The sequence below is a fragment of the Streptomyces sp. NPDC051940 genome (assembly GCF_040680895.1).
Lineage (GTDB): Bacteria > Actinomycetota > Actinomycetes > Streptomycetales > Streptomycetaceae > Streptomyces.
The window spans coordinates 1-57,671 of the sequence record NZ_JBFAXR010000046.1; the positions used below are offsets into that span (position 1 = coordinate 1).

The window sequence follows — 57,671 nt, forward strand, 5'->3', positions numbered from 1 at the left end:
CATCCCGTTCCAGCAGCCGCTCGTGGCGGGCGCGGGCGGCTTCTTCGCCCCGCACATCCGCGCGTACATGCGGCGTACCGGCGGCCGTCGGCCTATGGCAGGAGCAGGTGTCAGGAGGCGGTGAGGGTGGCCACCGTCAGCTGCCGGACGCCCTTGAGCGGGGTGTAGTAGAGCGCGCCCTGCAGAGCCGAGATCCGGTCGAAGCCGACGTCGTCGAAGTTCAGCGAGACCAGCTCGTCCGCGCCGTCACCGTCCAGATCGCCGGTGAAGACGTTCTGGCCGGCCTTCAGGCTGAGGCTGGTCAGCGCTGCCGGGAAGGTGCCGTCCGCCTCGAGGAGCGAGGCGTCGTAGACACGCGCACCGCCCTGGATACCGGCCCAGACCAGCGCCCTGCCGCCCGGACCCGTGAAGTACCCGCCCGAGGTCTGGGGAAAGGTCGAGAAGCCGGTCTCGGCCTCGGCGCCCCAGGTGTTGAAGCCCCCGGTGACAGCCTGGGTCAGTCCGGCCGGGCTGGTGAAGAAGCTGCAGCACCCGTTGATCCCGCCGATGAGCCTGGTACGCAGCACCTCGCCGGTGCGGCCGTCGCGGATCTCGGTGACGGCCGGCCAGCCGCCGGCGGCCCCGTGCGAGCCCCAGGTGAAGACGACGGCGTGCCCGTCGGCGTACGGGATCTCCGGCGAGGCGAACGTGCCGTTGCGCATGCCTGCGGCGCGCAGTGTGCCGTCGGTGCCTTCCGGCGCCTTCGGGTCGGCCTTCCAGGCCAGGGTGCCGTCCTTGGCGTCCAGGGCGACGCCGTTGACGGCCGGAGTGGCGCCGGTCTCGGCGACACCCATCGAGTTGCGCTCGTTGAACGCCGCGTACACCCGGCCGTCGGCGACCGACGCGGTGGAGAACACGACACCGGCATCGGGGGCGGCGTACTCCCACATCAGCTGCCCGCCGCCGCGATGGGCGCGCACCTTGTCGGTGGGCACGACGACCTCGGCCTCGCCGTCGCCGTCGAGGTCGGCCGGGGTGACGGTGTAGACGTACTGGCCGTTGCCGTCGATCCGGGTGAGGGTCTTGCCGGTGGCGGCGTCGAGGACGACCGCCGCCGCGTCGGCCGCGACGACCACCTCGGGGCGGCCGTCACCGGTCGTGTCGCCCAGCTTGAGCTCGACGGCGCGGCCCGGCAGGACCGCCTGCCACAGCAGCTTCGGCGTGCCCGCGACCAGCGAGGGGCCGTCGTACGCCCACAGGCCCTGCGCGTCACCGCCGACGATCAGGTCCTTCTTGCCGTCGCCGTTGACGTCCGTCGAGGTGGCGGTGGACAGGGCACCCCGGCGGGGCAGCACGTTCTGCTCGTGGCCGCCGGCCAGCCCGAAGGTGCGGATGTTCTGGTCGGGATCGGAGGTACGGACGTGCCAGCCGTCCTTGTCCTTGTACGTCTCGGCGAACAGCGGCGAGACGTTCGGGCCCTCCTGCTTCCACTTGACCGAGCCGTCGTTACCGGCCAGGGCGATCAGCCGGGCGAGCCGCTGGCCGCCCTGGTTGACGGAGGTGTCCTTCAGGCGGTCGTTCTGGGCGGAGAGCAGCAGCTTGCCGTCGGCTGTCTCCAGGCCCCAGACGGAGCTGCCGTCCTTGCCGTTGCCCGGGTCACGCTTGATCGTGTACGACCACTTCTGCGCGCCGGTCCCGCCGTCCACGACGCGGGCGGTGGCGGCGTTGATGAAGAGGTTCGAGTCGAGCGTCGACTCGCTGACCGCGTACTCGGCCTTGTCGTCACCGGCGAGCTGACCGATCGCCAGGTTCAGCGGCAGGGCGTTGATCCGGGAGTCGAGCCTCGTACGGGTGCCGGTGGCCGTGTCGTACGCGGCGATCTCGTAGCGCATGCCGTCGGTCAGGTCCGCCATCTCCAGGGCGACGAGACGGCCGCGGGTGGCGTCATACTTCAGCTGGCGCGAGTACAGCGCGCCGTCCGTCTGCCACCGGACGGCACCGTCGGCGGTGTCCACGAGCAGGGTGTGGCCCGCGGTGGGCGCGGTCGCCGACGTCTTGGTCTCGTCCCACGAGACGGCGAGCTGCCCGCCGGGCAGCTCCTGCATACCGCCGAACGTGGTCCCGGCACGCTTGCCGGTGTCGAGCTTCCAGTCCGCCGCCGGGGTGAGCTTGCCGTCGGCGGAGCTGAAGCGCACGCCGTACAGGGCGGCGTTGGCGCCGCTGGTGTCGGTTCGGTTCCAACCCGGCGTGTCGCCGTACACCAGGGTGGTGCCGACGATCCGCACCTGGTACGCGCCCGCGGTGAGCTTCCACCACAGGGTCTTGCCGGTCGCGCCGTCCAGCACCGTGACGAAGGTGCCCGTGTGCAGCGAGGAGCCGGGGATGTTGAACCACTCGACGCTCGCCGCGTTCATCGTGACAGCGAGGTCGGCGACGCCGTCGCCGGTCAGGTCGCCCGTGTCGTAGCCCAGGTCGGAGCTCGGCGAAAACGGACTGACCGCGTTGTAGCCCATCACGACGCGGACCGGGTAGAACTCCTTCTCCCACGGCCGGTACGGCGTGATGCCCCACTCCTTGGTGAAGGAGAGGTTGTCGCGGGTCCAGACCGCCTTGCCGTCCTTGGTCAGCCGCTGGATCAAGCCGAGGCTGCCGATGGCGAGGTAGTCGGAGCCGGCACCGCCGAGGGCGGTCGTGTCGGCGTGCCCCTGGGCGCCCTCGAGGGCGGTCTTCACGGTCGCGGTCAGACCCGCGGCCGTGGTGGACGCGTCGGAGGCGGCGGCGGGGGCCGAGGTGTCGGTGCCCGCGTCGGGGGTGACGTTCGCGGTGGCGGCGTCCCCGTACAGGTCGGGCTGGAGCCGCTGCTCCAGGCTCTGCGCCTCGTCCTCGGTCAGCGTCAGCAGCCCGCTACTGTCGGTCTCGGCGGCGGACGAGGCGGGCGCGCAGGTCAGCGCCAGGCCGGCCGCCACCAGGGCGGAGGCGAGCCGGACGGCCCGCAGGGAGCCGCGGCGGGAAGGTGTGCTCATCAGATGGTCCCCTGCGTGAAGCGGATGGCGGACAGGTCCGTCAGCACGGACTCGTTGAAGGCGTAGCCCAGGCCGTCGGTGCCGCCCTGGTTCTCGATGCCGACAGTCGCCGAGGAGCCCTGCTCGCCGGTGGTGGCGCCGATGCCCTGGTACTGGAGGGTGATCGAGCCGGTGGCCTCGTCGAAGACGGCCTCGAAGGTGACGCGGGCGGAGGTGTCGGCGGCCAGCGCCGCGTTCGTCCACACGATCGCGAAGCGGCGGCTGCCGGCGGTGCCGGTGACGGCGGTCTTCACGGACGACTTCTTGTCCAGGACGAGGTCGTCCCAGAAGGCGGCGACGATGCCGTTGGGCTGCGCGGCGCTCGGCAGCACGGTGTTGGCGTAGTCGCCGAGCCGCGGCTGGAGGAAGTTGACCAGTCCGTTGGTGGTGATCGACGCGCTGGTGTAGTCGACGCCGTAGAAGCGGACGGGGAACGGCAGGTTCACGGTGGCGGCGTTCTCGTCGCCGCTCAGGGCGACGGCGGTCCGGCCGTCGATCCAGGAGTACGCGGCCGGAGCACAGGAGTAACTGCCAGCGGCGTCGGTGCGGTTCGGTAGCGTCGCGGTGACGCTCTCGTCGCCGTCCACGGTCAGCGTCGCCGTTCGCACACCGTTACACTTCACGGGGGCTGCCGGGGTGGCGGTGAGAGTGAAGGAGCCCTCGGCCACGTCCGGCAGGCTGAAGCGGCCCGACGCGTCGGAGACCGCGGCGGCGATCGGGGCCTCGACCAGGCGCACGGTGGCGCCGGGCAGCGGCTTGCCGGTGACGTCGAGCACGGTGCCGCTGACGGCGTGGTGCGGGACGGCGGAAATCGTCAGGTCACGCGTGGCGTTCTCGCCGGTCGCGACCGTCAGGCCCGGCTCGGTGGCGGTGGCGTAGCCGTATCCGGTGAGGGTGACGGTGTACTCGCCGGCGGGCAGGGTCAGCCGGTAGTGGCCGTCGGTGCCGGTGACGACCGTACGGGAGAAGTCGCCGTTCGCGGCCTTGACCGTCATGTTCGCCAGTGCCGCGCCGGTGGCCCGGTCGGTGACGGTTCCGGTGACGATCGCGGCGGTGCGCGGCGAGGCGTCGACGGCGCCGAGGACGTCGAGCTTGCCCTCGCCCCAGATGTTGTTGGCGTCGGCGGTGCCGCCGCAGTGGGTGTCGTCCACGTCCCGGGCCGCGTCGTTCAGCAGGGCGCGGGTCGCGTCGATGTTCCCGATCAGCGACGGGGCGGCGGACCAGAGCAGGGCGACCGCGCCGGCGACGTGCGGGGTGGCCATCGAGGTGCCGTCGATGGTGCGGTAGCCGCCGCCGATCCAGGAGGAGCGGACGGCGACGCCGGGGGCGGCGATGTGCGGTCGCGGCGAACCGTCGACGGGGGACGGGCCGAAGCCGGAGAAGTCGGCGATGCGGCCGTTGGCGTCGTACGCGCCGACGGCGTACGTCACGCCCTCGGCGCCCGGCGGGTGGGAGGTGGAGCAGGTGACGCCGTCACCGTCGTTGCCGGCCGCGAACGCGTCGAAGATGCCGGCGGCGTGCCAGGCGGCGACGATGTCCTGGTAGAAGTTCTGGCCGTCGGTGCCGCCCCAGGAGTTGTTGATGATGTCCGGGGCCAGATCGGGCCGCGGGTTGTTCCCGTTGTGGTCGGTGGGGGCGAGCATCCACTGGCCGGCCGCGAGCAGGTACGGGTCGGAGCACTGGTTGGACTCGCAGCCCTTCGCGGCTATCCACTTGGCGCCGGGGGCGACGCCGATGCCGCCGGAGCCGACCATGGTGCCCATGGTGTGCGTCCCGTGGCCGTTGTTGTCGCAGGGCGCGGGCGTGGCCGAGCACACCCCGGTCGGGTCGAACCAGTTGTAGTCGTGCACGGCACTCGTGCCGTTCCAGCCCCGGTAGCTGCTCTGCAGCGCCGGGTGGCTGCCCTGCACACCGGAGTCGATGCTGGCGATGACGATGCCGTCGCCGCGGTCGGCGTACTGGTCCCAGACCTCGTCGGCCCGGATGTCGTCGATGCCCCACTCGATGGTGGAACCGTCGGCTCCGGTCGCCTGGGTGGTGGCGTCCGTGGCGGCCGACTGCTCCAGGTCGTCGATCTTGTACGTACGGGAGGGGACGATCTCCGCGACGTCCGCACGGGCGGCGAGCTTCCCGACGAGGGCCTCGTCGCCGGTCAGCCGGAGGGTGTTGGCGATCCAGTACGACTGGTAGCCGACCTTCTCCTTGTCAAGGAAGGCCTTGAGGGGTGCCTGGCTGGTGGCGGCCGTCTCGCGCAGCGCGTCGAACGCGGCGGTCGCCTTCCTGGCGTGGCCGCGCGCGGCGCGGGCCTTGGCCAGGTCGGCGTGGTCCTTCAGCACGACGAAGAACGTGGCGTCCTTGCCGGCGTCGACCGTGTCGAGGACGGACCGGTCGACCTTCGCCAGGTCCGAGGGCGTGCCGGGCGCGGCCTGCGCGACCGCCGGGGCCGAGCCTGCGAGCACCGCGACGGTGACGGCCGCTGCCCAGGCGGCTCGTCTTCGCCGTGGGGTACGGGGCAGATTCATCGGGCGTGCTCCTTCGTGCGTGGGAACGGAGAAGGCTTCCCCGGTACTGCCGCGTCGGCGCGAGGGGCCGGGGAGCCCGCGCGCAAGATAGGGGGACGCAGTTACTGGCGGATTACCGCTCAGCTGGAGCGGGTTCGGGACTGCCTCCGGCCGCTGTAACAAGCACCCCGTCGGCGTGGGGCTGAAGCGAACTTGGGCAAGCCGTGATGCGGAAGGGCCTCCTCGAAACACCCCCTCACGTGTAACACTGCCGCGAGCATGTGCAGTTGATCTGCATTCCGAACGTGCAACACCGCTGAACCCTCAGAAGGGGACCACTGGTGAAAAAACTTGTCGTGGGCATGGCCTTGGGGCCCGCGCTCACAGCCCTCCTGGCGGCCGGACTGCAGCCCGCCGCCGCGGCCGCGAACGACGGAGAGACGCCGGTATCCCCGGCGGGCGCCGCGCACCGTGCGGACAACCGTCCCGGGCCGCTGACCGATCAGCGCAACGAGATGCGCAAGCAGGCGATCGACCTGGTCGCCAAGGGGAAGGCCAAGGCCGACGCGAAGGGCGTCGTGAAGCTCGGCGAGGGGAAGTTCGCCGAGACCACGACGGCCAAGCAGGACAAGATCTTCACGATCCTGTCCGAGTTCGGCGACCAGAGCGTCGGCCGTTACGGCACGGTGCCCGGCCCCGCGCACAACGAGATACCCGAGCCCGACCGTACGACCGACAACTCGACCACATGGGCGCCGGACTACGACAAGGCCTACTACGAGAACATGTTCAACGGCTCCGGCGAGTCGATGCGCACGTTCTACGAGGGCATGTCCAACGGCCGCTACTCGGTGACGAACACGGTCACCGACTGGGTCAAGGTGCCGTTCAACGCCTCGTACTACGGCGACAACGCCCGTGAGGACAACGGCGGTTCCTGGGACTTCATCCAGGACTCCGGCAACGCCTGGTGGGACGGCCAGATCGCGGCGGGCAAGACGCCGGCCGAGATCGACGCCTACCTCGCGCAGTTCGACGTGTGGGACCGCAACGACTGGGACCACGACGGCAACTTCGACGAGGCCGACGGCTACATCGACCACTTCCAGGCCGTCCACGCCGGTGAGGGCGAGGACGCCGGCGGCGGCGCCCAGGGCGAGGACGCCATCTGGTCGCACCGCTGGTACGTCAACGGCGACGACTACGGGATCACCGGTCCGGCCGTGGGCACCACGCAGAACAAGGCGGGCGGCGCCCGCATCGGCCAGTCGAAGTACTGGCTGGGCGACTACACCACCGAGGGCGAGAACGGCGGCGTCGGCGTCTTCTGCCACGAGTTCGGCCACGACCTCGGGCTGCCGGACTTCTACGACACCAGCGGCGGCGGCGAGAACTCCACCGCCTTCTGGACCCTGATGAGCAGCGGCTCCTGGCTCGGCCACGGCGCCGCCGGCAACGAGGGCATCGGCACCCACCCGGGCCTGATGGGCGCCCAGGAGAAGGAGTTCCTCGGCTGGCTGGACTTCAGCACGGTCGGCGTCGGCAGCTCGGGCAGCTACACGCTGAACCCGGCGCAGATCCAGGCCAAGGGCAAGGACCAGGCGGTCCGGATCAACCTGCCCGACAAGACGGCCACCAAGTCGTACACGACGCCGACCTCTGGCCAGAACGCCTGGTGGACCGGCTCCGCCGACGGCCTGAACCAGTCGCTGTCGCGCTCCGTTCCGGCGTCGTCGCGGGTCACCGTGACCGCGCAGGCCTGGTACAGCATCGAGGCCGACTTCGACTACCTGTTCGCCGAGTACTCGGTGGACGGCGGTACGACGTGGCAGCGGATCGGCACCGCCGTCGACGGTGACTCCGGCAAGTGGACGACGCTGCGCTACTCGTACAGCGCGGACGGCAAGCCCTCGATGTTCCGGTTCCGCTACCAGACCGACGGCGGTGTCCACCTCCCCGGCGCCTTCCTGGACGACATCACGTTCTCGGCCGGCGGATCGACGCTCCTCGCCGACGATGTGGAGCAGGGTGCCAACGGCTGGACGGCGGAGGGCCGGTGGAAGATCTCCACGGGCTCCGAGACGGCCACAACGCCGCAGTACTACCTGGTGGAGAACCGCGAGTACGTGGGCTCGGACAAGCTCCTCGCCGAGGGCCCGTACCAGTTCAGCAAGGGCCTCACCAAGCCGAACTGGGTGGAGTACTTCAAGTTCCAGAACGGCATGCTGGTCTGGTACGTCGACGAGTCGTACGACGACAACAACACCAGCCAGCACCCCGGCGGCGGACTGACCCTGCCCGTCGACGCCCGGCCCGCGCCCTTCGGCTACAGCGACGGAACGCGCCCGAGCAACCGCCGCCAGCCGTTCGACGCCACGTTCGGCCTCGAGGCCACCGACGCGACCTGCCTGCACAAGGAGGTCACGGTGGGTAAGGGCTCCAGCGCCACCGTGGGGACCCTCGAGGCGTGCGCGCCGTCCAACGCCGGTATCCCGGTGTTCGACGACACGGACCCGAACGCGTACTACAGCACCGCGAACGCGACCGGCAGCGTCAAGGTCGCCGGCCACGGGGTGAAGGTCACCGTCACCGGCGACGCCGGCGACGACCTGACCATCAGCGTGGTCAACCCGTCGTGACGGTCTGACCGTTACGTCACAGCAGTACGAGAACCGGCGACGGCCGGGACGCCCCAGCGGCGTCCCGGCCGTCGTGCCGTCCGGGAGCCGCGACTACGCCCCCGGGAGTACGCCCACAGCCTCCGTCCATGGGACGCCCGCGGATACCCGTACCTGCGATGTTTCTCGCGTACGGCCAAGCTCATCACCCGCGCGAAGCCAGGAGGCACCCCATGACCGTCACCACCACCCGGCAGCAGGCACCCGGCGCCCTCGTACGCCGTCCGCTCCTCCCGGTGCTGGCCTACGTCGCGCTGACCGCCGGCTACGTGGCGGCCAACCGGGACACCCCGCACCCCGACGCCTCCGGGAGCGAGGTCCTGGAGTACGCCGCGTCCCACGGCACCGCGATCACCCTGGGCGCGGTGCTGCTCGCGGCCGCCGCGATACCGCTGGTGCTCGCCGCAACGGCGCTGCTGCGGGGGCGTGTGCCGCGGGGTGCCGTGCGCGCCTGGGCGCTGGGCGGCGCGGGGCTGGCGGGGATCGCGCTGGTCGCGAGTGCCGTGTTCGCCTTCCTCGGCGGGCGGCTGGACGCCGGCGCCGACCCGGACCGGGCCCGCGAGCTGGCCGACTGGTCGTTCCTGGCCGGTGGCCCCGCGTTCGCCGTGGGGTGCGCCCTGTTCCTCGCCGCGACGGCTGTGGCCGCCGGGCTGCCCCGTGCCGCGCGGGTCACCGGGTTCGTGCTCGCGGCCGCCGGGCTGCTGTCCGTCCTCACCGTGGCGGCCGACGCCTTCGGCTATCTGCTGCCGCTGGTCCGGTTCGGCGGACTGATCTGGCTGGTCGCGGTCACCGTGACGCTGCGGCGCGGGCGCTGACCGCCGCTCAGCCCGCCCGCCGCTCCAGGATCCGCTCCGCCACCCGTACCGAGTCCACCAGCGGGTGCAGCGCCAGGGCGCGTACGGCGTGGCGCCGCTCCCCGCTCTCCGCCGCCGCGATCACCGACCGCTCCACGTCCTTCAGCGTCAGCATCAGGCCCAGCTGGCCCGGAGCCACCGCACCCACCGGCAGCGGGGCCGCGCCCGAGGCGTCGACGCGGCACGGGACCTCGATCACCGCGTCGTCGTCCAGGCCCGCGACGGTGCCGGCGTTGCGGACGTTGAGGATGAGCGTGGTGCGCTCGTCGCGGGCGATGGCGCGCATCAGGGCCAGGGCGACGCGGTCGTAGCCGCCGCCGTCGAGGTCGCAGGTGTCGCGCTGCCAGCCGCCGGTGCTCTCCCGGCTCTCGGCCATGTACGTCGCCTCGCGCTCCATGCGCGTGTCCTCCCACAGCCGCGCGGCCCGGGCCGGGTCGTCGGCGCTGGCGGAGGAGTAGAAGGCGGCCTGCTGCTCGCGCAGGAACTCGCCGCGCGTGGCGGTGGAGGAGCGCAGCGCCTCCACCGCCTCGCGGTTGAAGTAGTAGTAGTGCAGGTACTCGTTCGGCAGCGCGCCCAGCGTGCGCAGCCAGTCCGCGCCGAAGAGCTTGCCCTCCTCGAAGGAGTCGAGGGCCGCCGTGTCGGCGAGCAGCTCCGGGAGCCGGTCGCGGCCGTCGACGCGCAGGCCGCGCAGCCAGCCGAGGTGGTTCAGGCCGACGTAGTCGAACTCCGCCCGCTCGGGGTCCGCGCCCAGCGCGCGGGTGGCGCGGCGGCACAGGCCGACGGGGGAGTCGCAGATGCCGATGACCCGCTCGCCGAGCACCCGCTGCATGGCCTCGGTGACCATGCCGGCGGGGTTGGTGAAGTTGATGACCCACGCGTCGGGGGCGACGGCCGCGACCCGCTCGGCGATCGTGACGGCGGCGGGCACGCTGCGCAGCCCGTACAGCACGCCGCCCGCGCCGACCGTCTCCTGGCCCAGCACGCCCTCGGCCAGGGCCGACCGCTCGTCCGCGGCGCGGCCCGAGAGCCCGCCGACGCGGATCGCGGAGAAGACGAAGTCCGTGCCGCGCAGCGCGTCGTCGAGGTCGGTGGTGGCCCGTACGGCGGGGGCGTGCGGACGCCCGGCGGCCTGCTGCGCCAGCACGGCCGCGATGGTGTCCAGCCGTCCCGGGTCCGTGTCGTGCAGGACGAGCTCGGTGATCCGCCCCGCCTCGTCCCCGGCGTCCTCCAGCAGCGCCCGGTACACCAGCGGTACGCGGAATCCGCCGCCGCCCAGCACAGTCAGCCTCATACGGTGATGACCTCCACCCCGGCCTCGCGGAACGTCTCGAGCGTGGCCGGATCCGATTGCGTGTTCGTGATCAGCATCTGTATGTCCTGGGGGCCGCAGATGCGCGCCAGCCCCGAGTCGCCGGGGAACTTGCCGGCGCTGGCGAGCAGCACCACCTGCCGCGAGGCCTTGATCATGGCCCGCTTCACCGGCACCTCGACGTGCGTGCTGTCCAGCACGGTGCCGTCCGGCAGCACCCCGCTCGCGCCGAGGAAGAGCCTGCCGACGTACAGCTCCCGCAGGCTGACCTCGGTGAGGAGGCCGACGAGCGAGAGGTAGTTGCGGCGGACCTCGCCGCCGAGCAGGATCAGCCGCACCTCGGGGTCGTCGCGCAGCTCGTCGTACACCGCGAGATTGCTGGTCACGACGGTGACGGGGCGGCGGCGCAGCCGTTTGGCGAGCTCCAGCGTCGTGGTCCCTATGTCGAGCAGCACGACATCGCCGTCCTCGACGAGTTCGGCGGCCCGGTCGGCCACGGCGGCCTTCGCGGGCAGATCGCGGACGGCGACCTCGGCGAACGGCCGCTCGTCGTCGGCGCGGGCGGCGACCGCGCCGCCGTAGACCCGGGTGAGCCGGCCGGCCTGGCCCAGCTCGGTGAGGTCGCGGCGGGCCGTGGCCTCGCTCACGCCGAGCCGGCTGGCGATCTCCCGGACCGGCAGGACCCCCTCCGCGCCCAGGATGCTCAGCAGCTTCTCGTGGCGTGCCTCTCGCAACATGCCCGCAACGTACCCCACATGAGCGAGTCTGCGCGAGTATGACTAACCTCTTGCAAATATCGTGACCGCGGTGCAGGGTGTCGATCAATGCGGATCAGGACCATGAACGGAAAGCGACGAAGGAGCGTCTGCCGTTGAGCACTGCATCGGCCCTGCACACAGCGATCGATCCGCTGGCGGGCATACGCGCTCCCGGCGACCCCGAGCACGACGTATTCCTCACGGGCACCGTGTTCATGGACATCATCTTCACCGGCCTCGAGGGCGCCCCCCGGCGCGGCACGGAGAGCTGGGCCCGCGGTATGGGCTCCAGCCCCGGCGGCGTCGCGAACATGGCCACCGCCCTCGCCCGCCTCGGACTGCGTACGACGCTCTCGGCGCCGTTCGGCACCGATCTGTACGGCGACTACTGCTGGGAGTCCCTGGCCGACAACGAGGGCGTCGACCTCACCCCGTCCCGCCGGCTGCCGGGCTGGCACTCGCCGGTCACCGTCTCCATGGCGTACGACGGTGAGCGCACGATGGTCACGCACGAGCACCCCGTGCCCCCCAAGGACGGCCACTGCGTCCCGCGCACCCGCGCCTGTGTGGCGTCGCTGGAGGCGGGCCGCGAGGTCGAGTGGGTCAAGCGCGTGCACGAGGCCGGCAGCCTCGTCTTCTCCGACGTCGGCTGGGACGAGACCGGCGCCTGGGACCTGAAGGCGCTGGACGGGCTGGCGCACAGCCACGCCTTCCTGCCCAACGCCGCCGAGGCGCAGCGCTACACCGGCACCGACACCCCGGAGCAGGCCGTACGGGCCCTCGCCGAGCACGTGCCGATCGCCGTGGTGACCAAGGGCCCCGAGGGCGCCGTCGCCGTGGACTCCCTCACCGGGGAGAGCGCCGACGTGCCCGGGCTCGCCGTGGACGCCCTCGACCCGACCGGGGCCGGCGACGTCTTCGTGGCCGGTTTCATGACCGGCACCCTCGCGGGCTGGCCGCTGGCCGACCGGCTCGCGTTCGCCAACCTCACCGCCGCGCTGTCCGTACAGCACTTCGGCGGCTCGCTGTCCGCCCCGGACTGGACGGAGGTGGTCGCCTGGTGGATCGAGGCGTCCTCCCGCGCCCGGGCCGGCGACGCCGACGCCGCCGAGGTGGCGCGGCGCTACGCCTTCCTCGACGGCCTCGTCCCCGCCCTGGTGCGCCGGCGGCCGCGGCGGCGGGCCATCCCCACCATCGGCTTCCGGGACGAGTAGGACGTATCGGAGTCCGGGACGAGTAGGACATAAGGAGTTCTCATGGGATTGCGGTTCACGAGGCGGAGCCGGGCGGCGCTGCCGGCCGCGCTCGCGGCCTGCCTGGCCGTGCTCGCCTCCGGCTGCGTGCCCGGTACGGACGGCTCCGGCGCCCCGCAGGGCGCGGCCGGCACCGGCAGCGCGTCCGTACCGGACCCGGCGAAGGCCGGGAACGTGACGCTCACGGTCTGGGACCAGGAGGTCCGCGGCGGCACCAACGCCGAGATCGAGCAGCTGAACGCCGAGTTCCAGGAGAAGTACCCGAACGTGCGGATCAAGCGCGTCTCGCGGAGCTTCGACGATCTGAAGACCACGCTGAAGCTCGCGCTGTCCGGCACCAACCCGCCCGACGTCGTCCAGGCGAACCAGGGCTACTCCGACATGGTCTCCTTCGTCCAGGCCGGGATGCTCACCCCGCTGGACAACTACGCCGGCATCTACGAGTGGAACACCCGCTACCCCAGCACGCTGCTGAACCTCAACCGGGTCTCCACCGACGGCCGCAAGTTCGGCACGGGACGGCTGTACGGCATCTCGCAGACCGGTGAGTTCGTCGGCCTCTACTACAACAAGAAGGTCCTGGCCGAGGCCGGGCTCCAGCCCCCGAAGACCTGGCAGGAGTTCACCGACAGCCTCGCCGTGCTCAAGGACAAGGGCGAACTGCCCATCCAGCTCGGCAACCTCGACCAGTGGCCGGCCATCCACACCTTCGGCGTCGTACAGGACCACTTCGGTGCCGCCGAGAGCCGCGACACCGTCCTCGGCCGCGGTGACGGCTTCGACAACGCCCGTACCAAGGACGCGGCGGCCACCCTCACCGACTGGATGAAGAACGGCTATCTGCCGAAGGACGTCAACGGCCTCGGCTACGACGACGCCAACAAGAAGTTCGCCTCCGGCGAGGGCGCGTACCTGATGACCGGCACCTGGATGCAGGCCGACCTGAAGAAGCCGCTCGGCGACGACCTCGGCATCATGGCCCCGCCGCCCGCCACGGCCGGCGGCAAGCCCGCCACCACCGGCGGCCAGGGCCTGTCCTGGGCCATCACCTCCCGCTCGTCGCACCCCGAGGTGGCCGCCGCGTACCTGGACTTCATCACCAGCGAGCACGCCGCCGACGTGATGACGGAGAACGGCGTCCTGCCCGCCGTACCCGGCAAGGCCGCCGAGGCGGTCGACCCGGCCAGCCCCGACGGCCAGATGATCGCCGCCTGGCGGCAGCTGAACGCGGCCGACGGACTGGTGCCGTACCTCGACTACTCCACGCCCACGTTCTACGACACGGTCTCGGCCTCACTGCAGGACCTGCTGGCCGGCAAGGCGTCCCCGGACGAGTTCGCGGCGGCGCTGCAGAAGGACTACGGGGCGTTCATGGAGAAGCAGAGCAAGGCGGGGTCCTGATGAGAGCCCTGAGCACCGGCCGGGGCGCCCCCGGTGAACCGCGCCACGTCGGCTATCTGTACGTCCTGCCGGCGCTGGTCGTCTACGGGCTGTTCCTGCTCTACCCGTTCGGGCAGACGGTGTGGCTGTCGTTCCTGCACTGGGACGGGCTGACCCGGGCCACCTCCGCCGGCTTCGACAACTACGGCGATCTGTTCACCGATCCCACGCTGCGCGCCCCGTTCGCCCACGCGCTGGTGCTGCTGGTGTTCTACTCGGCGCTGCCCGTCGCCATCGGGCTGCTGCTCGCGGCGGCGATGTCGCGGATGCGGGTGCGGGGCATGACGTTCTTCCGCACCGTGCTGTTCCTGCCGCAGGTGCTGGCGATGGTCGTGGTCGGTGTCGCGTGGCGCTCCATCCTCGCCCCCGACGGCCTGCTCAACGACACCCTGCGCGCGGTGGGCCTGGACTCCTGGGCCCGCCCGTGGCTCGGCGACTACGACTGGGCGCTGCCCGCCGTCGGCATGGTCGGCACCTGGGTGATGACGGGCCTGTGCATGGTCCTCTTCCTCGCCGGCGCGCAGCGCATCCCGCGCGAGCTGTACGAGGCGGCGCGCATCGACGGGGCGGGCGCGGTACGGGAGTTCTTCGCCGTCACGCTGCCGGGGCTGCGCGCCGAGATCGCGGTCGCCCTCACCCTGACCATCGTCGCCGGGCTGCGCAACTTCGACCTCGTCTACATCACCACCAGCGGCGGCCCGGGCAACGCCACGACCGTTCCGGCGTACGAGGTCTACCACCGGGCCTTCGAGCTCAACCAGGTCGGCTCCGCGGCGGCCGTGGGCGTGGCGCTCACCGTGCTGATCTTCGTCCTGACCGTCACCGTCTCCCGGCTCGTCGAAGGGCGGCGCTCATGACGTCCCGTGTCGAACGCACCGCCACCTACGTGATCCTGGTGCTCTTCTCCGTCATCGCACTCACCCCGGTCATCGGCATCCTGTCCACCGCCTTCGGCTCGCAGGGCTCGCTCGACACCGGCTTCTCGCTGCCGGACGGGCTGCACTGGGGCAACTTCGCCGACGCCTGGGACCGCGGCCACTTCGGTACGTACCTGGGCAACTCGGTGCTCGTCACGGTCGCCGTGGTCGTCACCGCCACCCTGCTGTCGATCCTCGCCGCGTACGCCTTCGGCGTGATGCGCTTCCCCGGCTCGACCGTCCTCTTCTACGTCTTCGTGGTGGGCCTGACCCTGCCGCAGGAGGCGCTGGTCGTACCGCTCTACTTCGATCTGCGGTACTTCGAGCTCACCGACACCTACTGGGCGCTGATCCTGCCGCAGACCGCGCAGTCCCTGGCCTTCGGCGTGTTCTGGATGCGCACCTACTTCCGCAACAGCGCGCAGTCCGTCATGGAGGCCGCCCGGGTCGACGGGGCGAGCAGCTGGACGACGCTGTGGCGGATCCTCGTCCCGATGGGCCGGCCGGCCATCACCACCATGATCGTGATCACGTTCATGTGGACGTGGAACGAGTTCCTGATGGCCCTGGTCATGATCAGCGACGAGAGCCTGCGCACGGTGCCGCTGGGGCTGGCCTTCTTCCAGGGCCAGCAGACCTCCGACACCGCTCTGCTGGCCGCCGCGGCCGTGCTCATCGCACTGCCGGTGGTGGTCGTGTACGTGGCGCTGCAGCGCCGCTTCATCGAAGGGATGCTGACGGGCGCCGTCAAGGAGTAGCGCCGGCACCGTCGCACGATCGCAAGGGAGGGCAATAGTGATCAACCCGACGAAGGACGAGACCCCGGAGGCCGGGAACGGCCAAGCGTCCGGCCCCGGCCGGCGCGTCGTCTCCGCCGCGCTGGTCTCGGGCCTGGTCGGTACGGCGCTGGCGGCCGCACCCACCGCGTGGGCCGCTCCGCGCACGGAACGGGACAGTGAGGGAAAGCGCGACCCGGCGCACAACGACGTGCTGTTCGTCGGCGCCCATCCCGACGACGAGGCCGGCAGCCTCTCCACCTTCGGCCAGTGGCGGGAGAAGTACGGGATCAGCACGGGCGTCCTCACCGTCACCCGCGGCGAGGGCGGCGGGAACGCGGCCGGACCCGAGGAGGGCCCGGGGCTCGGGCTGATCCGCGAGGTGGAGGAGCGCAAGGCCACCGGGTTCGCCGGGATCGACAACATCTACTACCTCGACAAACCGGATTTCTGGTACACCCTGTCCGCGCCGCTGACCGCGACGGTCTGGGACCGGGACGACACCCTGGAGCGGATCGTCCGGCTGATCCGCGCCACCACCCCCGACACGGTCGTGGGGATGGGCCCGCGCCCGTTCAACCAGCACGGCGGCCACCAGCTCTCCGCGCGCCTCGCGATCGAGGCGTTCTTCCTGGCCGGCGACCCGCGGGCGTTCCGCTCGCAGATCACCGAGGAGGGCTACCGGCCCTGGCAGCCGCAGCGGCTGCTCGTGCAGAACTACAGCTTCCGCGGCCTGCTGGGCCCGGACGCGCCGAAGCAGCCCCGCACCGACCCGGACACCGGACTGCCGGTCATCGGCATCTGGTCCGGTACGCAGTCCACCGAGCACGGCACGAGCTGGGCCCAGGTGGAGCGCGACGCGCAGCGCACGTACGTCACGCAGGGCTGGTTCGCCTTCCCGGCGCAGGTGCCGACCGATCCGGCGCAGCTGGGCTCGGACTGGTTCACGGTGCTGGCGGCGGACGGGCGGCGGCTGAAGGGCGAGGTGCGGCCGCAGTCCGGACTGCGGCCGGTGTACGCCGAGTTCGCGGAGTGGACGCAGCGCGTCGGCCTGCCGTGGCTGGCGAACGGCATCCAGCCCGCCTACCCCGCCCCGCCCTCCACGACCATCCCCGAGGTGGCCACCGCCCCGGTGCTGGACGGGGTGGAGCACGACGGCGAGTACCCGGGCCCCGAGCTGCCGCTGACGCACTGGGAGGGCACCCCCGTGGACGCCGCCGACGTGTCGGCGACGGCGAAGCTGTCCCGGCACGGCGACGACCTGTACGTCCTGGTCAAGGTCACCGACGACCGCAGGGGCACCGCGCTCGAGGTGGCCGACGCCAAACGCCACTGGCGCACGGACTCCGTGGAGATCGCCCTCGACCCGCGCGGCACCGCCGACCACACCGCGGTCACGTTCAAGACGGGCATCTTCCCGTTCACCGCCGACGGCGGCCCCGCGGCGGAACGCGACGCCGACAACCGCCAGGGCCCGGCGGAGCAGACCGCGCCCGGTATGCGGGTCGCCGCCGCGGTGACCGAGCCGTACACCGGCTACACGGTGGAGGCGAAGATCCCGCTCGGTGAACTGCCGGCCGCCGCCGACCCGGAGGCGTTCGCGCTCAACATCCTGCTGTACGACTCCGACACGGAGGACAAGACGGGCCAGACCCGGCTCGCCTGGTCCCCGTTCGGCAGCGCCCAGGCCGACCCGTACGTCTGGGGTACGGCCCGGCTGGCGGGCTACACCCCGCCGGCGGACCGGCCGACGACCCCCGTCGAACCGCGGATCCCGACGGACGCGGCGCGCAGCGAGGACTCGCCGGCGGCGGTGGCGCAGGCGCAGCGCACCGGCGTACCGCTGGCGGTGGGGCCGCGCGAGCGGCGATGAGGTGACCGGGTACGGGCCGGGGGCCGGCGTCCTTCAGCCCCCGGCCCGTACCGCCGCGCGCAGTGCCCCCGGAGGGCTGCCCGTCTCCGCCTTCACCACCCGCGTGAGATGCGCCTGGTCGGCGAAGCCCAGGTCCGCCGCCACCGCGGCGAGGGCGTCGCCGTCCTGCAGCCGGTCCAGGGCGCGGTCCACCCGCACCCGGTTGCGGAAGCGGCCGAGCGTCATGCCCATGTGATGGCGGAAGGTGCGGCTGAGATGGGCCGGGGACACGTCGAGGGCGCGGGCGAGGTCCTCCAGCCGCAGCGCCTGCTCGGCCAGAACGGCGTCCCGGGCCCGGTCCGCGAGGGTCCGGGCGCCCGGACCCGCGGTCACCGGCAGCCGGTGGCCGCGGAAAGCCCGCCCAAGCAGGACGGCGAGTTCGTCGACCGCCGTGAACGGGTCGCCCGCCAGCAGCAGCCGCCGGTGCGCGACGTCCAGCGCGCCGTCGACGTGGAACGCGGGCGGCAGCGACCGCCCGTCGCCGGTCAGCTCACGCCACAGCCCGCCGTCCACGGTGACGGCGGTGCATGAATCGCCACCCGCCGGATGGGCGAACGCGCGCTCCTGGCCGGGGAGTTCGACGTACCCGGTGAGCCGGTCGACGGTGAAGTCCCGCCCCTCGCTGGCGAGCCGGAACCCGCCCCGGCGCACCAGCACCACCTGCACCCGGTCCACCGCCCCCGACGCCTCCGGCTCCGACCAGCCCGGCCGGTCGTCGGCGCACGTCACCGCGTGCACGGCCAACCGGGGCCCGGCGAGTACCTCTTGGGCGGTGCGCACCCCACCAGCGTATGCGCAAAGTTCTTCAATACGCGGGCGTCCGGAGCCGGGACGCTGGACGTATGACGACAACGACCGCGACCACCACCCACCGCGGCCCCGCGCTGCGCGGCAGCGGGCTCGCCGTGCTGCTCGCCGGGCAGACGATGGCGAGCATGGACGGCTCCATCGTGACCGTCGCGCTGCAGACGATCCGCGTCGGCCTCGGCGCCGACGACGCGGCCCTCCAGCTGATCGTCTCCGGCTACATCCTGACCATGGGCGTGCTGATCGTGACGTGCGCCCGGATCGGCGATCTCGTCGGCCACCGGCGGGCGTTCCTGGCGGGGCTGGCCGCGTTCACGGCCGCGTCGCTGCTGTGCGGCGCGGCGCCCACGCCGTACGCGCTGGTGGGCGCGCGGATCGTGCAGGGGGCCGGGGCCGCGCTGATGATCCCCCAGGTGTTCTCGCTGATCCAGCTCGGTTACGACGGGGAGGCGCGCAAGCGGGCGATCGGCGCGTACTCGATGGTGCTGGCCCTCGGGGTGGCGCTGGGCCAGGTCCTCGGCGGACTGATCGTCGGCGCCGACCTGTTCGGGCTGGGCTGGCGGCCCGCGTTCCTGGTGAACGTCCCCGTCGGGATCGCCCTCCTGGCCGCCGGACCGCGGCTGCTGCCCCCGGTGCCGCGCCCGGAGCCGGCGCGGCTGGACCTGCCGGGCGTGGCGGTGCTGACGTTCGCCATGACCGCCCTGATCGCCCCGCTGATCCTCGGCCGGGAGCACGGCTGGCAGCCGTGGACCTGGGCGAGCCTGGGGGCGGGGGCGGCCGGTCTCGTGCTGTTCGCGGCCGTGGAGCGGCGGGTGGCCGCGCCCGTGCTGGACCTGGGTTCGCTGCGGGCGCCCGGCATGAAGGCCGGACTCCTCGCCTGCTTCCTCGTCATGGGCTGCTACACCGCGTTCCTCTTCGCCCTCACCCTCCATCTGCAGGACGGCCTCGGCTACTCGCCGCTGCGGGCGGGCGTGTTCTTCCTGCCGTACGCCGTGGGCTTCGGCGTGCTCGGCATGACGTGGACGCGGCTCCCGGCGCGGTGGCAGCAGACGCTGCCGGTGCTGGGCCCGCCGGTCCTCGCCGCCGCGGCCGCGGCCGTGGTGTGGCTGCCGTCCGACGGCCGGCCGGGGGCGGCGGCGGTGCCGCTGCTGATGGTCGCGGGCGCGGGGCACGCCGCCGGGTACAGCCCGCTCATCGCGCGGCTGTCGGCGCTGGTCGGACCGTCGTACGCGTCCGCGCTGTCGGCGTTCAACTCCACCGGCACCATGCTGGCGAGCGTGCTCGGGGTGGCCACGCTCGGCGGGCTGTTCGTCGAGGCGCCGACGACCGGGGACGGGCTGCGGCTGGTGGTCGGACTCAGCGCCGGGCTGCTGGCAGTCACGGCGCTGTGCGCGCAGCGGGTGCGGTGGGCCACGGGGCGGGGGCCGAGGTAGCCCTGGACCCCGCTCCCGTGCCTGCGGCCTTTTGCGGTCAGCCCCTGCCGAACTGCTCGGCGAAGCGCCCCGTGAACAGGTCGGCGCCCTTGTACTCGGAGACCGTCGACGCCGGGACGACCAGCGGGCCGTCGGGTGTCGGCAGCTGGCCGACGCCCCCGGTCGGGCCGAGGGGGAGCAGGATCATGGGGTCGGGCGCCGGGCGGTAGACGGCCGCGGGCTCGGCGCCGCGCAGCTGGGCGGCGATGTTCTGCGCCACCACCTCCGCGTGCTGCATGGCGTACCCGGCCATCTTGGCCTCGGCGACGTCGGTGAGGTCGCCGATCGCGTACACGCGGTCGTGCCCCCGCACCCGCAGGTGCTCGGTGACCGGGACCTGGCCCTGGGGGTTGCGCGCGGTGAGCCTGCCGTCGGTGAGATAGCCGCTGTTGGTCCGTACGCCGTGGGCGCGGAACCAGATGTCGGCGGTGATCTCGTCACCGCCGGTGGTGGTGACGGTGAACGTCTCCGCCCGGCCGGACGCGACCGCGGGCGGGGCGCTCAGGGCGGTGTCCAGCCGCAGTTCGACGCCCAGTCCGGCCAGCTGGCGGTGCAGATCCTCGCGCAGCTCGGGGCGGAACGTGGGCAGCAGCCCGGCGGCCGGGTCGACGATCGTCACCTGCTTGTGCGGCCACACCTCCTTGATCTCCCCGGCCAGTTCCAGCCCGACGGGCCCGGCGCCGAGGATCAGCACCCGTGCGGCATCGGCCAGTTCCTTGTGGGTCAGCCGCAGGTGCTCGGCCATCTCGCCGGTGTCGTCCGAGGCGGGCTTGGCGGGGTACGTGTAGCTGGAGCCGGTCGCCAGCACCAGGTAGTCCGCGTCCACGCGCCCGCCGGACGCGAGGGCCACGCCGCCGGCGTCGGCCGAGACCACGCGGTCGCGGACGACGGTGCCGCGCGAGAGCAGGGTGTCGAACGGGAAGAACATGTTGTCGGCCCAGTCGGGACGGGTCAGCGCGCGCAGCGACGCCGCCGAGTTGACGAACGCGTCCCGGGGATCGATCAGGACGACGTCGGCCTCGGCCTCGGCGTCGAGCGCCTTGGCGACCGCCGCGCCTCCGTAGCCTCCGCCGACGACCACGACGGTACGAGTCATGAGAGTGCCCCCTTGCGAGCAGGAAGAAGAAGTTCGTTCCACGAACCATATTAGTTCGTAGTACGAACTTCAACCCCGTGCTGCCGCCAGGCGGATCTCCGGTTAGGGGGTATTGAGTGCCAGGGCGGGTGGGTACGCGGTGCCTCAGTCCGCGCCGAGCGCGGATTCGACCTGCTGGACGACCCGCCAGAGCGGGGCGCGCTTGCTGGTCACCATCACGATCACCTCGTCGTCCGCGCCCTCCGCCCCGCTTCCGTCCGGAGCGGCGCCCCACGTGTGGCGGACCATGCCGAGCGCGTGGGCCACCGCCGCCTCGGCGTCGCCCTCGCCGCCCGAACGCAGCCACGAGCGCAGCGCGTTGTTGTGCGCGGCGACCACCGCCGCCGCGGTGACCTCGGCGCGCAGCTCGCTGTCCGGCGTACCCGCCCAGCAGGCGCGGAGGTAGCCGGCCAGCTTGCGCTCGTACCGGCGGACGACCGAGAGCTCGTACGTGCGCAGCCCCGGGACCTCGCGCGTCAGCCGGTAGCGCTGGACGGAGTACTCGGGCTTCGCCGCGTACATGCGCAGCACGAGCCGGGCCGCGTCGCACACCCTGCTGACCGGGTCCGGGTCGTCGCTGGTCTCCAGGAACGCCGCCATGTCGGCGAGGCAGCCCTCGTGGTCGGGGAAGACCGCGTCCTCCTTGGAGGGGAAGTAGCGGAAGAACGAACGCCGTCCGACCCCCGCCCGCGCCACGATGTCGTCGACGGTCGTCTGCTCGAACCCCCGCTCCAGGAACAGCTGGAACGCCGCGTCGGCGAGGACCTCGCGCATGGGTGCCCGAGGCGTCTGCGTGGTCGTCTCGCGGGGCGCCGACCTGCGCCGTCTCTGCACCTCAGCCATGGGGGGAACGTAGCACCGAACGGCAGAAATGGCACTTAGTATCTTGCCAAAGGGTACTGAGTGCCATACTTTCGAGTAGTCAGCCAGGCGCGTCATGGGACCGCCCCGTAGCAAGAGGAGAGCCGGCGTGACCCTGAGGATCGTTGTCCCTGTGAAGTACGTGCCCGATGCCACGGGTGATCGGCGTTTCGCCGAGGATCTGACCACGGACCGGGATGCGGTCGACGGTCTGCTGTCGGAGCTGGACGAGTACGCGGTGGAGCAGGCGCTGCAGATCGCGGAGGCGGCCGACGAGGCGGAGGTCACCGTGGTGACGGTGGGTCCGGAGGACGCGCGGGACGCTTTGCGTAAGGCGCTGTCGATGGGCGCCGACAAGGCGGTGCACGTGGAGGACGACGACCTGCACGGCACGGACGTGATGGGGACCTCGCTGGTGCTGGCCAAGGCGCTGGAGCACGTCGGGTTCGATCTGGTGGTGTGCGGCATGGCCTCCACCGACGGCACGATGGGCGTCCTTCCGGCGATCCTCGCCGAGCGCCTGGGCGTGCCGCAGGTGACGCTGCTGTCCGAGGTGTCCGTCGATGACGACACCGTGCGCGGCCGCCGCGACGGCGACGCGGCCAGCGAGCAGCTTGAGGCGGCGCTGCCGGCGCTGATCTCGGTGACGGACCAGTCGGGTGAAGCCCGCTACCCCTCGTTCAAGGGGATCATGGCGGCGAAGAAGAAGCCGGTGGAGTCCCTGGACCTTTCCGACCTGGACATCGACGCCGAGCAGGTCGGCCTGGAAGGCGCCTGGACGGTCGTGGCGAGCGCGGCGGCGCGGCCGGCGCGGTCGGCGGGCACGATCGTCAAGGACGAGGGCGAGGGCGGCAAGCAGCTCGCGGAGTTCCTCGCGGGTCAGAAGTTCATCTAAGCCGTCCCCCTTCTCTGTTCTGGAGTGCTGATTTCTCATGGCTGAAGTCCTGGTTTACGTCGATCATGTGGCCGGTGCGGTCCGCAAGCCCACGCTGGAGCTGCTGACCCTGGCCCGCCGGCTGGGCGAGCCGGTCGCGGTCGCGCTGGGCGCGGGCGCCGCCGACACCGCCGGTGTGCTCGCGGAGCATGGCGCCACCCGGGTGCTCACCAACGACGCCGCCGAGTTCGCGGACTATCTGGTGGTGCCGAAGGTGGACGCGTTGCAGGCCGCCTGCCAGGCCGTGTCGCCGGTGGCGGTGCTGGTGCCCTCCTCGGCGGAGGGCAAGGAGGTGGCCGCCCGGCTGGCGGTGCGGATCGGCTCCGGTCTGATCACCGACGCGATCGATGTGGAGGCCTCCGACGAGGGCCCCGTGACCACCCAGTCGGTGTTCGCGGCGGCGTTCACCACCCGTTCGCGGGTCTCGCACGGCATCCCGGTCATCACGGTGAAGCCGAACTCCGCTCCGGTGGAGGCGGCGGCTGCGGCGGGCGCGGTGGAGGAGCTGGCGGTTTCGTTCTCGGCGGCGGCGACCGGCACGAAGATCGTGGGTCGTACGGCGCGGGAGTCGACCGGGCGGCCGGAGCTGACCGAGGCGGCGATCGTGGTCTCGGGCGGTCGCGGGGTGAACGGTGCGGAGAACTTCGCGCTGATCGAGGCCCTGGCGGACTCCCTCGGCGCGGCGGTGGGCGCGTCCCGGGCCGCGGTGGACGCCGGCTGGTACCCGCACTCCAACCAGGTCGGCCAGACGGGCAAGAGCGTCTCGCCGCAGCTGTACATCGCGGCGGGTATCTCGGGTGCGATCCAGCACCGGGCGGGCATGCAGACCTCGAAGACGATCGTGGCGATCAACAAGGACGCCGAGGCGCCGATCTTCGACCTGGTCGACTACGGCGTGGTCGGCGACCTGTTCCAGGTCGTCCCCCAGCTCACCGAAGAGGTCACCACCCGCAAGGGCTGACGCCTCGTCCCACCCTCCGTCCAGGGCCCGCGCCGCACTCGCAGCGCGGGCCCTCGGCGTATCCGTAGGGCCCGCGGGGCCCTCACCCCGTCGTCGGGGACAGCGACGGCGACAGCGAGGGCGACGGCTCCGCCCCCGGTGTGTTCTCCTCCGGCAGATGGCGGCTGACCTCCGCCTTCGTCAGGCCGAGCCCGCCGAGGGTGATCTCGTCCCATGCCTGCAGGGTCCTGGATTCCCGGTCCAGATAGAGGATCGAGGCGGTGACCTTCTCCGGCACCCCCTGCTCCAGCGCGCGCAGCCCGCCGCCGCCCGCCGAGCCCTCCACCATCAGCCGGGTGCCGCCCGGCAGATCGTGCTGCTTGCGGTTGTGCTTGTGGCCCGCCAGGGCGAGCGGGACCAGACCGTCGACCTGTTCGACGCACTCCGGCTCGTGCGCGATGGCGATGTCGGCCCTGGGCTTCCCGGCCGCCTCCCCGCCGGCGGCCGGCCGCAGCGCCGCCGCGAGTCTGCGGCCCGCCGCGACCTGTGCGGGCCTGCCCTCCTGCCTGACCGAGCGGTCCGGGGTGAACTGCGGGTCCCCCATGCCCGCGATCCGCAGACCGTCGACGGTGACGATCCGCCCGTTGTCCACGACCGTCGCGTTCTTCTGCCGGGCCATCGCCGCCTGGGTGGCCAGCGAGTCGTGGTTGCCCCGCACCCACACATAGGGCGCGCCGAGCGTCGCGATCGGCTCCAGATACGCGTTCTCCGCCTCGGTGCCGTGGTCCATGGTGTCGCCGGTGTCGACGATGACGTTCACGTCGTACTGCTGCACCAGGGAGCGGATGATGCCCCAGGAGGCGGGGTTGAGGTGCAGGTCGGAGACGTGCAGGACGCGCATGGTGGTCGGGTCGGGCTGGTAGACGGGGAGCGTGGAGGTGGCGTCGTAGAGGGTGGTCACGTTGGTGACGAGGCGGGCCAGCTCCTGCTGGTAGACGTCGAAGTCGCTGACGATGTTGCGCGCGTTGCCGACCAGGCTGGGGGCGCTGGCCAGCAGGCCCGAGTAGCGCGGCTCCAGCACGGACTTGGGGTTCCAGGTGGCGTACGCCGTGACGGCCGACGCCGTCAGCAGCGTGAGCGCCAGACCGCCCGCCGCCAGCGCCCGGCCGGGGGTGCGGTAGACCGCCAGGCCCAGCGCGGCGGCGCCGCAGAGCACCGCGGCGCAGGAGCGTGCCGCCAGGTCCCGGGTGCCGTTCTGGATGTCCCGGCTGACCTCGTCCTGCAGCCCCGACAGCCGTTCGGGGTGCTCGACCAGGCTGCGGGAGCGTTCCGGGTCGAGCTGGTCGACGTCGACGTCGAGGCGGATCGGGGCGACGTGGGTGTCGAGTCTCAGCGCGCCGAGGGGCGACACGTTGATCTTCGTCCCGCCGGAGAGGGACGGACGCAGGGTCATCTTCGTGTCCATGGGCCCCACCGGCGTACGGACGCTGCCCACGACCAGCAGCCCCAGCCACGCCCCCAGCAGGGTGACGGCGACGAGGCCCAGGGCGCGGGCATAGGGATGGGGGCGATGGGTGAGCGAGAGCTGGAGATGCGGAGGGTGCCCGGCTCGGATCCGCCGGACCAGGGACTCCCAGAGCTGCACGGCGCGGACCATTGGGACCGTATGCCCCGGGCCCGCGGACCGTATGCCCCGGCCGAGGGCCCTTGTCGGGGTCGGGTGACGGAGAATGGCACACGTGCTGGAGATGCCGAACGAGGAGTTCGAGGAACTGGTCGCGGAAGCGCTGGACCGGATCCCGCCCGAGCTGACGCGGCTGATGGACAACGTGGCCGTGTTCGTGGAGGACGAGCCGAGTCCCGACGACCCGGACCTGCTCGGGCTGTACGAGGGAACGCCGCTGACGGAGCGCGGCGAATGGTACGCGGGCGTGCTGCCCGACCGGATCACCATCTACCGCGGTCCCACGCTGCGCATGTGCGCGTCGCGCGAGGAGGTCGTGGAGGAGACCGAGGTGACCGTCGTTCATGAGATCGCACACCACTTCGGCATCGACGACGAGAGGCTGCACGCGCTTGGGTACGGGTGAGGGCCCACCCGGATCGCCCGTCCGTCGCGGGGGGCGCGTGGAGCCGGTCGACCCCGACGTCGACCTCCATCTGCCCGCGCACCGTGCCGAGACCGTCGGCTCCGGGCTGTGGAAGGTCCTGGCGGCCGTCTCGGCGGGCGGGGTGCTGGGTGCGCTCGCCCGGTACGGGGCGACCGAGCTGTGGCCCGCGCGGTGGGCGGTGCTCGGGGTGAACGTCGTGGGATGCGCGCTGATCGGCGTACTGATGGTGCTGGTGAGCGAGATGGGGTCGGCGCATCCGCTGGTGCGGCCGTTCCTCGGGACGGGGGTGCTCGGCGGGTTCACGACGTTCTCGGCGTACGCCGTGGACTTCGCGGAGCTGCTCCAGGAGGAACGGGTCGGCGCGGCGCTCGGCTACGCGTCCGGCACCCTCGTGGGCGCGCTCGGCGCGGTGTGGGCGGCGGCGTCGGTGACGCGGTGGGCGGTGGCGCGGCGGTCCCCGTCGGAGGCGGTGGGCCACCGGTGAACTGGCTGCTCGTGGCGCTCGGCGCGGCCGTCGGCGCGCCGCTGCGGTATCTCGCGGACCGGGCGGTGCAGGCGCGGCACGACTCGGTGTTCCCCTGGGGGACGTTCGTGGTCAACGCGGCCGGCAGCCTGCTGCTCGGCGCCCTGGCGGGCACGGCGCTGGCGGGTTCCTCGTCGCTGCGGCTGCTGCTGGGGACGGGCCTGTGCGGGGCGCTCACGACGTACTCCACGTTCTCCTACGAGACGCTGCGCCTGACGGAACGCGGCTGGCGGTTCCTCGCGGCGGCGAACGTCGCGGGATCGCTGCTGGTGGGGCTGGGGGCGGCGGTGCTGGGGATGGACGTGGCGGAGGGGCTGGCGGGCTGACCGTCGCGTGGGGGCGCCCCGGTCGACCGCGGGGGCAGGGTCCACCTTGTGGGGGCCGGCGCCCCATCTGCTGTGCATGGCAGCGCTGCGCGGCCGCTGGCCCGTAGGAGGTCCGGGGCGGAGCCCCAGGTTTCCGTCACCCCCCGCCGGAGGCGAGGCGTGTCCTGGTGGGGGGTGCGGGAGTTGAAGGGGTAGCCGCTTCCGTACGACCTCACACCGTCGCCAGGCCCAGAGAGGTGTCTCCGATGGCCGACCTGCCCGCCCGCGCCCTCCGTTCCGCCGCGGTGCTCGCCGCGGTGCTCGCGCTCGGCGGATGCATGACCGTTCCGGGGTCGGAGCGTACGGTCGCGCCGGGGTCGGGGTCCAAGGGCGAGCGGGACGTGTCCCCGGAGGGCGGCGTCGCCGCCTCGCCCGCCCCAGGCCGCCGGGACGGCGGTACCCGGGACGGGGACGACCGCAAGCGGGACGCGGAGAAGTCCGCCACGCCGTCCGCGCCCCCCGGGGCGTCCGGCCGCCCCGCGCCCCCCTCGCGTACGGAGCGCCCCGCCCCGGATCCGACGACACCCCGCCCCCGTCCGTCCACCCCGGATCCGACGACGGAGCCGCCGCCCGAGCCCACCCCGGCCCCGGACCCCACGACGCCCGCCCCGGATCCGACGACCCCGACGCCGGACCCGACGACCGGGGAACCGGCCGGGGCGCCGGTGGCCTGACGGCGTGGGCTCAAGGCGCCGGCTGAAATGAGAGGCAGCTCACGCCGCGAGGTACGCCGCCACCGTGACCAGCAGCGGGACGGCCACCGTCTCGTCGTAACCGAGACGGGTCCCGGAGAGGGCCTGGTGGCTCTGGTCGAGCCAGGCGAGCTGGTTCGGGGTGATGTGCCTCATTCCGCCCCTCGGGAATACGCGGCGACCCCACCTGGTTGGACGGGATACCGCGTATCCGCGTCCAGCCGAAGATCGGCCGCAGCTCGACCTGCCGATTTGCCTCGAGGGCTGTCTTGTGCGTATCGTGGTAGATCGTTTGATCCCATTTGCCCGGCGCCGTAGACCTGAGCGCGCCGTGTGGCGCGTTCCTTTGCCTAGCCGTGGCTGACCGCATCGAGGCGGTCTGTGTGAAATCTGCCGCGGAGTCGTGGGCGCGTGCCGATGACTCCGGAAGGTTTGCATTTCGCATGTCTTTTTCCAGCACCACTGAGCTCAGCCCTGCCCAGGACGAGGCCGTGACGGCCCCCGAGGGCACGGAGACGGCTCCCGTCGCGGAGGCCCCCGAGACCCCCGAGACCCCCGAGCTTACGTTCGCCGACCTCGGCCTCCCCGAGCAGATCGTAAGGAAGCTCGCCCAGAACGGCGTCACCACCCCCTTCCCGATCCAGGCCGCGACCATCCCGGACGCCCTGGCCGGCAAGGACATCCTGGGCCGTGGCCGCACCGGCTCCGGCAAGACGCTCTCCTTCGGCCTGCCGCTGCTGACCACGCTGGCCGGCGGCCACACCGAGAAGAAGCGCCCCCGCGGCCTGATCCTCACCCCGACCCGCGAGCTGGCGATGCAGGTCGCCGACGCCCTGCAGCCGTACGGCGACGTCCTCGGCCTGAAGATGAAGGTCGTCTGCGGCGGTACGTCGATGGGCAACCAGATCTACGCCCTGGAGCGCGGCGTCGACATCCTCGTCGCCACCCCGGGCCGGCTGCGTGACGTCATCGACCGCGGCGCCTGCTCCCTGGACCAGACCCAGGTCGCGATCCTCGACGAGGCCGACCAGATGGCCGACCTGGGCTTCCTGCCCGAGGTCACCGAGCTGCTCGACCAGATCCCGGCCGGCGGCCAGCGCATGCTCTTCTCCGCCACGCTGGAGAAGGAGATCGACACCCTCGTCAAGCGCTACCTGGTGGACCCCGTGTCGCACGAGGTCGACCCGTCCGCCGGTGCCGTGACGACCATGACGCACCACGTCTTCGTCGTGAAGCCGAAGGACAAGGCCCCGGTGACGGCGGCCATCGCGTCCCGCAAGGGCCGCACCATCATCTTCGTACGCACCCAGCTGGGCGCCGACCGCGTCGCCGAGCAGCTGCGCGAGGCCGGCGTGCGCGCCGACGCGCTGCACGGCGGCATGACGCAGGGCGCGCGGACGCGCACCCTCGCGGACTTCAAGGACGGTTACGTCAACTGCCTCGTCGCCACGGACGTCGCCGCGCGCGGCATCCACGTCGACGGCATCGACCTGGTCCTGAACGTCGACCCGGCCGGCGACCACAAGGACTACCTGCACCGCTCGGGCCGTACCGCGCGGGCCGGCCAGTCCGGCGCGGTCGTCTCGCTGGCCCTGCCGCACCAGCGCAAGGGCATCTTCCGCCTGATGGAGGACGCGGGCGTCGACGCCACGCGCCACATCGTCTCGGGCCGCGACTTCGACCCCGAGGTCGCCGAGATCACCGGCGCCCGTTCGATGACCGAGGTCCAGGCGGAGTCGGTGGCGAACGCCGCCAAGCAGGCCGAGCGTGAGGTCGCCTCGCTGGCCAAGGAGCTCGAGCGCGCCACGCGCCGGGCCACCGAGCTGCGCCAGGAGGCCGACGCGCTGTCCGCGCGGGTGGCCCGTGAGCGGGGCGAGGAGCCGGCGGAGACGCCGGTGGTGACGCTGCGGGAGGACGCGGTGGAGACCGCGGCCGCCGCTGCCGCCGAGGCCGTCGAGACCGCCGCGGTGGCTGCCGCCGCCGCTCTCGCCGCCGTCGAGACCTCCGAGCCCGCCGAGTCCGCCGCGTCCGAGACCCGTCCGGCCGCGGAGCGCCGCGACGAGCGGGGCAACTTCGAGCGCCGCGAGCGGTTCGACCGCCGTGACGACCGGGGCGGTTTCGAGCGCCGTGACGACCGTGGCGGTTTCCGCCGGGACGGCGACCGTCCGGGCTTCGAGCGCCGTGACAACCGCGCCGAGCGCCACGACCGCCGCGAGGAGCGCTTCCGCTCCAACGACCGTCGTGACGACCGCGGCGGCTTCCGCCGGGACAACGACCGCCGTGACGGCGACCGTCCGTTCAACCGCGACCGCGGCTTCGAGCGCCGTGACGACCGTGGCGGCTTCCGCCGGGACAACGACCGCCCCGGCTTCCGCCGCGACAACGACCGTCCGGGCTTCCGCCGGGACAACGACCGTCCGGGCTTCGAGCGCCGTGACGACCGTGGCGGCTTCCGCCGGGACAACGACCGCCCGGGCTTCCGCCGCGACAACGACCGCCGTGACGGCGACCGTCCGTTCAACCGCGACCGCGGCTTCGAGCGCCGTGACGACCGTGGCGGCTTCCGCCGCGACAACGACCGCCCCGGCTTCAACCGGGACAACGACCGTCCGGGCTTCAACCGTGACAACGACCGCCGCGACGGCGCCCGCTCCTTCGAGCGCCGCGACCACCGCACCGGCGGCGACCGCCCGTACAACCGCGACCGCCGCGACGGCCGCCCGTCGCACGGCGCCCCCCGCACGGGCGACCGCCCGTACGGCCGCCGCGACGACCACCGCTCCGGCTCCTTCGGCGCCAACCGCCGCGAGGACAAGCCGCGTTGGAAGCGCAACGGCTGACGCCGGCAGATCCTGATTCAGGGAAGGGCCCTGGAGAGCGCCTCGGCGCGCTCTCCAGGGCCCTTCCGTTTGTGCGGGGCCCGTCGGGGCGTATCCCGCTTCGTTGAACAAGTTCAAATAGGTGTTTCCAGTGGGGCGAACCCCTGCTAGTCTCTGGTCGCCCCGATCGGGGTGGACCAGAGGGGCCCCACACCCTCCACCTGACTTTCGTTCGTGCTTCCACGCGTACCGCGTGGCCTGGAACGCTCGCGCCGGACAAGGCGCCTGCCGTCAGTCGTTTTCGGAATGGGGGGCCCACATTGGGGCACCGGATGATGTCGGCCACTCGCCTGGGTGGCCTCACCAGCGTGCATGCGGTACTGCTCGCGTTCACCGTGCTGGCCTCGCTCCTGCTGCCCGTCGGTGTGGCGCGTGCGGAGGACCCGGCGCCCGAGGACTGCGCGCCGCTCGCGCTGGCGCCCTTCGGGGATCCCGGTTCAGCGATCGCAACGGGGTCACTCCAGTCGGAGGAGGCCCACTGCGTCACCCTCACCGTCAGCGCGGGCACCCACATCCTGCGCCTCTCGGACTCCGGCAACGAAGTCGTGGCCTCCGTGGACGGGCTGGAGGGTGAGCAGGGGTGCTACGCCTCGATCACCACGACTGGCTGGTGCGCGCTGAACTCGGGCACGTACACGGTGCACATCCGCAACCAAGGCTTCGGCGCCCAGACCTACGAGTTCGCCGTGGCTCCGGCTGCCCAGACGCAGGGCTGTGCCGCCATCAGCACCCGCTGGGACGAACCGGCCACCTCCTTGCAGCCGGCCGTGGCCGTCCAGATGGACTGCCGGGTCTTCGAGGGCCGGTCCGGTGAGCGCGTGGACGTGATCGTCGCCGGCGGCGCCGAGCGCCGGGTCGTCGACGCACGAGGGGAGGGCACCTGCGTCCGTGACGGCGGGGACGGCTGTGTCCTGCAGGGCGACGGTCCGTACCGTGTGCTGTCGTACACGCCCGGCCGCGACACGCCGGCCTACACACTCAGGCTCGGCAGCCTGTCCGACCCGCAGGGCTGTGTCACCCTCCAGTCCGGCACGTTCGGTGCCCCTCCGGTCGGCCCGATGAGCAACCAGGCCTGTCGCACTCTGACCGTCCCGGCCGCGGGCCGCTACGTGGTGGGGACGGTGAGCTCCGGGCCCAACGCCTTCGTTGACGCTCCAGCCGTCTACGACGATGACGGAAGCCGGCTCTGCCTGGAATCGGGCTGGTGCACCTTCCCTGGAGCGGGCAGCTATCACCTGCTGATGAGGGAGGCGTACTTCGAACAGGCGGGGACGGTGTTCATCGACGCGGCCGACGCCACCGGCTGCGTGCCGGTCGCGGCGGGCACCTACCGTGGCGACATCGGTTCCGTCGGCGAGTACGACTGCCTGGAGCTTCCGATGACGACGGGTGCCACGATCGCTGCGGTCAGGGATCCGGACGCGCCGGTCCGGCCGGTGATCGAGGTCGTCGACCGCGACGGCAGCGCGGTGTGTGCGCAGGAGGGGCTGAGCAAGGGCACCTGTGCGCTGACGGGTACGGCTCCTTACCGGCTGATCGCACATGGCGGCGCCGGGGAGTACGGGCTGTACCTGGTCCGCACCGACAGCCCGGCGGGCTGCCAGGAACTGCCCGCCGGTAGCTTCGCGGACGGCTCGCCGCACGCGACTCTCGCCACCGGTGACGGCGTGTTCGCCGGCTGCGGCACCATCGCCGCGGACCAGCACACCGCGAGCGAGGTCGTGCAGTTCCAGCAGGTCGCCGGGACCGCCCGGATGAGCCTGTCGGTCATCGACAGCGACGGCAAGCAGGTCTGCGAGCACTTCGGTGGCACCAACGGGTGGGTCGGCTGCCGCCTGACGCCCGGGAAGGCCCACATCGTCCTGTACCAGGCACGCAACCAGGCCGCTTCGTACGAGATCACCCGCCGGGACATCACCGCGACGGCACAGGGCTGCGCACAGACTCCGGCCACCACCGTCGGCGGGCCGTCCACCAAGGGCGCGTCCAGCGGTGCGACGACCCTGCGCTGCCACCAGGTGACTACGGGGAGCACCGCGGACTCCCTCCACCTGGATGTACGAGACGCCAACGGCACGACGAACCTGATCGTCTTCGACGCGGACGGGCAGATGGAGTGCGGCTTCCGCAACCGGGCCTGCGCGGCCCGGGGCTCGACGAGTTACCAGGTGCTGACGCAGGTGCCGGCCGGTCTGGCGATGCCGGCCGAGTACCGGCTCGACGCCTGGCGGTTCGCGGGCGCGGAAGGCTTCGCTCCGGAGTGCAAGCGGGTGGCCTCGGTCGCGTACGGCTACGGACCGGTCACCGGAACCCTGACCGAGACGCACACGGCGGACTGCGCGGTCCTGCCCACGGCCTGGTCCGACCGGTTCATTCCGACGATCACAGACACGGCCGGCGGTATGTACACCGCGGCGCCGCATCTCTACACCGACAACGGGGGGATCTGGAAGGACGGCTGCGTCGACAGCTATCCGCCGTGCGGTGTGCTGTCCGGGTCCACGGAGACGGTGCCGAGCCTCTTCGTACTCGGCCTGCCGGAGAAGGCGTCCCAGACCTCCTACCGTGCCCAACTCGCCTGCGACAGAGGCGTGTGCGGTGGCGAGAGCTTCAAGCCGACGTCGTTCTCGCCGACTGCCGCCGCCACCGGTACGACGGTGACGGTCACCGTGAAGGGGACGGCTCTCAAGGCGGACATGAGGGTACGTCTGACGGGTAACGGTACGACGATCGAGGCCGCCACAACCTCGGCCTCCGCGGACTGGACGACGCTCACGTCGACCTTCGACCTGCGGGGGGTGGCCGTGGGCGGCTACACGCTGAGCGTCACCGGTACTTCCAGCTATCTGCTGGGCACCTTCTCGGTGACCCAGCAGGCTCTGACGAACCTCGCCAAGCCGACGGTGAAGGGTCCGGCCCTGGTGGGCGCCACGCTCACCGCCACCACCGGCAGCTGGCCCGACGGCCCCACGTCGTTCACCTATCAGTGGAACGCGAACGGCACGGCGATCACCGGTGCCACCTCCGCCGCCTACCGTGTCCCGGCCTCCATGCGCGGCAAGAGCCTCACGGTCGCGGTCACCGCGCACAAGAGCGGCTGGACCAGCGCCACGGCCACGTCCTCGGCGGTGACGATCTCCGCGGCCCGCCGGGATCATGTCGGTTCGGACGGTGTGGGTGATCTGTTGTCGTTGAGTTCGACGGGTGCGTTCTCGTTCCACAAGGGTGGTGGTTTCACGTCGAAGGTGTCGGGGGCGGTGTGGTCGACGTCGTTGGTGGCGGTGCCGTTCGGGGATGTGAACGGGGATCGGTGCAATGACGTGCTGGTGCGGTTCAGCAGTGGCACGCTGCGGGCGTACAAGCCGGCGTGCGGTCAGGCGCTCGGCAGCTCGACGCCGTATACGTCGCTGGGGACGGGTTGGGAGCTGTACAACGCGCTGACGTCGCCGGGTGACATGACGGGTGACGGGCGGGCGGATCTGCTGGCTCGCGGGGCGAAGACCGGGACGCTGTATCTGTTCCCGGGCACGTCGGGCGGGAAGCTGGGCGCGCGGAAGACGGTGCGTACGAGCTGGTCGGGCTTCACGCACATCGTGGGTGCCGGGGACCTGAACGGCGACGGCATCGGAGATGTCCTCGCCCGTAGCACGACGGGGAAGCTGTACCGCTGTTACGGCCGCGCGGACGGGACCCTCGGTTCGGGTGTCGTGCTGTGGTCGGACTGGGGCGCGTCGTACAAGGAGGTCATCGGCGTCGGCGACATCACGGGCGACGGCAAGGCGGACCTCGTCGTGCGGGACAAGTACGGCAACCTCTACCGCAACGCCGGCAACGGCAACGGCACCTTCGGCGGGCGTGTGAAGGTCGCCACCGGCTGGCAGGGCTACAAGGCCGTGTACTGAGGGCAAGGGCCCCAACAACGCCTGGCGTTGTGGGGCCCTTGCCGCTTCGCTACGCTGCGGGCGCCGCGGTGAGCGGGAGTTGAGGCGCTGTGAGGGCGCCGGGGGGAAAGAATCATGCGCAGACAGCGAATACGCGTACATCTGACAGCCGCGGCGGCCGTGTCCGCCGCACTCGCCCTGACCCTGACGGCCTGCGGCAGCGGCGATTCGTCCTCGGACGGGAACGGCGCGAAGGGCGGGACACCGGCCTCCGCGTCCACCTCACCCGAAGCGTCGGCCCCGGCGACCGACTCGGCCGAGCCGGCCGGGACCGAGTCCCACCACGGCTACGACCCCGCCCGCGACGCCCAGGCCGACATCGACGCCGCGCAGCGGGCGGCGAAGGGCGACGGCAAGGCCGTGCTGATCGACTTCGGGTCCGGCTGGTGCGTCGACTGCCAGGTACTGGGCAAGCACTTCGAGAGCGCCGATATCGCGGCGCTGCTCAAGGACAAGTACCACGTGGTCACGGTCGACGTCGGCGAGTTCGACCTCAATCTGGACGTGGCGGCGCAGTACGTGGACCTGGAGAAGAGCGGTATCCCCGCACTGGTCGTGCTGGGACCCGACAGCGACCTGCGCGTGGCCACCAACCAGGGCGAGTTCGCGAACGCCCACACCATGGACGCGGCGCCGGTGAAGGAATTCCTGCTCAAGTGGGCATGACCCGACGCCGGTTGCTGGTCCTGCCGGTGTGCCTGGCGGCACTCGGCGCGGCCGCGTGCGGGCAGGACGGCGAACCGCGCACCGAGACCGCCTTCGAGGACGGCGGGGTGGCGGTGCGGGTGACCGTGGAGGGCGACCGCGTCACGGCGGTGCTCACGCCGCAGCGCGAGACCTTCCACCTCTACAGCCTGTCCCTCCCCGACGAGGGCGTCGACGGCCTGGGCATCCCGACCCGCCTCTCGGTCTCCGACGGCCTGACGGCCACCGGGACCGCGCACGCCCCGGATGCCCGGGAGCGCACGCTGCGGCCGGCGGGCCTAGGCGTGGAGCTGCCGGTGTACGAGGACGGCCCGGTCACCGTGGTGCTGCCCGTCCGCCGCTCCGGCGGCGCCGAGTCCGCCCGCGTACACCTGAGTTACGGCGCGTGCAGCGAGAGTCTGGGCTGTCTGCCGCCCGTTCGGGACCGGGTGGTCGGGGTGCGGCTGCCGTGAGCTGAAAAGTCATGCACATGGCCGAAGAAAGCGCCTTCCGTGGCAGGTGTGGCCGCTGATACGATCCGGCTGCTCGAGTGCGACGTCTGTCGCACCATCCGGGAGGGCCCCACCCCGCTCGCGCGAGTCCGTACGCCACATGTGCAGCCGCCGGTGTTCCGGCGGACATCGCCATGCCGGTTTCCGTGCCGGGAGCTCTGGGGGGTTTCCATGAAGCGGTCCGTCCGTATCCGCGCGCCTCGTTCGCTCGCGCGCCTGGCCGTCGCAGCGGCCGGCGCGGGCGCCGTGCTGGCGGGGCTGCTCACCGCGGCCGCGCCGCAGGAGGCGCAGGCCGCGGGCAGCGTCCCGTCCTGGGTGATCCCGCTGCACTTCGAGGACCAGGCGACGGGGGTCCGGCGGTCCTGCACGGGTGTCGCGGTGACCCGCAGCCGGGTGCTGGCGACGCCCGACTGCTTCACCGGGATGTCCAAGCAGGACCTCGAGTTCATTTACGACCCCTCCACCGGGCAGGTCATCAGCGGCGGCAACGACCCCCGTTACCGGAACCATCCGCGCTACGACTCCGCCACCCGCAGGGCCGACTGGTCCGTCTTCATCCGCCAGACGCCTTCGTCGTACGGGAAGGCGGTACTGGCATCGTCGGCCGACGCGGCTCTGTACGACGCGGGGTCGGCGGCGACCTTCTACTCCTGGTCCGGGCTGAATGTCGAGGACGCCCCGCGCACCCGGCACTCCGAGCCCGTGGTGGTGAGGCCGGCCTCCGAGTGCGCCTCGCTGCTGGGCTCCACCCTCCCGTGGGGCACCTTCTGCACGACGCCCGCGCCGGGCGCCCCACCGGTGGCGGACGAGGACCAGTGCCTGGGTGACGCGGGCGGCGCGCTCGTGGCCGGAGGCAGGCTCGTCGGGTTGTCCACGACCCGTTCCACCGGCTGTGTGCAGAGCGGCGTGCGGCTCTACACGAGCGTCGCGGCGTACCGGGCGCAGATGACCGGCTTCAGCCGCGAGGTCGACACCTGGACCGGCGACCTGGGATCGGTCCTCGCCCGTAAGACGATCAGCAGCAGCGGCGGAGCCATGATCGACGTCTGCGCGATCGGCCAGGACGGCAAACTCTACGGCTGCCGCGCCGACAACGGCGGTGCCGCGTCCGACTGGGGCTACACCTTCTCCACCCAGTTCGGCGATCTGAAGGGCGACGGCGAGGGCGACTGGCTGGTCAAGACCTCGGGCGGCACGGCCTACCGGGTGGTGAACCCGCTGGACGCCTGGGTCGAGGACGCGCCGCGGCAGTGGCTCGGCTCCGGCTGGGACAAGTACAAGAACCTGGTCGCGACCCGCGACCTGAGCGGTGACGGCCTACCGGACATCCTCGCGCGCGACACGTATGGCGTGGTGTGGCTGTACAAGGGCAAGAGCGACGGGTCGGTGTCCGGCCGTACGAAGATCACGACCTGGAAGTACTACACGGCGATCGCGGGCCGCGGCGACTACTCGGGCGACGGGAAGAACGACGTCGTGGCCCGGGACTCGGCCGGTGTGCTGTGGCTGTACCGCGGCAACGGCCACGGCGGTTTCGAGGCGCGGACGCAGGTCGGCTCCGGCTGGAACAAGTTCAACGTGATCGTCGGCAGCGGCGACATGGACCACGACGGCCGCCAGGACCTCGTCGTCCGCACGACGGAGGGCGCGGCCTATCTCTTCAACGCCGACCATGCGGGCGGCTTCTACACCAAGAAGCTCCTCGCGTCGTCCGGCTGGCAGTACTTCAGCAAGATCGCCTGAGCGGGTTCCGTGCACCCTTGTGAAGTCATGCACATGGCCATGGAAAGCGCCTTCCATGACCACGTATCCCGCTGATACGATCCCGCTGCTCCGGTGCGATCTCTGTCGCACCCTCCGAGAGGGCCCCACCCCGCTCACGCGAGTCCCGTATGCACAGCACGCCGCCGGCGTTCCGGTGTGCGTCGTCGTACCCGGTTCGATTGCCGGGAGTACCGAGGGGTCTCATGAGTCGTTTCGCGCGCGGGCGTGTGCGCCGCTCGTTCGTCCGATGTGCCGTCGCGGCAGTGGGTGCGGGTGCCGTACTCGCCGGCCTGCTCACCGGCGCCGCGCCCGAGCGCGCCCACGCCGCGGACAGCGTGCCGTCGTGGCTCGTGCCGATGTACTTCGACGGCGGGGACAGCCATCGCGCCTGTACGGGCGTCGCGCTCACCCGGACCCGGGTACTGGCCCCGGCCGACTGCTACACGGGCAAGATCGATACGGGCGTTCAGTACTTCTACGACCAGGAGACCGGCACTCTCGAATCCGGGAGCGGCAGCACGGTCTACCGGGTCCACCCCCGCTACGACCAGGCCAGCCGCCGTGCCGACTGGTCCATGCTCGTCCGGTCGACGCCCTCGTCGTTCGGCCGGGCCGTCCTCGCCTCGTCGTCCGACGCCTCGCTGTACGACGCGGGCTCGGCGGCGACCTTCCACTCCTGGGCCGGACTGGACCTTGAGGACGCGCCGCGGATCCGGCACTCAGAGGCCGTGGTGGTGAAGTCGGCCGCCGAGTGCTCCTCGCTGCTCGGCCGGGCGCTCCCCTGGGGCACCCTGTGCACCGTCCCCGCGCCCGGCGCCCCGCCGGTCGCCGACGACGACCAGTGCTTCGGCGACGCCGGGGGCGCGCTGGTGGCCGGGGGCAAGCTGATCGGGATCTCCGCGACCGCCAGCACCGGCTGCGTGCAGGGCGGGGTGCGGCTGTACACCAGCGTCCCGGCGTTCCGGGGGCAGATGACCGGCTTCAGCCGCGAGGTGGAGCACCGCGACGACTCCCTGGGCATGGTCATCGGCCGTGAGCCGGGCGGCAGTTACGAGAACGTGCTGCTGGACGTGTGCCAGCTCCGCTGCAGCGCGGACGGCACGGGCAACGCGGTCACCTGGAACTACGTCTTCACCACGCAGTTCGGCGACCTCAAGGGCGACGGCGAGGGCGACTGGCTCGCCAAGACCCCGGCGGGCACGCTCTACCGGCTCACCCATGTGGCGACCACCGGGGTCGACAGGGCCTCGCGGCAGAACCTCGGCGACTGGTGGAACAAGTTCAACCGGCTCGTCGCCACCCGTGATCTGAGCGGCGACGGCCTGCCCGACCTGCTCGCCCGGGACAAGGACGGCGTGGTGTGGCTGTACAAGGGCCTGGCCGACGGGTCGCTGTCGGGCCGTACCAAGGTCGCCACCTGGAAGTACTACACCGCGATCGCCGGCCGCGGCGACTACTCGGGCGACGGCAGGAACGACGTCGTGGCCCGGGACGGCAACGGTGTGCTCTGGCTGTACCGCGGCAACGGCCGCGGCGGCTTCGAGCCGCGCACCAAGGTCGGCTCGGGCTGGAACAAGTTCGACATCATCACCGGCAGCGGCGACATGGACCACAACGGGCGCCAGGACATCATCGCCCGGACCCCGGACGGCGCCGGCTATCTGTTCAACGCCGACCACGCGGGCGGGTTCTACGCGAAGAAGCAGCTGACCGCGTCGGCCTGGAAGTACTACTCCAAGATCGCATGACCTCTTTCCCGGAGGAAGCCATGGGCCGTCGCGCCCTCGTACAAAGCCGTGCACGTCTGCGCACCACCGTGGCCGCCGCCCTTGCCGCGGCCGTCGCGGCGGGCGCCGCCCCGGCACCGTTCGCCGCGGCGGCGGACGAGCCCGTGCCGGAGCACGTGGTGTTCGCCAACGACCGCTACGTTCCAAGGGCGGAGGCGCTGTACGGCGCGGGCGTCTCCGGCGTGCTGCACAAGCGCGAGGGGACCAGCGGGATGCTGTGGACCCGGTGGGACGGCACCACCGTCGCCGCGCCCGTGCCGCTGGCCTCGCCCTCGCCCGTCATCACCGGCACCTGGCTCTTCGGGGCCACGGACACGGTGATCAGCCAGGGCAGCACACTGCCGCTGCGGGCCACCGACCTGGAGACGGGCGCCTCCTACGAGTTCGCCCTCCCGGAGGGGCACACGGCGGTGGGATACGTCGGCAACCGCGTCCTCACCAGGACCGGTGCGGCGGGTGCGTACACCCACCACCTGCTGGCGTGGGACGGCGCCGAGTCCTTCGGAGCGGTGGCGGAGGTCGCCGCCCCGGCCGGCTACACCGTCACCGCGGTCCTGGCCGCCGACGCCCGGCAGGCCGTCGTCCGTTACGCCGACACCGAGCAGCGTTCCCGATTCGGACTGGTCGATCTCGAGACGGGCGCCTTCACGGCGGGGCCGGTGGCGGTCGGTTCGCAGGTCACGCTGACACCGACCCGGCTGGTGTGGGCATCCGGCGGGACCACACTCTCCTGGGTGCCGCGCGCCGACCTGTCCGCCGCGGTGACCCAGCGCACCGTGCCGCCGCAGGGTGGCGCCAACCCGGTCGTCGGCGCGGCGGGCGACTCCGTGTTCGTCGCCTGGAAACTGCTGTCCGGCAGCCTGCCCGACCTGGTCGACCAGAGCGGAATGCGCCTCCAGTCCGTGACCCTGAGCAGCTCCTCCACCGGCACCCAGCCGGTGGACGTGCTGCGGCACGCCGCCACCACGCTCGTCACCGCCGCCGACGGCCGGCTGGTCGTCGCCGGCGGGACCGACTCCGGGCACTGGGCGCTGCGGACGATCGCGCCGGACACCGCCACGCCCACCGCGCTGGCGGACGTGCCGCCCGTACCCGCGCGGCTGCAGAGCATCTCGCTTGCGAACGGCACGTTCGCCACCGCCGACGCGGACGGCCACTTCCAGAGCACCTACGTGACCCGGAAGATCACGACCACCGGACCGGGCCTCGGGGTCGGCCCGAAGACCATCGTGAACTGGCAGTTCGGACAGCCCGCCTACACATCCGCCGGTGACGGCCGGGCGGTGTTCGTGAGCACCTCGCCGGAGGACACCACGGTCGACGACGGGATCTCCACCGACGACGCGGGCTTCTTCCGCGCCCCGTCCTCCGGCGGCCGTCTCACGGAGGTGACCGGACGCTACGCGATCGTCAACGGAGCCGACCCGGCGCAGCAGTACATCGGCGATCTCGCCGTCCACCTCGATCTGCTGCCGATCCTCACCCGGTCGGTCACCGCGTCGTCGGTCTGGGGCAGCGAGCTGTGGGCCCCCAGCACCACCACGCCCGGCAAGGTCTCCGCGATCGACCTGAAGAAGAAGACGACCACCACCACCGTCCTCACCGGCGCCCCCTGCGTGGCGAAGGAGCTGCAGGTCGTCGGCCGCTGGATGTACTGGTCCTGCGGTGCCGGCCAGACGGCGGGTGTCTACGACCGCAACCGCGGCACATCGTTCTCCGTGCCCACCGACGTCGCACAGCTCGGCGACGGCTATCTGGCGAGCTATCACAGCGCCTCGCACGAACTGCGGCTGACGGAGTTCGCCGACGGCACCCCGTCCACCCGCGTCGTCGACACGCTCAGCTCCGGGGCGCGCGGAGTGCGCTGGACCGTCGACAAGTTCGGCGGCCCGGTGGCGTACATCGCCGACGACCAGAGCGTCCACCTCGCGCCCTCCGGCGTGCCCACCCAGCCGATCGCGGTGACGGAGTGGGACGCGGGGACGTTCGTGAACGTGCAGAACGCGACGGTGCCGTGGCGGGCCCGGTGGCAGCTGTCCAAGCCGGGCTCCGGCTGGACGCTGACGTTCCGCAGCCGCGCCACGGGCGCGGTGGTGCGCACCATCAGCGGGAGTACGGGCGGGCAGGGGCTCGTCAGCGCGGACTGGGACGGCAAGGACGCGGCCGGAAAGCCGGTGGCCAACGGCTCGTACACCTGGACGGTGACCGTCAGCCCGGCGGACGGACAGGGGGCGCCCGCGATGAGGTCGGGCACCGTGTCCGTGAGCGGGGGGCTGCCCGTACGCCACGACCACATCTGGTCGGACGGCGTCGGGGACCTGCTCACGCTGAACAGCTACGGCACCTTCACCTTCCAGGTGGGTACGGGCACGGGCGGCTTCCAGGCCAAGTTCTCCGGGGGCGGCTGGCCCACCTCGGCCACCGCCGTGCCGTTCGGTGACATGGACGGCGACCGGTGCAACGAGGTGCTGGTGCGGCTGAGCAGCGGCGCGCTGCGGGCGTACAAGCCGCGCTGCGGCAAGCTGGCCACCTCCTCCGCGTACACGTCGCTGGGGTCGGGATGGGAGCTGTACAACGCGCTGACGTCGCCGGGTGACATGACCGGTGACGGGCGGGCGGATCTGCTGGCCCGGGGTGCGAAGACCGGGACGCTGTACCTGTTCCCGGGGACGGCGGACGGGAAGCTGGGTGCGCGGAAGGTCGTGCGTACGAGCTGGTCGGGCTTCAGCCACATCGTCGGGGCGGGGGATCTGAACGGCGACGGCATCGGGGATGTGCTGGCCCGCAGCACGGGCGGGAAGCTGTACCGCTGCTACGGGCGGGCGGACGGTACCCTCGGTTCGGGTGTGGTGCTGTGGTCCGACTGGGGCGCCTCGTACAAGGACGTCGTCGTCGTCGGCGACATCACCGGCGACGGCAAGGCCGACCTCGTCGTCCGGGACAAGTACGGCAACCTCTACCGCAACGCCGGTACCGGAAACGGGACGTTCGGCGGGCGCGTGAAGATCGCCACCGGATGGCAGGGCTACAAGGGGGTCTTCTGATGCTGTCGCACATCCGACTGCGCCGACCGCGCCGCATGCTGGCCGCCGCGCTGGCCGCCGGCGCCGTGGTCACCGGCCTCGTGGCGCCAGCCGCGCAGGCGGCGGACGCCCCCGCCGAGGTGATCATCCCGGCCGGAGCGCGCTACATCCCCCGCGACGACCGCATCTCCGAGGCCGGCGCGACGGGCTATCTGCACACCCAGGAGGGCAGCACCGGCACGCTGTGGACCGACTACGCGACCGGTGGGACGCGGGCGGTCGACGCGTCCGTCGGGGACGACCACAGCGCGGCCCACTCGGGTCTGCGGGCACAGCTCGACACGGTTACGCGGGTGGTGAGCGTCCGCGATCTGGCGACGGGTGAGGTCACCGGGTTCCAGCTGGGCGCCGGCCAGTTCTGGTCGGGCGCCTTCACGGACGACTCCGTCGTGACGGCCACGCACGTGGACGGCAACCTGACCGGGATGTCCATCCTCACCCGGGCCGGCGGCGAGGTGCGGGAGCGCCAGGTCACCGGCCTTCCTGCGGGGTGGAACCAGTATGGACTCGTCGACACCCAGGACGCCCGCGGCGCGATCATCCGTATGAGGACCGACGACTTGACGAAGTCCGCGTACTACCTGCTCGACTACGCCACCGCCGCGGTCCAGCTCATCCCGGCCGCGATGGCCGACCGGACACCGATCCTCGCGGGCGACTATCTGCTGTCGAGTCCGACGTTCGAGGACCAGGTCGCGACCGTGCCGCGCGACAACCCCTCGGCGACTCCCGTGGTCACCCAACTCACGCCCCCCGGCGGCGGGGAGTGGAAGCCCGCCCGGACGGCCGTGGTCGGTGACTGGCTCGTCTTCAGCCATCCGCTCCTCTACGACGCGATGGCGACCGTACCCGGAGGCGAACTCCAGGCCGTACGCATAGGCGGCACCGAGGTGCACCGGCTGCTGCGCTACTCCACCTGGTACCTCCCCACCGCACCCGACGGCAGCGTGCTGGCCACGGGAGGCAGCGGATCCACGGACTGGGCCGTGCGCCGCGTCACCGTCGGGGCGGACGGCGCCCCGGAGCTAACGACGATGCAGACCGTGCCCAGCATCCCCGCCACCATCAACTCGCTGGCGTTCGGCGGCGGTCGGCTGAGCTTCCAGTCGAAGGCCGACGGCTCGCCGGTCAAGGGCCTGTACGAGTACGACACGGCCCTCACCGGAACGCCCGCCGTCGGAGAGCGCCGGCTGGCCTTCCGGATGCCGGACCCGGTCGGTCCGGTGCGGACGCTCGCCGACGGCCACTCGGCCTACCTCGACGGCCCCCACGCCATACGCCCGCTGACGCTCAACAGCATGAGCACCGTCGACGTACCGAGCGGCAGCACGCTCGTGGACGCCGCGGGCCGGTACGTCGTGGTCAACGGCTCGGACGGCAAGCAGTACATCGGCGACTTCGAGATGCACATGGGCACGAGCGTCCTCCTCACCCGTACGAAGACGGCCGCCGCGCTCTGGGGCAACAAGCTGTGGAAGCCGGCCGCCACGACCGGCACGGTCGACTCGTACGACCTGGTGACGCGGAAGACCTCCACCGCCGTCAGCCTCGGCTCCGGGTGCGTGCCCACCGAGCTGCAGGCCGCCGGCCGCTGGCTGTACTGGTACTGCGCCTCGGGCAACAAGGCCGGGGTGTACGACCAGCAGCTGAAGAAGAGCGTCGCCGTGCCCACCGGCGAGGCGCTGCTGGGCGACGGTTTCCTCGTACGCCACGACGCGACCGCGGGCCGGCTGCTGCTGACGGACTTCCACCTCGGGGCGGGCACCGCTCCGGCCACCACCGCGTTCGCCGATCTCCCGCAGGCGGGTTCGCAGGGGCGCGGGGTGAACTGGACCGTGGACAAGTACGGCGGCCACGTCGCGTTCGTGGACGCGCAGCAGCGCATCCACATCAAGCCGGTGACCGTGCCCCGTTCCCCGGTGACCCTGGCCGGCGCGCAGGCCCCCACCGATGTGGACGTCAGCGCGTCCACCCCCTGGCAGGGCACCTGGCTGCTCAGCCGGCCCGCGCTGTCCGCGAAGCTCACCCTGAAGGACGTGCGCGGCCGGGTGGTCAGGACGCTCACCGGCTTCACGCGCCAGAACGCGCAGCTGGGCTTCACCTGGGACGGCAAGGACGACCAGGGCGCCGTCCCCGTCGGCGGACCCCACACCTGGACGCTGTCCGCGGACCTGGGCGACGGCTCGGGCCTGCGTACGATCGCGAGCGGTCCGCTGGCCGTCCTCGGCGGCAAGACCGCCCCACGTGACTACGACGGCGACGGCACGGGCGAGTTGCTCACCCTGACCACCGGCGGGACGCTCAGTGCGCAGGAGGTCCAGGTGAACTCGTCGCTGGCCACGAGCGCCTCGGGCTGGCCCACGACGTCCGTGTTCGTCCCCTTCGGCGACCTGGACGGCGACCGCTGCAACGACGTGCTGGTCAAGTCCTCGTCCGGCACCCTGCGCAAGTACTCGGGGCAGTGCAAGGGCGCGGTGAGGACGGCCAGCCCGTACACGTCGCTGGGGACGGGCTGGGAGCTGTACAACGCACTGACGTCGCCGGAGGACATGACAGGTGACGGCCGTCCGGACCTGCTGGCCCGGGGCGCGAAGACCGGGACGCTGTACCTCTTCCCGGGCACGGCGGACGGGAAGCTGGGCGCCCGGAGGGTGGTCCGTACGAGCTGGTCGGGCTTCACCCACATCGTCGGCGCCGGCGACCTGAACGGCGACGGCATCGGGGACGTCCTGGCCCGCAGCACGACCGGCAAGCTCTACCGCTGCTACGGCCGCGCCGACGGCACCCTCGGCTCGGGCGTCGTCCTGTGGTCGGACTGGGGCGCCTCGTACAAGGACGTCGTCGTCGTCGGCGACATCACCGGCGACGGCAAGGCGGACCTCGTCTCCCGCGACAAGTACGGCAACCTCTACCGCAATTCGGGCAACGGCAACGGGACCTTCGGCGGCCGGACGAAGCTCGGCACCGGGTGGACCACCACGCTGAAGCTGTTCTGACCGTTCGGCACGTTCCGGAAGAACCCTGTAGACATGTGAGGTGTTCGATGCTGCGTCCCCCGCGGTCCGTGCGAGCTGTCGCACTGGCCGTCTCCGCGTTCCTCGGCCTGCTCGCCGTACCGGCGACGGCCACGGCGGCGGAGAACCTTCCGCCTGATCAGCCGCTCACCACGGAGCTTGCCCTCGACCTCGACACGCCGTGCGTCGCCGGTGATGCCCGCCCGTACACCTCGGATCCGACCCCGAGACTGCTCGCCGTGATCCGGGACCCGGCCGATGCGCAATGGCTGGGGCTCCGGGCCGAGTTCGAGGTGTCGTGGACCGACGCGAACGGCGAGCGTCAGGTACTCACGCGTCTGACCTCGGCGGCCCTGTCCAGCGGGCAGCGAGCCACCTGGGACCAGATCGAGGGACTGCCCGCCGGTACGGTCCTGAGCTGGCGCGTCCGCGGCTACGACGGAGTCCTGTGGGGCCCGTGGAGCTCGGACAACGGCGCGGGTGCCTGCGAGTTCGTCATCGACACGGTCAACCCGGAGCAGCCGGTGGTCACCTCGGAGCAGTTCCCCGCCGACGTGTTCTGGGTGGACGGCGTCGGGGTGTGGGGCGACTTCACGGTGGATTCGCCGTCCGAGGACGTCGTCTCCTACGAGTACCACTTCACCGGTGAGCCGTGGCACAGGATCAGTCCGGACGAGCTGGGCGGACCTGTGGAGTTCAGCTGGATGCCGCAGGACAGCGGCCCCACGACTCTCGAGGTCTGGGCGAAGGACCGGTCGGGCCGGCACAGCGCGACGACGTACTACGACATGAACATCGGCCAGCCCCGCCGGCCGGTGGCCCGCTGGCAGCTCGCCGACCCGGCGGGCTCATCCACCGCTGCGGACGACCAGGGAGCCGCACCGGCGACCGCCGGCAAGGGCGTGACCTTCGGCGCCGAACCGCCCTCCGGTACGGAGGTGCCGGGCGCCGTGGAGCTCGACGGCGGTTCCGGGGCGTACCTCACCCCGAAGGCCTCGGTCGTCGACCCGGGCCGGACCTTCTCGGTCAGCGCCTGGGTGCGTCCCGCGTCGCTCGGCTCGGACACGGTAGCCGTCAGCCAGAACGGCGCGGACGAGCCTGCCTTCACGCTGGGGACCTTCACCGACGGCACCGGTGCGAAGCACTGGGCCTTCGCGGTGGGGGACGGGCAGGCCGAGCCCGCCTTCCGGGCCGTCGGCGGTACTCCCGACGAAGGCGAGTGGGCCCATCTGGCGGGTGTGTACGACGCCGTGACGAAGACGGTCCGTCTGTACGTCAACGGTCGCGCCGTGGACTCGGTGGAGGGCGCGGAGGTGACGCCGGTCAGCGGGGATCTGCAGATCGGCCGCTCGCGGGACGAGGACGGTTACGGCCACACCTTCCGCGGTGAGCTGGCGCAGGTGGGTCTGTGGGACCGCGTGCTGGTGGGCAAGGAGATCGGTTACGCCGCCGCCCGTACCGCTGAACGGACCGCCTACTGGCAGGTGAACACCGCCGCGAACGGCGAAAGCCCCGAGTACGGCGGCGGCGCGCCACTCGTGCTCGGCGGTGACACGTCGGTCTTCGACAAGCCGACCGAGCCGGAGGAGTGCGACTGGGACGTGGACCCGTGGTGCGAGCCGCAGCCGGCGATCACCCCGCTCGTCGGCAAGGGCGACCTGATCTTCGACGGCGACGGGGACTACGCCGCGACCGGCGGTCCGGTCGTCGCGACCGACCAGAGCTACACCCTGGCCGCGCACGTCCGGCTCCCGAGATTTCCGGAACGGGACATGAGTGTGCTGTCCGTACCCGGTGTGCACGCGAACGCCGTCGAGGTCCGCTACGACAGTGCCCTGCGCAAGTGGCAGGCAGTCGTGGCGCACGAGGACGCGGCCGACGCCGAGCGTACGGTCGTCACGTCGTCGGATGGTTCACCGGTGACCCATGTCGCGGTCGTCTACGACGACGGCGCCGATGAGATCCGGCTGTATCTCGGCGGATATCTCGCGGGCCGGGCCCACGTCTCCGACGACCACGAGTGGGCCGCGGACGGAACCCTGCAGCTGGGACGGTCGCTCACCGCGGCCGGGTGGGGCGGGTTCCTGGACGGACACCTCGACGAGGTGCGCGTGTACCAGGGCGCGGTGAAGGACTCCGTGCTGCTGTCGCTGAGTTCTCGTACGGAGCGCCAAGACCTGTGACGACCCGCGCCGGGGGCCGGATTCCCCGGCCCCCGGCACGTGTTCCTATTGTGATGCGTGTCACCCCGCCCTCCTGGGCATCGCTGGGAGCATGACAACCCACGAACCCCGGGACGCGTCCGACCCGCCCACCGCCACCGCCGCCGCAGCCGCCCCCGTCGCCGACGAGGAGCGGCTGCGGCAGCTCGGCTACACCCAGGTGCTCGCCCGCCGGATGTCGGCGTTCGGCAACTACGCCGTGTCGTTCACCATCATCTCGGTGCTCTCCGGCTGTATGACCCTCTACCTCTTCGGCATGAACACCGGCGGCCCCGCCGTGATCACCTGGGGCTGGGTCGCCGTCGGCCTGATGACGCTGTTCGTCGGGCTCGCCATGGCCGAGGTCTGCTCCGCGTACCCCACCTCCGCCGGGCTGTACTACTGGGCCCGACGTCTCGCGCCGCCCCGGCAGGCCGCCGCCTGGGCCTGGTTCACGGGGTGGTTCAACGTCCTCGGGCAGGTCGCCGTCACCGCCGGCATCGACTTCGGCGCGGCGTCGTTCCTCGGCGCGTACCTCAACCTCCAGTGGGACTTCGAGGTCACCGAGGGGTGGATCATCCTCCTCTTCGCCGCGATCCTGCTCCTGCACGGCGCCCTCAACACCTTCGGCGTGCGCATCATCGGGCTGCTGAACGGCATCAGCGTGTGGTGGCACGTGCTGGGCGTCGCCGTCATCGTCGGCGCGCTCACCTTCGCCCCCGACTCGCACCAGTCGGCGTCCTTCGTCTTCACCGAGTTCGTCAACGAGACCGGCTTCTCCAGCGGTTTCTACGTCGTACTCATCGGCCTGCTGATGGCCCAGTACACCTTCACCGGCTACGACGCCTCCGCCCACATGACCGAGGAGACGCACGACGCGGCGGTCGCCGGTCCGCGCGGCATCGTGCGGTCCATCTGGACGTCGTGGGTCGCCGGTTTCGTGCTGCTGCTGGGCTTCACCTTCGCCATCCAGAGTTACGAGACCGCCCGCACGTCCCCCACGGGGGCGCCGCCCGCGCAGATCCTGCTGGACGCGCTGGGTGCGACCGGCGGCAAGGCGATGCTGCTCGTCATCATCGGCGCGCAGCTGTTCTGCGGGATGGCCTCCGTCACCGCGAACAGCCGGATGATCTACGCCTTCTCCCGCGACGGCGCACTGCCCTTCTCCCGCGTCTGGAACCAGGTCAGCCCGCGCACCCGCACGCCCGTCAACGCGGTGTGGCTCGCGGCGCTGGGCGCGCTGGTGCTCGGACTGCCGTACCTGATCAACATCACCGCGTACGCGGCGGTGACCTCGATCGCCGTGATCGGGCTGTACATCTCGTACGTCATCCCCACCCTGCTGCGGCTGCTGCAGGGCGACCGCTTCGAGCGGGGGCCGTGGCACCTGGGCCGGTGGAGCCGGCCGATCGGGGTCGTCGCCGTGGTGTGGGTGGCGGTGATCACCGTGCTGTTCATGCTGCCGCAGGTGTCGCCGGTGACGGCGGAGACCTTCAACTACGCGCCGGTGGCCGTCGCGGTGGTGCTGGGCTTCGCGGGTGTGTGGTGGCTGGTGTCGGCGCGGCACTGGTTCCTGAAGGGGGAGCAGCGGGTGCCGGAGGCGGCGGTGGCGGAGGCTCCGTAGACCCTGCTCAGCCGGTGGACGCCTCGTACTCCGCCATCACCTCGTCCACCGGCCCGTCCGCCCGCAGGCGACCGTGCTCCAGCCACAGGGCACGGTCGCACGTCTCGCGGATCGTGCGGCTGCTGTGGCTGACCAGGAACACCGTGCCGGCGCGCGCCCGCAGCTCGTCGATACGCCGGCGCGAGCGCTCCTGGAACGCGCGGTCGCCGGTCGCCAGCGCCTCGTCGATCAGCAGGACGTCGTGCTCCTTGGCGGCCGCGATGGAGAAGCGCAGCCGGGCCGCCATGCCGGAGGAGTACGTCCGCATGGGCAGCGTCGAGAACGGCTCCCGGGCGTCGATGCCCGCGAAGTCGACGATGTCCTGGTACCGGGCGCGGATCTGCGCGGGCGTCATGCCCATCGCGAGCCCGCCGAGGACGACGTTGCGCTCGCCGGTGAGGTCGTTCATCAGGGCGGCGTTGACGCCGAGGAGCGAGGGCTGGCCGTCGGTGAAGACGGCGCCGGACTCGGGCGGTTGCACGCCGGCGACGGCGCGCAGCAGGGTGGACTTGCCGGAGCCGTTGGAGCCGACGATGCCGACGGCCTCGCCGCGGTACGCGGTGAAGCTCACGCCGCGCACCGCGTGCACGCGGCGGGAGCGGCCGGGGCCGTGCACCCGGTAGACGACGTGGAGGTCGTCGACGATGACGGTGGGGGGCGCGGGTTCCCGGGTCCCGGGGTGCTCACTCACGTCCGTACTCCTCCTCTCCCTGCCAGAAGAAGCAGAGCCCCGCCGCGGCCGCGGCCAGCGCCCACGCCGTGGCGGCGGCCCAGGCGTACGGCGGCAGGCCGTCCGCGGGGAAGCTGTCGATCAGGGCGGCCCGGGCCAGGTCGATCCACAGGGCCGCCGGGTTGTACGACAGGACCGCCCGCAGCGCGGCCGGTGCGTCCGCGGCCTGCCGGCTGATGCTGTACATCACGCCGGACGCGTACATCCACGTGCGCATGACGAAGGGCAGCAGCTGGGCGAGGTCCGGCGTACGGCTGCCGAGCCGGGCGAAGACGAGCGCCAGCCCCGTGTTGAACAGCAGCTGCAGCCCGAGCGCGGGCACGACCTCCAGCCACCGCACGGAGGGGACCGCGCCGCCGCCGACCAGCAGCGCGGCGACCACCACCATCGACAGGCCGAGCTGGCGCAGCTGGGCCAGCACCAGGGCGACGGGCAGCGCCGCCCGCGGGAAGTGCACGGCCCGCACCAGACCCCGGTTGCCGGAGACGGCGCGGACGCCGGCGAGGACCGAGCGCTGGGTGAAGGTGAACACGAAGACGCCCGTCACCAGGAACGGGATGTAGTCGGGGACGCCCTTGCGGGCGTGCATCAGCAGGCCGAACACCAGGTAGTACACGGACGCGTTGAGCAGCGGGACGGCGAGCTGCCAGAGCTGGCCGAGCCTCGTCTGCGCGTACTGCGCCTCGTGCTTGGCGCGGGCGAACTCCCAGACGAAGTGCCGGCGCCCCCACAGGCCGCGCAGATAGTCCGGCAGCGGGGGCCGGGCGCCGCTGCGGGTCAGCCCGTGGGCGGCGGCCAGGGCCGCGGCGGGGGAGGGGGCCGCCGGGTGTTTCTCCAGCAGCGTCATGCGCACCTCCGGGGTGCAGTGGTTTCGCGTCTGTTCTACGTCTGTTTTACGTCCGCTTTACGTCGGAACGGAACCGTTCCGTCGTGCTGTCGCACGCTAACCCGCCACGACGATGGAACGCAAGCGTTCCGTCGTACGGGATAGGATCGGGGTATGCCTGCCGCCGCCGAGCCCGACGACTCCGCCCCGCGCCGTACCGCCGCGGGCGCGGCCGTGCTGCGCGCGGAGGTGACGGACGCGATCCGGCTGGCGGTGCTGCAGGAGCTGGCGGAGGTGGGGTACGGCCGGCTGTCGATCGAGCGCGTCGCCCGCCGGGCGGGGGTCGGCAAGGCGGCGGTGTACCGCCGCTGGTCGTCGAAGCTGCCGATCGTGCTGGACCTGGTCAAGGGCCTGACGGCGCAGCCCCTCCCCGTCCCCGACACGGGCAGCCTGGAGGGCGACGTACGGGAACTGCTCGCGGCGACCGCGGCGGTGCTGCGCCACCCGATGGCGGCCCAGATCCTCCCCGACCTCCTGGCCGAGGCGGCCCGCAGCCCGGAACTCGCCGACGCCCTGCGCGAGGCGGTCCACCACACCCAGCGCGACCTGGCCCGCGCGATCCTGAAGTCCGCCGAGTCCCGCGGCGAAATCCGCCCCGGCGTCGACCCCGACCTGGCCCTGGACCTCCTGGCGGGCCCGCTCTACTGGCGCCTGATGCTGACCCGCACGGAGTCCCCCCGCAACCACCTCGACCGCCTGGCGGCGGTAACCACGGCAGCGCTGCGGGCGGCGTGAAGGGGCTGTCGGTGTGGGGGCGAGTGACCTGAGCCTGACGTGGCAGCTGGCAGGTCGGTTCGAAACGCGGGCGCAGTTCGAAGCGGAACCCACCGCCTACCGCTGGATCTTCGAACGACGGGACGCCATCGTCGCGATCCGCGTCCTGGAGCTGAGCCACGGCAGGCTGCACGACAACGCCGGCGCGGAGGTGTGGAGCAGCCGGCAGCCGATGGACCGACTCTCCCGGACGGTCATCCGCTGCTTCGACGCGGTCGCGGATGCGCACGGAGAGAGCGCCTGTCGAGGCGCGTGGGGCGCTCGCTTCCCTCGAACGGAACTGGAGGCCCTCAGGGGGCTCTGGCGCACCACCCGCTCCTGAGGCGATCCTGCCGTCGGTGTGCCTGGTGAGGCGCGGGTGACCGGCGGAGCCCGATGCCGCCGTCACTCAGAGGTGTGAAGCAATCGACGCTCCGCAACCGGATCGGTCGACGTGCGGGTCCTGATCAGCGACAGCGACCTCCCGCGCGGAAGGGGCCGTAAATGGCCGTTCAGCAGGCAAGGCGACTCAGCACCGCACTCGCAGCCGCGGGTGCGTTCCTCATGTTGAACCCGGCTCCGGCCCACGCCACCGCCGTGGGGTCAACGGCCGTCGCAACGTTCGAATACTCCGTTGGTGGAGTGACGATGAAGGTTCCGACAGGCTGCATGTTCACGCACGTCATCCGGGGCGGGGGTAAGAAGATCACGTACCAGAACGCGGGAGTCGACTGCGGCTTCGTGGGCGCTCTCAGCAGCGGCTTCTGCAACTGGCGTATCGACTTCAACTACGCCAATACCGACAACAAGACCTACAAGGTCTCACGCGGCAAGACCCACCCCAAGTGCACGATCGACCCGATGCGCAACAACGCACCCCGGACGCTGCCGCGATACGGCAAGGCGTGCGCGCATCTGTACGTCAACGGCGTCCGGCGAGTGACGCAGTGCCACCACATCACGGAGTGAGCGATTCATGATCGACCAGGAGCAGGCGCAGGACAGCGCGTTCGAGACGCGGAGGCGGCGCGCCGGAATTGCCGCGTTCGCGGCGGGGGCCCTCGTCACGCTGGCGTTCTTCAGCTTCTTCCCGGGCCTTCCCCACGTCATCGACTGGGGTGCCATCGTGGCCGCCTTCGGCGTCGGCGTGATCGCCCGCTGGGCCTGTCAGTCGAGGATGAACAGGAAGAACGCCGGCTCCCCAGGGTGACGGTCCGACCGTCGGCGAATTGGGCTTGCCGGCGGGCTGCTCGGATGAAGGAACACGCAGGTCGCGGACCCGGCGGCCCGCCGGACGCTTATCCGCTCGGGATCGCCCCGGGGTCCCGGCTATGCTTGCCGGGCGCGGGCCGTTAGCTCAATTGGCAGAGCAGTGGACTTTTAATCCATTGGTTGTCGGTTCGAGTCCGACACGGCCTACGTATCGCGGGAGCCCCTCAGGGGGCTGACCTGCAGCGGAGCGCCCGAACCAGCTCAAGTCGGTTCGGGCGCTTCGTCGTTGTCTGCCTCGATGCACGTCCGGACTCGCCGACGGCTCCGTCTCTTTGTGTGAGCGGGCGATTACTCGGATGGATGTTACTATGGTCGATCTGAGTAAGATTGAATTGAGTCAGGTGGCGCATGGGCGGATTCACCGGACGTGAGCGCGAGCTCGCCAGCCTGGATCGGCATCTTCGCTGGGTACGGGAGGGTCGCGGCGATCAGCGCGGCAGGGCGCTGCTGCTGCGGGGCCGGAGGCGAGTGGGCAAATCGCGGCTGGTCGACGTCTTCTGCGAGCGCTCCGGCGTCCCCTATGTCACGCATCAGGCGACCAGGGGAGAGGACCCCGCCCGTGAGCGGGAGCTGCTTCTTGCGGAGGTGCGGCAGTCGTCTCTGCCGGACGTGTCGTTGCTGGCCGGGGTGGAGCGCACGGCGGACTGGGCCACCGCGCTGCGCCAGCTCGCCGCCGTACTGCCGGACGACGCGCCGAGCATCGTCGTGCTCGACGAGTTCCCGTGGATTCTCGAAGGCGACCCGGTGGCCGAGGGCGCGCTGCAGACCGCGTGGGACCGGGCGCTGAGCAGGAAACCGGTCCTGCTCATCCTGATCGGCAGCGATCTGGCCATGATGGAACAGCTCTCCGCGTACGGCCGGCCGTTCCACCAACGCGGTGTGGAGATGCAGCTGCCGCCCCTCACCCCCTACGAGGTCGGGGAGATGGCGGGGTTGCCCGCTGCGGAGGCGATCGACGCCTTTCTGGTCACCGGTGGGCTGCCGCTGATCGCGCAGGAGTGGCGCGAGGGCGAATCACGGGAGCATTTCCTGCGCCGCAGCCTTGAGGACCCCACGTCTCCCCTGCTCGTCTCCGCCGAGCGCGCACTGGCCGCGGAGTTCCCGGCCGCGCTGCAGGCGCGGCACGTGCTGTCGGTCATCGGATCGGGCGAGCGGACGTTCACCTCCATCGCGGCCAGGGCGGGCACCGCGGATCGGGCACTGGCGCCTGGTTCGCTCAACCCCGCGCTGAAGTCCCTCGTGGAGAAGAGGCTGGTCGCGGTGGACACGCCGCTGTCGGTCAAGGGCGGCGAACGGGACCGGCGCTACCGGATCGCCGATCCGTACCTGCGGCTGTGGCTGGCCTTCTTCGAGCGCGGTATCGCGGATGTCGAGCGGGGGCGGGGGCGTCAGGTCGCCGATTCGGTCGAGCGCAGCTGGCCCTCATGGCGAGGACGGGCCGTCGAGCCGGTGGTCCGGGAGGCGCTGGCGCGACTGCTGCCCGACGAGCAATGGCCGAACGTGCATGAGGTCGGTGGCTGGTGGCCCCGGACGAACAACCCCGAGGTGGACCTCGTCGGGGCGGACCGCGTCCCGGCACGCGGGATCGGCTTCGTCGGTTCGGTGAAATGGCACGAGCGCACCCCGTTCGACCGGCGGGATCTCGCAGTGCTGGCCCGGGATGCTCTCGCCGTGCCGGGGGCTTCGGAGGACACTCCGCTGATCGCCGTATCCCGCTGCGGGTTCGAAGCCGAAGGGCTCGCGGCCGCGTACGGCCCCGAGCACCTGCTCAAAGCGTGGTTGCCGGAGTGAACATCCCCGGACATCCTCACGGTTCGCCGTGGACTGGCGCGCCGTCCCCGTCGGTCGCACTCCGGGGACGGCGCGGAGGCCGGCGTCAGGTCTCCGGGCAGAGCGTCTTGCGCAAGCCGATGTTGAGGTGGGCTCCGTCGTCGTCCGAGAGCGTGATTCCGTCGTAGGAGAAGCGCACAGCGGCCGAGTGGTCCGCGGTCGTGGTGCCGCCTTCGAGGGAGTGGCACTGGTTGCGGGCCGCGTTGATGGCCTTGTCCTCGTCGGCTGTGAGTCTGGCGTTGACGTCTCTGATCGCCGCGAGGAGGGCGTCTCGTTCGGCGCCGGTCGGGGCGGGCGGGATGCCGGTGTTCTCCTGGGTCTCGGGCGCGGCTGCGGACGGTGTGGGCTTGGTGTCGGCCGCTGAGCCGGGTGTGTCGCTGTCGCTGCTGCAGCCGGTGAGGGCGAGGAGCAGGGCGGCGGTGCCGAGGACGGTGGTGCGGATGTGCATGATCCCCCCAGGGGAGTTGCTGGTCGGAGGCTGCATCGTGCGCTGAGTCGTGCACCGGCGTCCCGGGTGTGGCGGTTCTGTGACACGGCGGGGGGCGGGGGCAGGGGCTGGGCCTCCGTCGTCTGTCGGTGCGGGCGTGTTCGGACGTGGTTGCGAAGCCGTCGCCCGAAGGACGCGCAGGACGTTGATGAACGCGGCGGCCGGGATCCCACCGCGTAACATCACGGCACGATCACAGCTTGGTCGCGGTAGTCGTACGGAGGCCCCGTGTCGTTCCGCTGTCCGCACCCCGTGCGCGCGCCGCGCGCCGGAGCCCGCCGCCCGTCGGCGGAGCGGCTGCTTGCCGCCGTGCTGGCGGCGTTCGTGGTGGCCCTGGCCCTGTGTTCCGTCTGGCACAGCGGGCACCAGGAGGCGGGTCACGGGGGCGCCGGCGTGAGCGTCGCGGCGCCGGGGCGGGCGGCTCCCGCCGCCGAGCCGCGGGCGCCGGAGTGGCTGCACACCGCGCCGGGCTGCGCGTCGGGTTCCGTTCTGCGGGCGGTCCAGACCGGCCGCGACACCCCGGGGCCGGCCGGAGTCGGCACCGTCCTCGGCACGCTTGCCGCCACCGCGCCCGCCTGCGTACTCCCGGTCCTGCGCCGGCGCACGGGCGAGGGATCCGTGCGCTCCGGGCGGACCGTGCTGACCGCCGTCTGCCGATGGCGTCTCTAGAGGCTCCCGTCCGCAGCCGGTGACACCCGGCTGCCGCGCACCCGTGCCGTACGCCGTGGCGCCCCGCGCCGCAGCATGCCCTGCCGGGGCGCGAGATGACCCGCAACCGAGCCGTCATCGAACGAGAGCACCACCATGCACCGATTCACCAGCACCGCCTTCACCCCTGCCCACGCGACCGCCCGCTCGGCCCTGCCCGGCCTGGTCGGCGGCACCCCTCTGCTGCGCGTCTCGCGCCCGCTCACCCCTGCCGGGCGCGGCTTCTGGGCCAAGCTCGAAGGGTTCAACCCCGGGGGGATCAAGGACCGTCCGGCCCTGTACATGGTCGAGCAGGCACGCGCACGCGGCGTGCTGCTTCCCGGCGGCCGCATCATCGAGTCCACCAGCGGCACCCTCGGCCTCGGCCTCGCCCTGGCCGGGCAGGTGCACGGGCACCCGGTCACCCTGGTGACCGACAGCGGCCTCGAACCGGCCACGGCCCGCCTGCTGGCCGCGTACGGCGCACGGGTCGAGGTGGTCACCGAACCGCATCCCACCGGGGGCTGGCAGCAGGCCCGCCGCGACCGTGTCCGCCGGCTGCTCGCCGCCCACCCCGGCTCCTGGTGCCCCGACCAGTACAACAACCCCGACAACGTCGCCGCGTACACCCCACTCGCCCTGGAACTCGCCTCCGAGCTGGGCCGGATCGACGCCCTGGTGTGCAGCGTCGGCACGGGCGGTCACTCGGCCGGCATCTCCCGCGTGCTGCGCCGCCTCTGTCCGGAGCTCCTCGTCGTCGGCGTGGACACCGTCGGCTCCACCGTCTTCGGCCAGCCCGCCCGTCCCCGGCTGATGCGCGGACTCGGCTCCAGCATCCATCCGCGCAACGTCGCGTACGACACCATCGACGAGGTCCACTGGGTCGCCCCGGCCGAGGCGGTCCGGGCCTGCCGGCAGCTCGCGGCCTCCCACTACGCCACCGGCGGCTGGAGCGTCGGCGCCGTCGCCCTGGTGGCCGGCTGGCTGGCCCGTACCCTGCCCGACAGCAGCCGGATCGTGGCCGTGTTCCCCGACGGCCCGCAGCGCTATCTCGACACCGTCTACGACGACGACTACTGCGCGCGGCACGGTCTGCTCGACGCGCCGCCGCCGGTGGAACCCGAGGTGATCGGCCGTCCCGACGAGAAGGAGGTCGTCCGCTGGACCCGCTGCACCACGGTCGTGGACCCCCTCGCCCCGTCGCCGTCCCCCGCGCCCGCCACCACGCACGCCCGGCAGGACCGGGGGCAGCGGTGAAGGGCACGATCACGCAGCTGCGTTCGTACGAGCGCAGCGTCCAGCTGTTGATGGTCAACCAGTTCACCATCAACCTCGGCTTCTACATGCTGATGCCGTTCCTGGCCCAGCACCTCTCCGGCACGCTCGGGCTGGCCGGCTGGCTGGTCGGCCTCGTCCTCGGGGTGCGCAACTTCAGCCAGCAGGGCATGTTCCTGATCGGCGGCACCCTCGCGGACCGGCTCGGCTACAAGCCGCTGATCGTCGCCGGCTGCCTGCTGCGCACGGTCGGCTTCGCCGCCCTCGGGCTGGTCGGCTCGACGCCCGCGCTGCTCGCCGCCTCGGCGGCCACCGGGCTGGCCGGCGCGCTGTTCAACCCGGCCGTGCGCGCCTATCTGGCCGCGGACGCCGGGGAGCGGCGCGTCGAGGCCTTCGCCCTGTTCAACGTCTTCTACCAGGCGGGCATTCTGCTGGGCCCGCTGGTCGGGATGGTGCTGACCGGATTCGACTTCCGGCTCACCTGCCTGGTCGCGGCCGGGATCTTCGCGCTGCTCGGCATTCTGCAGATCCGGGCGCTGCCGGCGCGCCGCGGGGCCGGCCCATCCGGTTCCAGCGGGCGGGTGCTGCCCCAGTGGCGGGCCATCGCCCGCAACCGGCCCTTCCTGCTCTTCTCGCTGGCCATGACCGGTTCGTACGTGCTGACCTTCCAGGTCTATCTGGCGCTGCCCCTCGAGATCCGGCGGCTGGCCGGGCAGGGGACACCGGGGACCACCGCGGTCGTCGTCCTCTTCGCGGTCTCCGGCCTCGCCACCATCCTCGGCCAGACGAGGGTGACGGCGTGGTGCAGGGCCCATACGGTTCCCGGCCGGGCACTGGTCCTGGGGGTGGCGACGATGGGCGCGGGCTTCCTGCCTCTGCTGGCGGCGACGGCTCTCCCCGTACCGGACGGCGGCGCCGCCCGCTGGCTGACGGCGGCCGTCCCC

The 57,671-nt window shown here is 71.9% G+C and carries 44 protein-coding genes and 1 tRNA gene (1 of these 45 running past the window's edge); 33 read left to right on the forward strand and 12 right to left on the reverse strand.

Annotated features, from left to right (window positions below):
• Nucleotides 1–110: 110 nt before the first annotated feature.
• Both AB0M28_RS19375 and AB0M28_RS19380 read right to left on the reverse strand, forming a co-directional pair.
• A complete protein-coding gene (locus AB0M28_RS19375; protein WP_365405945.1) occupies nucleotides 111–3,002 on the reverse strand; it encodes an FG-GAP-like repeat-containing protein in 2,892 nt (963 codons plus the stop codon).
• Entirely contained in the window at nucleotides 3,002–5,563 is a 2,562-nt protein-coding gene (locus AB0M28_RS19380; RefSeq protein WP_365405948.1) for a S8 family serine peptidase, read from the reverse strand. The genes AB0M28_RS19375 and AB0M28_RS19380 overlap by 1 nt, the downstream gene beginning before the upstream one ends.
• Nucleotides 5,564–5,883: 320 nt before the next feature.
• On the opposite strand from AB0M28_RS19380, the gene AB0M28_RS19385 reads away from it, so the two are divergent.
• Complete coding sequence (locus tag AB0M28_RS19385; RefSeq protein WP_365405952.1) at nucleotides 5,884–8,181, forward strand: immune inhibitor A domain-containing protein; 2,298 nt, start codon at nucleotides 5,884–5,886, stop codon at nucleotides 8,179–8,181.
• Nucleotides 8,182–8,393: 212 nt separating this feature from the next.
• Nucleotides 8,394–9,035, forward strand: a complete 642-nt coding sequence (locus tag AB0M28_RS19390; RefSeq protein WP_365405955.1) for a DUF4386 domain-containing protein — start codon at nucleotides 8,394–8,396, stop codon at nucleotides 9,033–9,035.
• A gap of 7 nt (nucleotides 9,036–9,042) precedes the next feature.
• On the opposite strand, the gene AB0M28_RS19395 is transcribed toward AB0M28_RS19390, so the two are convergent.
• Both AB0M28_RS19395 and AB0M28_RS19400 read right to left on the reverse strand, forming a co-directional pair.
• On the reverse strand, nucleotides 9,043–10,365 hold the full coding sequence (locus tag AB0M28_RS19395) for a 6-phospho-beta-glucosidase (protein WP_365405958.1): 1,323 nt from the start codon (nucleotides 10,363–10,365) through the stop codon (nucleotides 9,043–9,045).
• Complete coding sequence (locus tag AB0M28_RS19400; protein ID WP_365405961.1) at nucleotides 10,362–11,120, reverse strand: DeoR/GlpR family DNA-binding transcription regulator; 759 nt, start codon at nucleotides 11,118–11,120, stop codon at nucleotides 10,362–10,364. Before AB0M28_RS19400 ends, AB0M28_RS19395 begins: the two co-directional genes overlap by 4 nt.
• Nucleotides 11,121–11,254: 134 nt before the next feature.
• On the opposite strand from AB0M28_RS19400, the gene AB0M28_RS19405 reads away from it, so the two are divergent.
• From AB0M28_RS19405 to AB0M28_RS19425, 5 genes are read left to right on the forward strand one after another with little or no spacing between them, the layout of a single operon-like run.
• Nucleotides 11,255–12,355, forward strand: a complete 1,101-nt coding sequence (locus tag AB0M28_RS19405; RefSeq protein WP_365405964.1) for a PfkB family carbohydrate kinase — start codon at nucleotides 11,255–11,257, stop codon at nucleotides 12,353–12,355.
• A 42-nt stretch (nucleotides 12,356–12,397) separates the two neighbouring features.
• The gene (locus AB0M28_RS19410) at nucleotides 12,398–13,795 is read left to right on the forward strand and encodes an extracellular solute-binding protein (protein WP_365405967.1); all 1,398 of its coding nucleotides are present in this window, start codon (nucleotides 12,398–12,400) and stop codon (nucleotides 13,793–13,795) included.
• Nucleotides 13,795–14,691 carry a sugar ABC transporter permease gene (locus AB0M28_RS19415; protein WP_365405970.1) on the forward strand — a complete coding sequence of 299 codons (897 nt, stop codon included), beginning with the start codon at nucleotides 13,795–13,797 and terminating at the stop codon, nucleotides 14,689–14,691. Before AB0M28_RS19410 ends, AB0M28_RS19415 begins: the two co-directional genes overlap by 1 nt.
• Nucleotides 14,688–15,509 (forward strand): carbohydrate ABC transporter permease, encoded by an 822-nt coding sequence (locus AB0M28_RS19420; RefSeq protein WP_365405974.1) that lies wholly within the window; start codon nucleotides 14,688–14,690, stop codon nucleotides 15,507–15,509. Before AB0M28_RS19415 ends, AB0M28_RS19420 begins: the two co-directional genes overlap by 4 nt.
• Nucleotides 15,510–15,546: 37 nt before the next feature.
• Nucleotides 15,547–17,400: a sugar-binding protein gene (locus AB0M28_RS19425; RefSeq protein ID WP_365405977.1), complete on the forward strand. Its 1,854-nt coding sequence runs from the start codon at nucleotides 15,547–15,549 to the stop codon at nucleotides 17,398–17,400.
• 33 nt (nucleotides 17,401–17,433) lie between these two features.
• Here the strand turns inward: AB0M28_RS19425 and AB0M28_RS19430 are convergent, their stop codons facing one another.
• Nucleotides 17,434–18,219: an AraC family transcriptional regulator gene (locus AB0M28_RS19430; protein ID WP_365405980.1), complete on the reverse strand. Its 786-nt coding sequence runs from the start codon at nucleotides 18,217–18,219 to the stop codon at nucleotides 17,434–17,436.
• A 62-nt stretch (nucleotides 18,220–18,281) separates the two neighbouring features.
• Between AB0M28_RS19430 and AB0M28_RS19435 the strand changes: the two genes are divergently transcribed.
• Nucleotides 18,282–19,679, forward strand: coding sequence for an MFS transporter (locus tag AB0M28_RS19435; protein WP_365405983.1), 1,398 nt, complete (start codon nucleotides 18,282–18,284; stop codon nucleotides 19,677–19,679).
• Between the two features lie 37 nt (nucleotides 19,680–19,716).
• Here the strand turns inward: AB0M28_RS19435 and AB0M28_RS19440 are convergent, their stop codons facing one another.
• Together AB0M28_RS19440 and AB0M28_RS19445 are read right to left on the reverse strand one after the other, a co-directional pair.
• Nucleotides 19,717–20,814, reverse strand: coding sequence for an FAD-dependent oxidoreductase (locus AB0M28_RS19440; RefSeq protein ID WP_365405986.1), 1,098 nt, complete (start codon nucleotides 20,812–20,814; stop codon nucleotides 19,717–19,719).
• Nucleotides 20,815–20,958: 144 nt separating this feature from the next.
• Nucleotides 20,959–21,627, reverse strand: coding sequence for a TetR family transcriptional regulator (locus AB0M28_RS19445; protein WP_365406074.1), 669 nt, complete (start codon nucleotides 21,625–21,627; stop codon nucleotides 20,959–20,961).
• Nucleotides 21,628–21,823: 196 nt separating this feature from the next.
• Here AB0M28_RS19445 and AB0M28_RS19450 point away from each other — a divergent pair, with 196 nt between their 5' ends.
• Nucleotides 21,824–22,609 carry an electron transfer flavoprotein subunit beta/FixA family protein gene (locus tag AB0M28_RS19450; protein ID WP_365405989.1) on the forward strand — a complete coding sequence of 262 codons (786 nt, stop codon included), beginning with the start codon at nucleotides 21,824–21,826 and terminating at the stop codon, nucleotides 22,607–22,609.
• Nucleotides 22,610–22,646: 37 nt separating this feature from the next.
• On the forward strand, nucleotides 22,647–23,609 hold the full coding sequence (locus AB0M28_RS19455; protein ID WP_365405992.1) for an electron transfer flavoprotein subunit alpha/FixB family protein: 963 nt from the start codon (nucleotides 22,647–22,649) through the stop codon (nucleotides 23,607–23,609).
• An 82-nt stretch (nucleotides 23,610–23,691) separates the two neighbouring features.
• On the opposite strand, the gene AB0M28_RS19460 is transcribed toward AB0M28_RS19455, so the two are convergent.
• Nucleotides 23,692–25,245 carry a metallophosphoesterase gene (locus AB0M28_RS19460; protein WP_365405995.1) on the reverse strand — a complete coding sequence of 518 codons (1,554 nt, stop codon included), beginning with the start codon at nucleotides 25,243–25,245 and terminating at the stop codon, nucleotides 23,692–23,694.
• An 82-nt stretch (nucleotides 25,246–25,327) separates the two neighbouring features.
• Between AB0M28_RS19460 and AB0M28_RS19465 the strand changes: the two genes are divergently transcribed.
• From AB0M28_RS19465 to AB0M28_RS19480, 4 genes are all read left to right on the forward strand, one after another.
• On the forward strand, nucleotides 25,328–25,678 hold the full coding sequence (locus AB0M28_RS19465) for a metallopeptidase family protein (RefSeq protein ID WP_365405998.1): 351 nt from the start codon (nucleotides 25,328–25,330) through the stop codon (nucleotides 25,676–25,678).
• A gap of 37 nt (nucleotides 25,679–25,715) precedes the next feature.
• Nucleotides 25,716–26,183 (forward strand): CrcB family protein, encoded by a 468-nt coding sequence (locus tag AB0M28_RS19470; protein WP_365406001.1) that lies wholly within the window; start codon nucleotides 25,716–25,718, stop codon nucleotides 26,181–26,183.
• Nucleotides 26,180–26,548 (forward strand): CrcB family protein, encoded by a 369-nt coding sequence (locus AB0M28_RS19475; protein WP_365406004.1) that lies wholly within the window; start codon nucleotides 26,180–26,182, stop codon nucleotides 26,546–26,548. Before AB0M28_RS19470 ends, AB0M28_RS19475 begins: the two co-directional genes overlap by 4 nt.
• 245 nt (nucleotides 26,549–26,793) lie before the next feature.
• Nucleotides 26,794–27,261, forward strand: a complete 468-nt coding sequence (locus AB0M28_RS19480) for a hypothetical protein (protein WP_365406006.1) — start codon at nucleotides 26,794–26,796, stop codon at nucleotides 27,259–27,261.
• 39 nt (nucleotides 27,262–27,300) lie between these two features.
• On the opposite strand, the gene AB0M28_RS19485 is transcribed toward AB0M28_RS19480, so the two are convergent.
• On the reverse strand, nucleotides 27,301–27,435 hold the full coding sequence (locus AB0M28_RS19485; RefSeq protein ID WP_365406009.1) for a hypothetical protein: 135 nt from the start codon (nucleotides 27,433–27,435) through the stop codon (nucleotides 27,301–27,303).
• A gap of 287 nt (nucleotides 27,436–27,722) precedes the next feature.
• Between AB0M28_RS19485 and AB0M28_RS19490 the strand changes: the two genes are divergently transcribed.
• From AB0M28_RS19490 to AB0M28_RS19535, 10 genes are all read left to right on the forward strand, one after another.
• Entirely contained in the window at nucleotides 27,723–30,119 is a 2,397-nt protein-coding gene (locus tag AB0M28_RS19490) for a DEAD/DEAH box helicase (protein WP_365406011.1), read from the forward strand.
• A gap of 347 nt (nucleotides 30,120–30,466) precedes the next feature.
• Nucleotides 30,467–34,060: an FG-GAP-like repeat-containing protein gene (locus AB0M28_RS19495; RefSeq protein WP_365406014.1), complete on the forward strand. Its 3,594-nt coding sequence runs from the start codon at nucleotides 30,467–30,469 to the stop codon at nucleotides 34,058–34,060.
• A 114-nt stretch (nucleotides 34,061–34,174) separates the two neighbouring features.
• Nucleotides 34,175–34,765, forward strand: a complete 591-nt coding sequence (locus tag AB0M28_RS19500) for a thioredoxin family protein (RefSeq protein ID WP_365406016.1) — start codon at nucleotides 34,175–34,177, stop codon at nucleotides 34,763–34,765.
• Nucleotides 34,756–35,256 carry a hypothetical protein gene (locus tag AB0M28_RS19505; protein ID WP_365406019.1) on the forward strand — a complete coding sequence of 167 codons (501 nt, stop codon included), beginning with the start codon at nucleotides 34,756–34,758 and terminating at the stop codon, nucleotides 35,254–35,256. The genes AB0M28_RS19500 and AB0M28_RS19505 overlap by 10 nt, the downstream gene beginning before the upstream one ends.
• A gap of 210 nt (nucleotides 35,257–35,466) precedes the next feature.
• Nucleotides 35,467–37,038, forward strand: coding sequence for a VCBS repeat-containing protein (locus tag AB0M28_RS19510; protein WP_365406022.1), 1,572 nt, complete (start codon nucleotides 35,467–35,469; stop codon nucleotides 37,036–37,038).
• Nucleotides 37,039–37,322: 284 nt separating this feature from the next.
• Nucleotides 37,323–38,807 (forward strand): FG-GAP-like repeat-containing protein, encoded by a 1,485-nt coding sequence (locus AB0M28_RS19515; RefSeq protein WP_365406025.1) that lies wholly within the window; start codon nucleotides 37,323–37,325, stop codon nucleotides 38,805–38,807.
• Nucleotides 38,804–41,890 carry an FG-GAP-like repeat-containing protein gene (locus AB0M28_RS19520; protein ID WP_365406028.1) on the forward strand — a complete coding sequence of 1,029 codons (3,087 nt, stop codon included), beginning with the start codon at nucleotides 38,804–38,806 and terminating at the stop codon, nucleotides 41,888–41,890. The genes AB0M28_RS19515 and AB0M28_RS19520 overlap by 4 nt, the downstream gene beginning before the upstream one ends.
• A complete protein-coding gene (locus tag AB0M28_RS19525; protein ID WP_365406031.1) occupies nucleotides 41,890–44,925 on the forward strand; it encodes an FG-GAP-like repeat-containing protein in 3,036 nt (1,011 codons plus the stop codon). The genes AB0M28_RS19520 and AB0M28_RS19525 overlap by 1 nt, the downstream gene beginning before the upstream one ends.
• A 68-nt stretch (nucleotides 44,926–44,993) precedes the next feature.
• On the forward strand, nucleotides 44,994–47,126 hold the full coding sequence (locus tag AB0M28_RS19530) for a LamG domain-containing protein (protein WP_365406034.1): 2,133 nt from the start codon (nucleotides 44,994–44,996) through the stop codon (nucleotides 47,124–47,126).
• A 91-nt stretch (nucleotides 47,127–47,217) separates the two neighbouring features.
• Complete coding sequence (locus tag AB0M28_RS19535) at nucleotides 47,218–48,768, forward strand: amino acid permease (RefSeq protein ID WP_365406037.1); 1,551 nt, start codon at nucleotides 47,218–47,220, stop codon at nucleotides 48,766–48,768.
• Between the two features lie 7 nt (nucleotides 48,769–48,775).
• Here AB0M28_RS19535 and AB0M28_RS19540 read toward each other — a convergent pair whose 3' ends face one another.
• Entirely contained in the window at nucleotides 48,776–49,498 is a 723-nt protein-coding gene (locus AB0M28_RS19540; RefSeq protein ID WP_365406040.1) for an ABC transporter ATP-binding protein, read from the reverse strand.
• On the reverse strand, nucleotides 49,491–50,384 hold the full coding sequence (locus AB0M28_RS19545; protein ID WP_365406043.1) for an ABC transporter permease: 894 nt from the start codon (nucleotides 50,382–50,384) through the stop codon (nucleotides 49,491–49,493). The genes AB0M28_RS19540 and AB0M28_RS19545 overlap by 8 nt, the downstream gene beginning before the upstream one ends.
• Before the next feature lie 153 nt (nucleotides 50,385–50,537).
• On the opposite strand from AB0M28_RS19545, the gene AB0M28_RS19550 reads away from it, so the two are divergent.
• The 6 genes from AB0M28_RS19550 to AB0M28_RS19575 all read left to right on the forward strand — a co-directional run bounded on the left by AB0M28_RS19550 (nucleotide 50,538) and on the right by AB0M28_RS19575 (nucleotide 54,239).
• The gene (locus tag AB0M28_RS19550; protein WP_365406045.1) at nucleotides 50,538–51,158 is read left to right on the forward strand and encodes a TetR/AcrR family transcriptional regulator; all 621 of its coding nucleotides are present in this window, start codon (nucleotides 50,538–50,540) and stop codon (nucleotides 51,156–51,158) included.
• Nucleotides 51,159–51,171: 13 nt separating this feature from the next.
• The gene (locus AB0M28_RS19555; RefSeq protein WP_365406048.1) at nucleotides 51,172–51,519 is read left to right on the forward strand and encodes a hypothetical protein; all 348 of its coding nucleotides are present in this window, start codon (nucleotides 51,172–51,174) and stop codon (nucleotides 51,517–51,519) included.
• A 305-nt stretch (nucleotides 51,520–51,824) separates the two neighbouring features.
• On the forward strand, nucleotides 51,825–52,145 hold the full coding sequence (locus AB0M28_RS19560; protein ID WP_365406049.1) for a hypothetical protein: 321 nt from the start codon (nucleotides 51,825–51,827) through the stop codon (nucleotides 52,143–52,145).
• Nucleotides 52,146–52,152: 7 nt separating this feature from the next.
• A complete protein-coding gene (locus AB0M28_RS19565) occupies nucleotides 52,153–52,386 on the forward strand; it encodes a hypothetical protein (RefSeq protein ID WP_365406051.1) in 234 nt (77 codons plus the stop codon).
• 136 nt (nucleotides 52,387–52,522) lie between these two features.
• Nucleotides 52,523–52,595 (forward strand) — tRNA-Lys (locus tag AB0M28_RS19570).
• Between the two features lie 201 nt (nucleotides 52,596–52,796).
• Nucleotides 52,797–54,239 (forward strand): DUF234 domain-containing protein, encoded by a 1,443-nt coding sequence (locus AB0M28_RS19575; protein ID WP_365406054.1) that lies wholly within the window; start codon nucleotides 52,797–52,799, stop codon nucleotides 54,237–54,239.
• An 85-nt stretch (nucleotides 54,240–54,324) separates the two neighbouring features.
• Here the strand turns inward: AB0M28_RS19575 and AB0M28_RS19580 are convergent, their stop codons facing one another.
• The gene (locus AB0M28_RS19580; protein WP_365406057.1) at nucleotides 54,325–54,726 is read right to left on the reverse strand and encodes a hypothetical protein; all 402 of its coding nucleotides are present in this window, start codon (nucleotides 54,724–54,726) and stop codon (nucleotides 54,325–54,327) included.
• A gap of 267 nt (nucleotides 54,727–54,993) precedes the next feature.
• On the opposite strand from AB0M28_RS19580, the gene AB0M28_RS19585 reads away from it, so the two are divergent.
• The 3 genes from AB0M28_RS19585 to AB0M28_RS19595 form a co-directional block, all read left to right on the forward strand.
• Complete coding sequence (locus AB0M28_RS19585) at nucleotides 54,994–55,434, forward strand: hypothetical protein (RefSeq protein WP_365406059.1); 441 nt, start codon at nucleotides 54,994–54,996, stop codon at nucleotides 55,432–55,434.
• Between the two features lie 135 nt (nucleotides 55,435–55,569).
• Entirely contained in the window at nucleotides 55,570–56,709 is a 1,140-nt protein-coding gene (locus AB0M28_RS19590) for a PLP-dependent cysteine synthase family protein (protein ID WP_365406062.1), read from the forward strand.
• Nucleotides 56,706–57,671 carry the 5' portion of an MFS transporter gene (locus AB0M28_RS19595; protein ID WP_365406065.1) on the forward strand. 324 nt of this gene lie beyond the right edge of the window, so only the first 966 of its 1,290 coding nucleotides appear in the window; the start codon lies at nucleotides 56,706–56,708; the stop codon falls past the right edge of the window. Before AB0M28_RS19590 ends, AB0M28_RS19595 begins: the two co-directional genes overlap by 4 nt.

Excerpts from the sequence above, each read along its gene's own strand:
- AB0M28_RS19420 (WP_365405974.1), top strand. The coding sequence starts at position 14,688 with ATGACGTCCCGTGTCGAACGCACCGCCACCTACGTGATCCTGGTGCTC.
- AB0M28_RS19440 (WP_365405986.1), bottom strand. The coding sequence starts at position 20,814 with ATGACTCGTACCGTCGTGGTCGTCGGCGGAGGCTACGGAGGCGCGGCG.
- AB0M28_RS19590 (WP_365406062.1), top strand. The coding sequence starts at position 55,570 with ATGCACCGATTCACCAGCACCGCCTTCACCCCTGCCCACGCGACCGCC.
- AB0M28_RS19500 (WP_365406016.1), top strand. The coding sequence starts at position 34,175 with ATGCGCAGACAGCGAATACGCGTACATCTGACAGCCGCGGCGGCCGTG.
- AB0M28_RS19390 (WP_365405955.1), top strand. The coding sequence starts at position 8,394 with ATGACCGTCACCACCACCCGGCAGCAGGCACCCGGCGCCCTCGTACGC.
- AB0M28_RS19400 (WP_365405961.1), bottom strand. The coding sequence starts at position 11,120 with ATGTTGCGAGAGGCACGCCACGAGAAGCTGCTGAGCATCCTGGGCGCG.
- AB0M28_RS19380 (WP_365405948.1), bottom strand. The coding sequence starts at position 5,563 with ATGAATCTGCCCCGTACCCCACGGCGAAGACGAGCCGCCTGGGCAGCG.
- AB0M28_RS19565 (WP_365406051.1), top strand. The coding sequence starts at position 52,153 with ATGATCGACCAGGAGCAGGCGCAGGACAGCGCGTTCGAGACGCGGAGG.
- AB0M28_RS19510 (WP_365406022.1), top strand. The coding sequence starts at position 35,467 with ATGAAGCGGTCCGTCCGTATCCGCGCGCCTCGTTCGCTCGCGCGCCTG.
- AB0M28_RS19395 (WP_365405958.1), bottom strand. The coding sequence starts at position 10,365 with ATGAGGCTGACTGTGCTGGGCGGCGGCGGATTCCGCGTACCGCTGGTG.
- AB0M28_RS19580 (WP_365406057.1), bottom strand. The coding sequence starts at position 54,726 with ATGCACATCCGCACCACCGTCCTCGGCACCGCCGCCCTGCTCCTCGCC.
- AB0M28_RS19375 (WP_365405945.1), bottom strand. The coding sequence starts at position 3,002 with ATGAGCACACCTTCCCGCCGCGGCTCCCTGCGGGCCGTCCGGCTCGCC.
- AB0M28_RS19480 (WP_365406006.1), top strand. The coding sequence starts at position 26,794 with ATGGCCGACCTGCCCGCCCGCGCCCTCCGTTCCGCCGCGGTGCTCGCC.
- AB0M28_RS19545 (WP_365406043.1), bottom strand. The coding sequence starts at position 50,384 with ATGACGCTGCTGGAGAAACACCCGGCGGCCCCCTCCCCCGCCGCGGCC.
- AB0M28_RS19575 (WP_365406054.1), top strand. The coding sequence starts at position 52,797 with ATGGGCGGATTCACCGGACGTGAGCGCGAGCTCGCCAGCCTGGATCGG.
- AB0M28_RS19520 (WP_365406028.1), top strand. The coding sequence starts at position 38,804 with ATGACCTCTTTCCCGGAGGAAGCCATGGGCCGTCGCGCCCTCGTACAA.
- AB0M28_RS19415 (WP_365405970.1), top strand. The coding sequence starts at position 13,795 with ATGAGAGCCCTGAGCACCGGCCGGGGCGCCCCCGGTGAACCGCGCCAC.
- AB0M28_RS19535 (WP_365406037.1), top strand. The coding sequence starts at position 47,218 with ATGACAACCCACGAACCCCGGGACGCGTCCGACCCGCCCACCGCCACC.
- AB0M28_RS19550 (WP_365406045.1), top strand. The coding sequence starts at position 50,538 with ATGCCTGCCGCCGCCGAGCCCGACGACTCCGCCCCGCGCCGTACCGCC.
- AB0M28_RS19445 (WP_365406074.1), bottom strand. The coding sequence starts at position 21,627 with ATGCGCGAGGTCCTCGCCGACGCGGCGTTCCAGCTGTTCCTGGAGCGG.
- AB0M28_RS19485 (WP_365406009.1), bottom strand. The coding sequence starts at position 27,435 with ATGAGGCACATCACCCCGAACCAGCTCGCCTGGCTCGACCAGAGCCAC.
- AB0M28_RS19490 (WP_365406011.1), top strand. The coding sequence starts at position 27,723 with ATGTCTTTTTCCAGCACCACTGAGCTCAGCCCTGCCCAGGACGAGGCC.
- AB0M28_RS19560 (WP_365406049.1), top strand. The coding sequence starts at position 51,825 with ATGAAGGTTCCGACAGGCTGCATGTTCACGCACGTCATCCGGGGCGGG.
- AB0M28_RS19455 (WP_365405992.1), top strand. The coding sequence starts at position 22,647 with ATGGCTGAAGTCCTGGTTTACGTCGATCATGTGGCCGGTGCGGTCCGC.
- AB0M28_RS19525 (WP_365406031.1), top strand. The coding sequence starts at position 41,890 with ATGCTGTCGCACATCCGACTGCGCCGACCGCGCCGCATGCTGGCCGCC.
- AB0M28_RS19435 (WP_365405983.1), top strand. The coding sequence starts at position 18,282 with ATGACGACAACGACCGCGACCACCACCCACCGCGGCCCCGCGCTGCGC.
- AB0M28_RS19410 (WP_365405967.1), top strand. The coding sequence starts at position 12,398 with ATGGGATTGCGGTTCACGAGGCGGAGCCGGGCGGCGCTGCCGGCCGCG.
- AB0M28_RS19460 (WP_365405995.1), bottom strand. The coding sequence starts at position 25,245 with ATGGTCCGCGCCGTGCAGCTCTGGGAGTCCCTGGTCCGGCGGATCCGA.